The 57,671-nt window shown below is 35.1% G+C and carries 54 protein-coding genes and 3 tRNA genes (1 of these 57 running past the window's edge); 30 read left to right on the forward strand and 27 right to left on the reverse strand.

Translation table 11 applies throughout. The features are described from left to right. The first annotated feature begins 378 nt into the window (after positions 1-378). The gene (locus BKH43_RS04855; RefSeq protein WP_095229165.1) at positions 379-690 is read left to right on the forward strand and encodes a thioredoxin family protein; all 312 of its coding nucleotides are present in this window, start codon (positions 379-381) and stop codon (positions 688-690) included. 85 nt (positions 691-775) lie between these two features. On the opposite strand, the gene BKH43_RS04860 is transcribed toward BKH43_RS04855, so the two are convergent. From BKH43_RS04860 to BKH43_RS04870, 4 genes are all read right to left on the reverse strand, one after another. Then, entirely contained in the window at positions 776-2,284 is a 1,509-nt protein-coding gene (locus BKH43_RS04860; protein WP_143429032.1) for an outer membrane family protein, read from the reverse strand. Positions 2,285-2,485: 201 nt separating this feature from the next. After that, on the reverse strand, positions 2,486-2,608 hold the full coding sequence (locus BKH43_RS08715; RefSeq protein WP_275542198.1) for a hypothetical protein: 123 nt from the start codon (positions 2,606-2,608) through the stop codon (positions 2,486-2,488). Between the two features lie 78 nt (positions 2,609-2,686). Continuing rightward, positions 2,687-4,225, reverse strand: coding sequence for an outer membrane family protein (locus tag BKH43_RS04865; protein ID WP_095229169.1), 1,539 nt, complete (start codon positions 4,223-4,225; stop codon positions 2,687-2,689). A gap of 264 nt (positions 4,226-4,489) precedes the next feature. After that, positions 4,490-5,998, reverse strand: a complete 1,509-nt coding sequence (locus BKH43_RS04870; protein ID WP_095229171.1) for an outer membrane family protein — start codon at positions 5,996-5,998, stop codon at positions 4,490-4,492. A 483-nt stretch (positions 5,999-6,481) separates the two neighbouring features. Here BKH43_RS04870 and BKH43_RS04875 point away from each other — a divergent pair, with 483 nt between their 5' ends. The 6 genes from BKH43_RS04875 (at position 6,482) to BKH43_RS04900 (ending at position 15,683) form a co-directional block, all read left to right on the forward strand. Continuing rightward, positions 6,482-7,219: a (Fe-S)-binding protein gene (locus BKH43_RS04875; RefSeq protein ID WP_095229173.1), complete on the forward strand. Its 738-nt coding sequence runs from the start codon at positions 6,482-6,484 to the stop codon at positions 7,217-7,219. 11 nt (positions 7,220-7,230) lie between these two features. Continuing rightward, a complete protein-coding gene (locus BKH43_RS04880; RefSeq protein ID WP_095229175.1) occupies positions 7,231-8,682 on the forward strand; it encodes a LutB/LldF family L-lactate oxidation iron-sulfur protein in 1,452 nt (483 codons plus the stop codon). Beyond that, entirely contained in the window at positions 8,675-9,319 is a 645-nt protein-coding gene (locus BKH43_RS04885; protein ID WP_095229177.1) for a lactate utilization protein C, read from the forward strand. The genes BKH43_RS04880 and BKH43_RS04885 overlap by 8 nt, the downstream gene beginning before the upstream one ends. Before the next feature lie 408 nt (positions 9,320-9,727). Next, positions 9,728-10,366: an NYN domain-containing protein gene (locus BKH43_RS04890; RefSeq protein WP_095229179.1), complete on the forward strand. Its 639-nt coding sequence runs from the start codon at positions 9,728-9,730 to the stop codon at positions 10,364-10,366. A gap of 494 nt (positions 10,367-10,860) precedes the next feature. Continuing rightward, positions 10,861-12,213: an NADP-specific glutamate dehydrogenase gene (gdhA, locus tag BKH43_RS04895; RefSeq protein ID WP_095229181.1), complete on the forward strand. Its 1,353-nt coding sequence runs from the start codon at positions 10,861-10,863 to the stop codon at positions 12,211-12,213. A 1,190-nt stretch (positions 12,214-13,403) separates the two neighbouring features. Then, a complete protein-coding gene (locus BKH43_RS04900; RefSeq protein WP_095229183.1) occupies positions 13,404-15,683 on the forward strand; it encodes a TonB-dependent receptor in 2,280 nt (759 codons plus the stop codon). A 222-nt stretch (positions 15,684-15,905) separates the two neighbouring features. Here BKH43_RS04900 and BKH43_RS04905 read toward each other — a convergent pair whose 3' ends face one another. Further along, positions 15,906-17,213 carry an RNA polymerase factor sigma-54 gene (locus BKH43_RS04905; RefSeq protein ID WP_095229185.1) on the reverse strand — a complete coding sequence of 436 codons (1,308 nt, stop codon included), beginning with the start codon at positions 17,211-17,213 and terminating at the stop codon, positions 15,906-15,908. 200 nt (positions 17,214-17,413) lie between these two features. On the opposite strand from BKH43_RS04905, the gene BKH43_RS04910 reads away from it, so the two are divergent. From BKH43_RS04910 to BKH43_RS04970, 13 genes are all read left to right on the forward strand, one after another. After that, positions 17,414-19,102, forward strand: a complete 1,689-nt coding sequence (locus BKH43_RS04910; RefSeq protein ID WP_095229187.1) for a lactate permease LctP family transporter — start codon at positions 17,414-17,416, stop codon at positions 19,100-19,102. 420 nt (positions 19,103-19,522) lie between these two features. Beyond that, positions 19,523-21,208 carry a lactate permease LctP family transporter gene (locus BKH43_RS04915; RefSeq protein ID WP_095229189.1) on the forward strand — a complete coding sequence of 562 codons (1,686 nt, stop codon included), beginning with the start codon at positions 19,523-19,525 and terminating at the stop codon, positions 21,206-21,208. 204 nt (positions 21,209-21,412) lie between these two features. Further along, complete coding sequence (gene aroQ / locus BKH43_RS04920; RefSeq protein ID WP_095229191.1) at positions 21,413-21,901, forward strand: type II 3-dehydroquinate dehydratase; 489 nt, start codon at positions 21,413-21,415, stop codon at positions 21,899-21,901. 122 nt (positions 21,902-22,023) lie between these two features. Then, positions 22,024-22,809, forward strand: a complete 786-nt coding sequence (locus BKH43_RS04925) for a phosphatidate cytidylyltransferase (RefSeq protein WP_172402319.1) — start codon at positions 22,024-22,026, stop codon at positions 22,807-22,809. A 9-nt stretch (positions 22,810-22,818) separates the two neighbouring features. Then, positions 22,819-24,003, forward strand: coding sequence for a 1-deoxy-D-xylulose-5-phosphate reductoisomerase (dxr, locus tag BKH43_RS04930; protein WP_095229195.1), 1,185 nt, complete (start codon positions 22,819-22,821; stop codon positions 24,001-24,003). A gap of 9 nt (positions 24,004-24,012) precedes the next feature. Further along, positions 24,013-24,945, forward strand: coding sequence for a thiamine-phosphate kinase (locus tag BKH43_RS04935; protein WP_095229197.1), 933 nt, complete (start codon positions 24,013-24,015; stop codon positions 24,943-24,945). 15 nt (positions 24,946-24,960) lie between these two features. Then, on the forward strand, positions 24,961-25,608 hold the full coding sequence (locus BKH43_RS04940; RefSeq protein ID WP_095229199.1) for a Crp/Fnr family transcriptional regulator: 648 nt from the start codon (positions 24,961-24,963) through the stop codon (positions 25,606-25,608). Positions 25,609-25,775: 167 nt separating this feature from the next. Further along, a complete protein-coding gene (locus BKH43_RS04945; protein ID WP_095229325.1) occupies positions 25,776-26,648 on the forward strand; it encodes a P-loop NTPase in 873 nt (290 codons plus the stop codon). 22 nt (positions 26,649-26,670) lie between these two features. Next, positions 26,671-26,985, forward strand: coding sequence for a hypothetical protein (locus BKH43_RS04950; protein WP_095229201.1), 315 nt, complete (start codon positions 26,671-26,673; stop codon positions 26,983-26,985). Between the two features lie 8 nt (positions 26,986-26,993). After that, the gene (locus tag BKH43_RS04955; RefSeq protein WP_095229203.1) at positions 26,994-27,683 is read left to right on the forward strand and encodes an RNA polymerase sigma factor FliA; all 690 of its coding nucleotides are present in this window, start codon (positions 26,994-26,996) and stop codon (positions 27,681-27,683) included. 2 nt (positions 27,684-27,685) lie between these two features. Then, positions 27,686-28,750, forward strand: a complete 1,065-nt coding sequence (fliM, locus tag BKH43_RS04960; protein WP_095229205.1) for a flagellar motor switch protein FliM — start codon at positions 27,686-27,688, stop codon at positions 28,748-28,750. Continuing rightward, complete coding sequence (fliY, locus tag BKH43_RS04965) at positions 28,747-29,562, forward strand: flagellar motor switch protein FliY (RefSeq protein ID WP_095229207.1); 816 nt, start codon at positions 28,747-28,749, stop codon at positions 29,560-29,562. The genes fliM and fliY overlap by 4 nt, the downstream gene beginning before the upstream one ends. A gap of 25 nt (positions 29,563-29,587) precedes the next feature. Beyond that, a complete protein-coding gene (locus tag BKH43_RS04970) occupies positions 29,588-31,876 on the forward strand; it encodes a UvrD-helicase domain-containing protein (RefSeq protein ID WP_095229209.1) in 2,289 nt (762 codons plus the stop codon). 228 nt (positions 31,877-32,104) lie between these two features. On the opposite strand, the gene BKH43_RS04975 is transcribed toward BKH43_RS04970, so the two are convergent. The 7 genes from BKH43_RS04975 to cysE all read right to left on the reverse strand — a co-directional run bounded on the left by BKH43_RS04975 (position 32,105) and on the right by cysE (position 35,998). After that, positions 32,105-32,181: transfer RNA gene (locus BKH43_RS04975), tRNA-Arg, on the reverse strand. 11 nt (positions 32,182-32,192) lie between these two features. Continuing rightward, positions 32,193-32,279: transfer RNA gene (locus tag BKH43_RS04980), tRNA-Leu, on the reverse strand. A gap of 28 nt (positions 32,280-32,307) precedes the next feature. Next, a tRNA-Leu gene (locus BKH43_RS04985) sits at positions 32,308-32,392 on the reverse strand. A 137-nt stretch (positions 32,393-32,529) separates the two neighbouring features. Continuing rightward, a complete protein-coding gene (locus BKH43_RS04990; protein WP_216358493.1) occupies positions 32,530-33,105 on the reverse strand; it encodes an isochorismatase family cysteine hydrolase in 576 nt (191 codons plus the stop codon). 180 nt (positions 33,106-33,285) lie between these two features. Then, positions 33,286-33,591 carry a F0F1 ATP synthase subunit C gene (locus BKH43_RS04995; RefSeq protein ID WP_095229211.1) on the reverse strand — a complete coding sequence of 102 codons (306 nt, stop codon included), beginning with the start codon at positions 33,589-33,591 and terminating at the stop codon, positions 33,286-33,288. A gap of 193 nt (positions 33,592-33,784) precedes the next feature. Further along, positions 33,785-34,993 carry a saccharopine dehydrogenase family protein gene (locus BKH43_RS05000; protein ID WP_095229213.1) on the reverse strand — a complete coding sequence of 403 codons (1,209 nt, stop codon included), beginning with the start codon at positions 34,991-34,993 and terminating at the stop codon, positions 33,785-33,787. A gap of 63 nt (positions 34,994-35,056) precedes the next feature. Continuing rightward, a complete protein-coding gene (gene cysE, locus BKH43_RS05005; protein ID WP_095229215.1) occupies positions 35,057-35,998 on the reverse strand; it encodes a serine O-acetyltransferase in 942 nt (313 codons plus the stop codon). Positions 35,999-36,200: 202 nt separating this feature from the next. On the opposite strand from cysE, the gene BKH43_RS05010 reads away from it, so the two are divergent. From BKH43_RS05010 to BKH43_RS05035, 6 genes are all read left to right on the forward strand, one after another. Further along, entirely contained in the window at positions 36,201-37,175 is a 975-nt protein-coding gene (locus tag BKH43_RS05010) for a chemotaxis protein (RefSeq protein ID WP_095229217.1), read from the forward strand. A gap of 9 nt (positions 37,176-37,184) precedes the next feature. Further along, the gene (gene aspS, locus BKH43_RS05015) at positions 37,185-38,954 is read left to right on the forward strand and encodes an aspartate--tRNA ligase (protein ID WP_095229219.1); all 1,770 of its coding nucleotides are present in this window, start codon (positions 37,185-37,187) and stop codon (positions 38,952-38,954) included. Next, positions 38,951-39,523: an adenylate kinase gene (locus BKH43_RS05020; RefSeq protein ID WP_095229221.1), complete on the forward strand. Its 573-nt coding sequence runs from the start codon at positions 38,951-38,953 to the stop codon at positions 39,521-39,523. The genes aspS and BKH43_RS05020 overlap by 4 nt, the downstream gene beginning before the upstream one ends. A 37-nt stretch (positions 39,524-39,560) precedes the next feature. Continuing rightward, the gene (gene ppa, locus BKH43_RS05025; protein ID WP_095229223.1) at positions 39,561-40,079 is read left to right on the forward strand and encodes an inorganic diphosphatase; all 519 of its coding nucleotides are present in this window, start codon (positions 39,561-39,563) and stop codon (positions 40,077-40,079) included. A gap of 9 nt (positions 40,080-40,088) precedes the next feature. Then, entirely contained in the window at positions 40,089-41,558 is a 1,470-nt protein-coding gene (gene gpmI / locus BKH43_RS05030) for a 2,3-bisphosphoglycerate-independent phosphoglycerate mutase (protein ID WP_095229225.1), read from the forward strand. A 205-nt stretch (positions 41,559-41,763) separates the two neighbouring features. Next, on the forward strand, positions 41,764-42,210 hold the full coding sequence (locus BKH43_RS05035; protein ID WP_095229227.1) for an NINE protein: 447 nt from the start codon (positions 41,764-41,766) through the stop codon (positions 42,208-42,210). Positions 42,211-42,393: 183 nt separating this feature from the next. On the opposite strand, the gene mnmA is transcribed toward BKH43_RS05035, so the two are convergent. Then, positions 42,394-43,434: a tRNA 2-thiouridine(34) synthase MnmA gene (mnmA, locus tag BKH43_RS05040; RefSeq protein ID WP_095229229.1), complete on the reverse strand. Its 1,041-nt coding sequence runs from the start codon at positions 43,432-43,434 to the stop codon at positions 42,394-42,396. A gap of 140 nt (positions 43,435-43,574) precedes the next feature. Here mnmA and BKH43_RS05045 point away from each other — a divergent pair, with 140 nt between their 5' ends. Continuing rightward, positions 43,575-44,861, forward strand: a complete 1,287-nt coding sequence (locus BKH43_RS05045) for a hypothetical protein (protein ID WP_095229231.1) — start codon at positions 43,575-43,577, stop codon at positions 44,859-44,861. 121 nt (positions 44,862-44,982) lie between these two features. On the opposite strand, the gene BKH43_RS05050 is transcribed toward BKH43_RS05045, so the two are convergent. Genes BKH43_RS05050 through BKH43_RS05060 form a run of 3 tightly spaced genes read right to left on the reverse strand, consistent with a single transcriptional unit; the run spans position 44,983 to position 46,797 of the window. After that, positions 44,983-45,327, reverse strand: a complete 345-nt coding sequence (locus tag BKH43_RS05050; RefSeq protein WP_095229233.1) for a hypothetical protein — start codon at positions 45,325-45,327, stop codon at positions 44,983-44,985. 45 nt (positions 45,328-45,372) lie between these two features. Beyond that, positions 45,373-45,927: a Fe-S-containing hydro-lyase gene (locus tag BKH43_RS05055; protein ID WP_095229235.1), complete on the reverse strand. Its 555-nt coding sequence runs from the start codon at positions 45,925-45,927 to the stop codon at positions 45,373-45,375. Positions 45,928-45,951: 24 nt separating this feature from the next. Continuing rightward, entirely contained in the window at positions 45,952-46,797 is an 846-nt protein-coding gene (locus BKH43_RS05060; RefSeq protein ID WP_095229237.1) for a fumarate hydratase, read from the reverse strand. A 152-nt stretch (positions 46,798-46,949) separates the two neighbouring features. On the opposite strand from BKH43_RS05060, the gene BKH43_RS05065 reads away from it, so the two are divergent. Genes BKH43_RS05065 through rnhA form a run of 3 tightly spaced genes read left to right on the forward strand, consistent with a single transcriptional unit; the run spans position 46,950 to position 49,446 of the window. After that, positions 46,950-47,921: a peptidyl-prolyl cis-trans isomerase gene (locus BKH43_RS05065; protein WP_095229239.1), complete on the forward strand. Its 972-nt coding sequence runs from the start codon at positions 46,950-46,952 to the stop codon at positions 47,919-47,921. Beyond that, the gene (locus BKH43_RS05070) at positions 47,921-48,985 is read left to right on the forward strand and encodes a tetratricopeptide repeat protein (RefSeq protein WP_095229241.1); all 1,065 of its coding nucleotides are present in this window, start codon (positions 47,921-47,923) and stop codon (positions 48,983-48,985) included. The genes BKH43_RS05065 and BKH43_RS05070 overlap by 1 nt, the downstream gene beginning before the upstream one ends. After that, a complete protein-coding gene (rnhA, locus tag BKH43_RS05075) occupies positions 48,985-49,446 on the forward strand; it encodes a ribonuclease HI (protein ID WP_095229243.1) in 462 nt (153 codons plus the stop codon). The genes BKH43_RS05070 and rnhA overlap by 1 nt, the downstream gene beginning before the upstream one ends. Before the next feature lie 135 nt (positions 49,447-49,581). On the opposite strand, the gene BKH43_RS05080 is transcribed toward rnhA, so the two are convergent. The 11 genes from BKH43_RS05080 to atpD all read right to left on the reverse strand — a co-directional run. After that, the gene (locus tag BKH43_RS05080) at positions 49,582-50,139 is read right to left on the reverse strand and encodes a YceI family protein (RefSeq protein ID WP_095229245.1); all 558 of its coding nucleotides are present in this window, start codon (positions 50,137-50,139) and stop codon (positions 49,582-49,584) included. 82 nt (positions 50,140-50,221) lie between these two features. Further along, positions 50,222-50,515: a MarR family transcriptional regulator gene (locus tag BKH43_RS05085; RefSeq protein ID WP_143429033.1), complete on the reverse strand. Its 294-nt coding sequence runs from the start codon at positions 50,513-50,515 to the stop codon at positions 50,222-50,224. Positions 50,516-50,828: 313 nt separating this feature from the next. Beyond that, a complete protein-coding gene (locus BKH43_RS05090) occupies positions 50,829-51,365 on the reverse strand; it encodes a peptidylprolyl isomerase (protein ID WP_095229251.1) in 537 nt (178 codons plus the stop codon). Between the two features lie 18 nt (positions 51,366-51,383). Beyond that, on the reverse strand, positions 51,384-52,430 hold the full coding sequence (locus tag BKH43_RS05095) for a tetratricopeptide repeat protein (protein ID WP_095229253.1): 1,047 nt from the start codon (positions 52,428-52,430) through the stop codon (positions 51,384-51,386). Positions 52,431-52,435: 5 nt separating this feature from the next. Continuing rightward, positions 52,436-52,984 (reverse strand): OmpA family protein, encoded by a 549-nt coding sequence (locus tag BKH43_RS05100; RefSeq protein WP_095229255.1) that lies wholly within the window; start codon positions 52,982-52,984, stop codon positions 52,436-52,438. A 39-nt stretch (positions 52,985-53,023) separates the two neighbouring features. Further along, on the reverse strand, positions 53,024-54,448 hold the full coding sequence (gene tolB / locus BKH43_RS05105; protein ID WP_095229257.1) for a Tol-Pal system protein TolB: 1,425 nt from the start codon (positions 54,446-54,448) through the stop codon (positions 53,024-53,026). Positions 54,449-54,458: 10 nt separating this feature from the next. Continuing rightward, positions 54,459-55,421, reverse strand: coding sequence for a TonB C-terminal domain-containing protein (locus BKH43_RS05110; protein WP_172402320.1), 963 nt, complete (start codon positions 55,419-55,421; stop codon positions 54,459-54,461). A gap of 26 nt (positions 55,422-55,447) precedes the next feature. Further along, positions 55,448-55,849, reverse strand: a complete 402-nt coding sequence (locus BKH43_RS05115; RefSeq protein ID WP_095229261.1) for a biopolymer transporter ExbD — start codon at positions 55,847-55,849, stop codon at positions 55,448-55,450. A 10-nt stretch (positions 55,850-55,859) separates the two neighbouring features. Beyond that, positions 55,860-56,426, reverse strand: coding sequence for a MotA/TolQ/ExbB proton channel family protein (locus tag BKH43_RS05120; protein WP_095229264.1), 567 nt, complete (start codon positions 56,424-56,426; stop codon positions 55,860-55,862). Beyond that, positions 56,427-56,810: an ATP synthase F1 subunit epsilon gene (atpC, locus tag BKH43_RS05125; RefSeq protein ID WP_095229266.1), complete on the reverse strand. Its 384-nt coding sequence runs from the start codon at positions 56,808-56,810 to the stop codon at positions 56,427-56,429. Positions 56,811-56,824: 14 nt separating this feature from the next. Beyond that, positions 56,825-57,671: the 3' portion of a F0F1 ATP synthase subunit beta gene (gene atpD / locus BKH43_RS05130; protein ID WP_095229268.1), read on the reverse strand. It continues 566 nt past the right edge of the window; only the last 847 of its 1,413 coding nucleotides appear in the window; its start codon lies beyond the right edge, outside the window; it ends in the stop codon at positions 56,825-56,827.

Consider the following 57,671-nt stretch of genomic DNA (forward strand, 5'->3'; position numbering starts at 1 on the left):
TCTTAAAAGAAAGCCTTTTTCGGCGTGAGCCAAGGGGAGGGCCTCGCTAATTACGTTTCTAGCAAAAATCACGCGTTCGCACTACTGCTCACTTTTCTCGTGATTTTTACACCACGAAACGGGCGAGCTAACGGGCACATTTTAGTGGAATAATTTGCATATATATAATTTTTTATTTTTAAGGAAGCTTCGCTTTGGTTAGAAAAAACATGCAAATAATAAACAGTGTGAAAGAGAAAGTGTTGGAATAAAGATTTAGTTAATAGTGTAAAGAGATTGGAACTGCTTATAAAAAATGATGTGTTAAAAAATATTGTTGATTTTTGTTAATCTATGACTTGTATCATTGCTTTCATATTAATAAAGGAGTTACCCATCATGGAAAACTTAGTTCAATCAACTTATAACGATGCTATAAAAAGCGGTGTAGTAGTAGTAGACGTAGGCGCTAACTGGTGTCCAGACTGCAGACGTATCAAACCTGTGGTAGAAGCGATGAGCAAGGAGTATGCTGGTAAGGCAAAGTTTTATGAAGTAGACTTTTCAGAAGAAGAAGCTTTAAAAGATAGCCTAGGCATAAAAAGAATCCCAACTATAATATTTTATAAAGATGGTGTAGAAGTAGGCACTAGACTAGTAGAGCCAGCTTCAAGAACACCTATAGAAGATGCTTTAAAATCTTTACTTTAATGATAAATTAGATTCTATATCTCATAGAATCTAAGCTTTTCAAGAGCTAGAAGGCTTTTGGAAGGTTTTTCCTCCTAGCAAACTTTTATATATTTTTAGAAAAAGACCCTATACCAGTAGAAAACTTATAGTCTATATAAAGAAAGACGCTACTTCTATCATCTGTCCTGCCCTCAAAATTATCTGCTACTTTGCTATAAGAGCCAACCTTATAACCTTGATTTGTAACATCTCTAAAGTACTCAAATCTTAGACCAACTCCAAAGTTTTTAAGTGACTGATACATATCAAGATAGATAGACTGCTCATCACTCCTAGTGCTAGTTGTGTAGCGTCCAAGCAAGGTCCAAGTAAAGTCACCTATGTGTACATTATGAGTACCACCTACCCACAAGTAAGCATTAAAAGCATTTCTAGATACAGCATCTGAAAGTGACTGGCCTATCTCGTACACACTTGAAGTCCAAAAGTCAAACTTTAAGCCCTTATTACCTATAGTGCCTACATATGCATTAGCATAGCCGAAGTTTTTATAAAGCCCAAGACCAAAGTTATAGTCATGTAAGTTGAAAGTTTGCATTAGCGAGATGTTATAGCTATAGCGATCGATTTTTTGACCTCTATAGTAGCGAACACCATTAATGCGCTCTAACCCACGTGCTAGATTCCACTGTTTATCTTGTATGTAAACTCCATAGCCCATAAGTTGAGTAGTAGACTTTAGATCTCCCCATGTGTAAGTTCCTACTACTTTTCCACCAACTGCAGTAGCGATATTTACCATAAACTGAGTGAAAGGTCTTATAAGTAAGCTTTTAGAACCATCTTCATTTGATAGTGTTAGGTCTAGACCTCCTATGTGTATACCACTAAGGTTGTAGTATCTTTTTCCATTAACATCATAGTTTTGATATATAGCAGTTGGGGCATAGTAGTCATAAAGCCACTGACTATCAGCAAAGGCTCTTCCAAAAGAGCTTACCCACCAAAGTCTAGCTTCATTGTTTCCTAAAAACTTAGAATGCACACTAGTTTTTATACCTTGCATATGACCACTTAAGTAGTCAGCATCTGAGGCAAAGCGACCTCCCTTAAAGTCAAAGTACTTGCTTTTAAAGTCTACATAGGCATTATGTATGACTATATTTCTAGTGTGGATTCCATCTGGGTTTAGTGTGTTGCTATATCCACCCCAGTAACCTATGAAGTTATAGTTTAAGCCACCTACTGGACTAGCCTGGTCAAAACCATCATTGTTGATAAACTTAGTGGAATCATAGATTAACCCCCCAGCAGTTACACCTACATCAAAGGTGATAGATGTATCCTCCCAGCCAAACTTCTCACTAGGGTCTATATTTAAGTCTAGTTGGCCAACCATGGTCGAAAAAGATTCTGTAGGATACTGGCCTTTTGCATTATTTACAGGCTGGTTATTAAAGCCAAACTTTGAAAAAGATCCAGCATATCCATCTATCCTAATCATAGGCTTACTTTCTTTCTTCACACTCATACTCTCATCAGCATAGCCTAAAGAAAAAACTAAACTTGCTGCTAGTAGCACTCCTGCATTTGTCATTAAACTACCTTTCACTAAATCCCCCTTAAGCAATATTTTGTAATGTGTAATTATTCTAGTGAGTTAGTTTTTTAATGTCAATATTTATTTAGATTGTGTTTATAATGATATGTATATAGAAGGATATATTTACCTTTTGAAACGTAAATTTTATAATATCTTACTTTTTTATACACTATCACTAAGAAAAAAGATTAGGGTAGGGTAAGGCAAACTTTAAGTATCTAGTATGATGATTTTACTTTTACTTGCAAAACTAGCTTTTAAGAGGCTAGGTAATCTAACACTAAAAAATGCAGTTTTTATAGAATCTAGCTTTTCATAGATAAAGCTTGCCATGGCTGCAAGTTACACACTTACTTAGCGCATGGTAAGTTTAAATCTATCTATCCACCTTAAAGCTTGCTAGATAAAAACTTATACTTTTTTATAAGACTTTCTCATAAAGGCTTTTACTCCTGAAGAGAATTTATAGTCTATATAAAAATAGATATGGCTTCTATCATCAACGCGTGGAGCGAAGTTGCTAGCTACTTTATTGTAAGAGCCTACCATAAAGCCTCTATTAGTATAATCTCTCATCCATTCAGCAGTGAAACCTACACCAAACATTTTGAATTGTTGATAAAGATCTAGAGTTAAAGCTGGCTCTTCTGCTCTATCACTAGTAGTGTATCTTCCTTGTAAACGCCAAGTTAGAGTGCCTATCTTAACATCATGATTACCACCAACCCATAGATAAGAAGTAAAAGCCCTCCTTCCAACTACTGCTGAAAGAGACTGTCCTATCTCATAAACTGAGTTTGAGTAAACATCTATATCGCTTAAAGCACTATTACCTATTGAACCCATGTAGGCATTAGCCATGCCAAAGTTTTTATACAGTCCAAATCCAAAGTCATAGTTTTTCATATTGAACTTTTGGATTAGGGCTAGGTTGTAGCTGTTTTGATCTATGACTTGTCCTTTAGCATAACGGATTCCATCTATTAATTGTAAGTTGCCAGGAGTACCTGCTAGATTCCACTCTTCATTGGCAACTTTTACCCAGTAGCCTTGAAGTGTGGTAGTAGACTTAAAGTCACTATTACCATAAGCTGCTACTGCTTTACCACCTACTGCTGTAAAAACGCCTGGTGTAAAGTAGACAAAAGGTCTTAAAAGCACGTTATGACTACCATCTGCGTTTTGCACTTTTATATCTATACCACCTGCATGAACACCTTTTAAGTTAGGGTTGTTAGCTACACTTCTACCTGTGTTTTCCCAGCCTGCAGTTGGGGCGTAGTAGTCATATAGCCACTCGCTATATGCTTGAGCCCTTCCCCATGAGCTTTGCCACCAGAATCTTGCTTCATGATCTCCTGCAAACTTAAAGTGCACACTAGTAGTAAAGCCTTGAGTGTAGCCACTAAAGTAGTCAATTTTAGATTCATACCTTCCACCTTGGAAGTCAAAGTACTTACTTTTGAAGTTTAAGTAAGCATTATGTACCATTATATTTCTTGCATTATTACCATTTGCACCTTGATTTATATAGCCTCCCCAGTAACCAACATAGTTATAGCCTAGACCACCTGTTCCATCAGCTCCACTAAAACCAGAGTTATCAGCAAACTTAGTTGAGTCATAGGCTAGTCCACCTAAAGTAGCTCCTATATCAAAGGTCAAAGAAGTATCTTCCCAACCTAGTTTTTCACTAGGGTCTATGTTTAAGTCTAGTTGAGTTATAAGGCTAGTAAAAGATTCTGTAGGGTACTGGCCAGTTTTGTTATCTATACTTTGATCATTAAGCCCAAACTTCGAAAAAGTCCCTACGTAGCCATCTAGCATCACTATAGGTCTTTTAGCAACTCCAGCCTGATTTACATTAGCGCTTCCTTCTCCAAATGCAAGAGTCCCAACTAAGCTAGCAGCTAAGACTAAAACACTTCCTTTTGTAAATATACTTCTCATAATCTACTCCTGTAAATATTGTTTTGGGTGTATTACATTGTAGTACTAAGAGTGGATGATGTCAATATCATTTAATGAACATTTATGTAAAAATGCTAGCAAATTAAAAGTAGCTTTTTAAGTTTTATTTAAGCTAAAAATAACGAAAAAAGGTGATGAAAGTAAAAATAAGCTGTATAAAAGTAGTATAAAAATGATCTAGCTATAAAAAACTAGATCATTATAAGGAGTAAGTTTAGTTAAAAAAGTAAAGATTTAGTTATCTTATATTTTTGTATAAGATGTTTTCATAAAGTTTCTAACTCCACTTGAGAATTTGTAGTCTATATAGAAGTAAGCATGGCTTCTATCATCATATCTTTTAGCTAAGGTTGCGGCATTACCAGTAAATAGAGGTCCTACTGCATAACCTGCATTAGTATTAACCCCTAAGTACACTAGGTTTAAGCCTACGCCAAAGTCTTTAAACTGTTGATAGATATCAAGAGAGACTGAGTTTTCATTAGCTCTTGGAGCTACAGTATTTCTGTACTGAAGATTCCAAGTTAGATTACCTATACCTACATTATGAGTACCACCTACAAAGCCATAAACTGTGAAGGCATTTCTTGCTAGGGCGTTAATGTAGTCTCTTCCATAGGCATAAACTGAGTTTGCATTTACATCTACGTAAGTGTTAAAGCTTGCATTACCTGTAGTACCTATGATGGCATTAGCAAAGCCAAAGTTTTTATATAGTCCTAAACCAAAGTCAAAGTCTTTAACATAAAAGGTTTGAACTAAGGCAAGGTTGAAACTGTTTTGATCTAGAGTTTCGCCAAATAGTTTTGCATTAACCCCAGTTCCTGTTGCACCTAACATAGAAGGATCAGCCATCATAGCGTTAGTTAGACCTACCCAGTAGCCTTGAAGGTGAGTTTTTGACTTAAAGTTATAATCTCCAAAAGTAGCTACTACTTTACCACCAACTTGTGTGAAGATATTATTAGCAAACTCTACAAAAGGTCTTATAAGGATGTTTCTAGTATTATCAGCATTAGCAAAAGTTAGATCAAGTCCTGCAAAGTGTAGGCCACTAAAGTTATCTTTTTGCCAGCCACCACTTTCTGAGTAGAAGTCATAAAACCATCTACTATAAGCTAGCCCTCTTCCCCATGAGCTCATCCACCAAAGTTTGGCTTCATTGTTGCCACCAAACTTATAGTGCACATCAGTACTAAAACCTTGGTTGTAACCACTTAAGTAGTCAGCATCAGATTCATAACGACCGCCCTTAAAGTCAAAGTACTTACTTTTAAAGTCTACATAAGCGTTATGAACTATGATGTTTCTAGTGTTATTACCAGTTGCAACTTGAGCATTTCTAAAGTAGCCATCACGATAACCAAAGTAGTTAAAAGCTAGTCCACCTCCATTAGTGCCATTGTTATCAAACTTAGTTGAGTCATAAGCTAGTCCACCTAAAGTAGCCCCTATATCAAAAGTTAAAGAAGTATCCTCCCAGCCAAATTTTTGACTAGGATCTATGTTTAAATCTAGTTGAGTTATAAGACTAGTGAAAGATTCTGTAGGATATTTATCTTTAGTGGCATCTACTGGTGTGTTGTTAAAACCAAACTTTGAGAAGGTTCCTACATAACCATCTACCATAACCATAGGTCTTTTTACAGTAGTAGTACTAGTAGAGCTAGTAGCATCAGCACCAAAGGTTAAGGTTCCTACTAGACTTGCGGCTAATACTAAAAAAGTACCTTTTAGAAAAACAGCTTTCATGAAAACTCCTTATGTTATTTTGGGTTGTGCTCATTTTAGTACTAGGGATAATTTGATGTCAACATCATTTAACCTTCATTTAATCTTGTGTGTACGAGTATGCGAATACAAGTCGTTTTTTAAAAAAATGTAAATTTTCCTTGATAATATTTATTTGTTAGGTAGGAGTGCTATTTTAGGACTCATGCATAATGAGAAGTTATAAAAAGTCCTTGATTTAAATCATGAAAGAGTTAATTTAAGTTCATAAATACACAAAAGATATATTTTTTGGTGATATTTTCTCATTTTTTACGATTAGTAACAATTAAAGGGCTAAAGATTCCCATGAAAGCAATGTTTAGCTTTTGTTTAGTAAGTAAGTTGTACTTAGGTTGCGTTTCTTATCTTTGATCAAAAATTATTTTTAATTGTTCTAAAAGCCTTGCTTTTAATTTACTTTATAGTTAATCTTTTGAAAATTAACATTGAGAAAGGAAGAAAATGTCAAAAGTTTATTTTTTCGCTACCTGTGTAGGTAGTGCTGTATACGCAGATACTTGCGTGAACGCCATTAAGCTACTACAAGATGCAGGCGTTGAAGTTATCTTCAAAAAAGATCAAACTTGCTGCGGGCAGCCAAGTTTTAACAGTGGTTACTATGAAGAAAGTAGGAAAATAGCTCTTCATAATATAAAAGTTTTTGAAGGAGACTATCCTATAGTTACTATAAGTGGGTCTTGTGCTGGAGTTATGAGAAAAGATTATGAAGAGCTTTTTGAAGGAAGACCAGAGATAGATGAGGTAAGAAAGTTTCAATCAAGAATGTATGAGTTAAGTGAGTATTTAGATTCTGTCTTGCAAGTAAAGTATGATACTAGAGATATGGGAGAAAAGATAAAAGTTACATGGCACTCAAACTGCCATGCCTTACGTGTTGCTAAGTGCATACCTAGTGCTAAAAATATCTTAAGGTCTTTATCTAATGTTGAACTCATAGAACTTGAAAGAGAAGAAGAGTGCTGTGGCTTTGGTGGAACTTTTGCAGTTAAAGAGCCTGAGCTTAATGAAGCCTTAGTAACAAATAAGATAGCAGACATAAAAAGTAGAGACGTAGATATACTATTAGCCGCTGATGCGGGCTGTCTTTTAAATATATCAGGTGCTATGAAAAAGCAAGGATATGAGCTTCCAACTATGCATTTTTATGATTTTTTAGCTAAACGTATACAGATAGCATAAAGGAGATAGATATGAGTAGACATTCTATATACCACTCAAAGCAAGAGTATCACGACAAAGTAAAACAAAAACTAGCTGATAAACAACTAGGAGCTAACTTAAAGTCTGGTATGGATACTTTAAAGACTAATAGAAAAAAACTAATCGCCACAAGATACTTTGACTGGGAAGGTCTAAGAGAAGAGGGCAGTAAAATAAAACAAAATGCTTTAAGGAATCTTGATACTTTACTTGCAAATTTTGAAGAAAAAGCTACCAAAAATGGCATAAAAGTTCACTGGGCAAGCACACCAGATGAAGCTAATGAAATAATTTTAAAACTAGCTGTAGACAGACAAGTTACTACCATACTTAAAGGTAAGTCTATGGCTAGTGAAGAGATACAGCTTAATGCTTACTTGCAAGAAAAGGGTATAAAAGCAGTAGAGACTGACTTAGGAGAGCTTATCATCCAGCTTATAGATGAGCCGCCAGTTCATATAGTAGTTCCTGCCATCCATAAAAATAGAAATCAGATAGGGCAAATCTTTGTAGATAAACTAGGAAGTGAGTATGTAAGTGAGCCTGAAGAGTTAAATAAGATAGCTAGAAAACATCTAAGAAAAGAGTTTGAAGGCTTTAAGATGGGGATTTCTGGCGTAAACTTTGCTATAGCTAATGAAGGTGCACTGTGGCTAGTTGAAAATGAAGGTAATGGAAGGATGAGTACTACAGCTTGTGATATACACGTAGCAATCTGTGGTATAGAAAAAATAGTTGAAAGCTTTGAAGATGCTTGTATACTAGATACTTTGCTAGTTCCTTCAGCAACAGGAGCAACCATTACTTGCTATAACAACATTATCTCAAGCCCTAGAAAAGAAGGTGAGTTAGATGGGCCAAAAGAAGTACACGTAGTAATGTTAGATAATAATAGATCTAATATGCTTTCTCAGCCTCACTACTGGAAAGCACTAAGTTGTATAAGATGTGGTACTTGCTTAAACCACTGTCCAGTCTATGACAAAATAGGAGGACATGCTTACTTAAGTACTTATCCAGGACCTATAGGAGAAGTTATAAGCCCTCAACTTTTTGGACTTGATAATGTATCGCCAATTGTAAATCTTTGCAGTCTTTGTAATAGATGTAATGAAGTCTGCCCAGTTAAGATTCCACTAGCTGATTTAATCCGTGACTTAAGGGCTGAAAAAGCACACGAGTATGAAGGCAAGATAGCAGGCTATAAAAACACCAAAGTTAACTCCACAGAAAAAAAGATAATGGAAGGTTTTGCTAGCTTTGCAAGCAGTGGATCTAAGTGGCGCTTTGCTATGACAATGGCAACTCTAGCCCCACTTGCTAAGCCAGTAGGTAGGATGATACCTATACTTAATAAGTGGCTGCTTAATCACTCTTTCCCAGAGATGAGTGGGAACTTAAACTCAAAAGTTAAACATATGAAAGGGGTCATCTATGAGTAGTAGAGAAGATATATATGGCAAGATAAAAGATGCCTTAAAAGCTAACCCTATATTAGAGGTTAAAGTAGAACATAACGATCATATGATCTATGATAGAGATAGACTAGTAGACGCCTATGTAGAGTATCAAGAGGCTAATAAAGGCGAAGTCTTACTTTCTAGTAAAGAGACCTTAAAAGAAGATGTAAGTAAGCTTTTAGCTGATCTTAAAGCAGAAAGACTACTTATTGCTAAAAATATAGAATCTGTTTTGCCTGCAGATTCTATAGAGTTTGCAAATAAGATAGTTTATGATAAGAGTGTAGAAGAGCAAAGAAGTGATCTTTTTAATATAGACTTTAGTATCATCCATGCTGATGTTGGTGTGGCTAACCTAGGCATTATAGGGATTGCTACTAATGAAGAAAATCCGCGCCTTGCTAGCCTTATAGTTAGTAGCTGTATAATCTTGCTTAAAAAAGAAAGCATTTTGCCTAACCTCTTTGAAGCTATAAATGTTTTAAAAGGCTCTAGAAAAGATGGCCACCTTCCTACTAATATAGTCTTTATATTAGGCCCAAGTAGGACTGCTGATATAGAGCTAAAAACAGTTTTAGGAGTACATGGTCCAAGGAATGTGTACGTAGTTTTATATTAGTTTTTAAGCACGCTTTAAGCAAGTTTTTATTGAAGTAGTTTTAAAGGGTAGATATTTAAAAACTATCCTTTAAGGCTACCTAGTTTACAAATCCACTTCATTTCCCTAAGTTTAAAAAGCCCTTTTTTAGCTTAGGGGATCTTTTTATATAGATAGATAGCTTATATATTTCTTCTTAATAAGTAACTTTTAGTAGCTTTACTCATTTTGGACATAGCTATGAAAGTTGGCCTATAGTTACACTTTAGTGATTTAGAATCTATAAAAAAGCAAATATTTAAAAATAAGATGGAACTTTTACTCCAATAGTTTTAGAAACTTAAGTATCCTTAGGAAATAGTTACACTGTTAAAAATAGGGGTTATTTTCAATAGCTAAGCTACACAAAACGCATTTTAAGGATATTACATGAAAAAGAAAGTCGTTATCTTCATAGACTGGGAGAACCTAAGAAAGGAGATAGAAAAGATACAAAAAGATAAAAAATGCATGCATTTTAATAAGACTACCCTAAATTATAACAATGCTACACACATCATGGCTTTAATCTACTCTTTCATAGAAAAAGATGATGACTTACAAAAGATATTTTTTTATACTGCACCACCCATTGATATGGATGATAACATGAGTGCTAGTGTGGAGATAAAACCTAGAATCCCACAGTATGCAAAAGAGTTTTTAGATAACATAGTTAAACAGCCCTACGTTGCTTCTAGGCTTGGTATATCAAAGTTTAGAGGTTTTGATGAAGGTGGTAAGCCAATATTTATCCAAAAGCAAGTTGATATGCTTTTAGGGCTTGATATAGCCCACGTAGTCTATAACAAACTAGCAGATAGAATCTTAATCTTTTCAAAAGATATAGATTTAGTGCCTGCTTTAAAGTGTGCTAGAACACAAGGAGTTATAACCTTGCTTGCTAACATAAAAGAGGGCTTTGATATGAACTCTGAGCTTATGAAACACTCAGACTTAATCCGAACAAGAAGTTGTGAGAATATAGTCAGCTACATAGCAAGCAAGATGCAAGAACTACAAAAGTAGGATGTTTTTTTACATTGCCATGTGTTAAGTGGTAGGTTTTATATTAGCGTGGCAATTTTGTGTGTTAAAAAACTCACAAGTTGCTAGAGATTTATAACTTTACAGAATCTAGATTACATTTAGATTCTATCTTCCTTATAGACTGTCATAATCTATACTTTATCTCCTTCAATCTCTTTTAATAATGAAAAGATATTAGATTCTATAAACTAAGATGTTTATATAAATTAAGCCTTTAAGTAAGTCTAATGTAGCAAAACTTAAGGATATCTCCTTTTTTAAGTTTGTAATCATTACAAAACTCTACATATAAAATATGTATATTCTACAAAGACTATACAACACATATGGTGTTTAGTTAACTTGTAAGTTTTTCTTAAACTTAACTGAGTAGAATGTGACGATGTCTCGTAATGTTTAGTAGCATTAAGCAAAACTTAATATTAAACAAAATATGACATCATAGATTCATTTACCACACAAAGGAGTTCAGCGTGTCATACTCACAAAAAGTACTAAAACACATTAAAGAAAGGTTTCCAAGTCAAGGCGTTTTTCACCAAGCAGTAGAAGAGGTTTTAACTACTATTAAACCCTTACTTGATAAAGAATCTAAATACGAACAAAATGCAATTTTAGAGAGGTTAGTAACTCCAGATAGACAGATACACTTTCGCGTAACTTGGGTTGATGATAAAGGCAAAGTACAAGTTAATCAAGGCTATAGGATAGAGTTTAGTCAAGCTATAGGGCCTTATAAAGGTGGATTAAGATTCCATCCTAGTGTTGATGAGGGTGTGATTAAGTTCTTAGGATTTGAGCAGATTTTTAAAAACTCACTTACTGGCGAGGCCATAGGTGGCGGTAAGGGAGGAAGCGACTTTGACCCTAAGGGTAAGAGTGATGGTGAGATCATGCGTTTTTGCCAAAGCTTTATGAGCGAGCTTTTCCGCCATATAGGGCCTAATACTGACGTACCAGCAGGTGATATAGGTGTAGGTGGACGTGAGATAGGCTATCTTTTTGGGCAGTATAAAAGACTGGCTAATGAGCACACAGGTGTACTTACAGGTAAGGGGCTAAACTGGGGTGGAAGTTTGGTTAGGACTGAAGCTACAGGCTATGGTTGTGTTTATTTTGCAGAAGAGATGCTAAAAGCTAGAAATGAAGGCTTAAAAGGTAAAACTTGCTCAGTTTCAGGCAGTGGAAATGTTGCAATCTACACCATACAAAAACTTCACCAACTTGGCGCTTTACCAGTTACTGCAAGTGACTCAAGTGGTATGATCTATGATCCAAAAGGTATAGATGTAGCCCTTTTAAAAGAGATAAAAGAGGTAAAAAGAGAGAGGATAGAAAGCTATGTAAAACATAGAAAAGAAGCTACTTTCACTCCAGTATCTAAGTACCCTAAAGGAAGAAATGCAGTATGGGATGTACCAGTATTTGCAGCCTTCCCTTCAGCTACTCAAAATGAGTTAAATGGCGAAGATGCAAAAGTTCTACTAGCAAATGGCTGTAAGTGTGTAAGTGAAGGTGCTAATATGCCTTCTTCACTAGAAGCTATAAATGAGTTTTTAAAAGCAAAGATTGCCTTTGGACCAGCAAAGGCAGCAAATGCTGGAGGTGTTGGAGTTAGTGCTTTAGAGATGAGCCAAAACTCACGTATGCAAAGAGATAGTTTTGAGACTGTTGATAGCCAGCTTCAAAACATTATGAAACATATCTTTACTATCTCAGACGCAGCAGCACGCGAGTTTGGAGATCCAACTAACCTGGTTATGGGTGCAAATATCGCAGGTTTTAGAAAAGTTGCTAATACCATGATAGATCTAGGTATCTACTAGGAAACTTACTTTTTATATAGCTTTATTTATATAGTCTTGGCTTTAAAGATGGGAGTTAGAATCTAACTTCCACTTAAGAAAGTAAGAGGCTATTTTATCTTTTAATCATCACCTTAATAAGCTACGCAATTATCAAATCTATAAGCCTTTAAATCACTGCTAAATATTATTTCTTTTAGAATCTAGATTCTAACTTTACCTTGCTAAGAGTTTCTATGCTGCTTTGCTACTACTTATTTTTTGCATCATAGTGATTTTATAAAATAGTTAAGATTTAGATTATTTTATATAGGCAGTTTCAATCTCTTTGCACTATTAACTAAATCTTTATTCCAACACTTTCTTTTTTTTTATTTTTTCTTATGTATATGTTTTTCTTTTAATAAAAACGAAGTTTCCTCGAAAGCGTAAGCTTCCTTGAAAACGTAAGCTTCCTTGAAAAAGGGATTTATCTCCTCTTCACTCCCTGCAAGCCTGCGAAAGTGTGTGCTTCCTTGAAACTAGCACTAGTTGTTATAAACAACTAGGGCTTTTTTTGAGAAAGCCTCTTTTTAGCGTGAACTAAGGGAAGGGCCAAGTAATATTTGTTTTATCATTGCTAGGAGTAGAGAATCCATGACTTAGCAATCTAATATTTTGTCTTTTGTTTTTGTGTGTAAGCAAAAACAAGCTTGCGGAGATGACTACTAGGCAATATTTTATAAAATAAAAACTAGGGGGATAAGAGGAGGGGGAGCGCCTAGCTTAAGATAGGGGCCCCCCTTACCAAAAGACAAAGATTTTTAAAAGTAGATTTTGCGATAAGAAACTTGTGCTTCTCACACACAAGACTTGCCACAGGGTATTTTACATACCCTTAGCACATGATAGATTGTAAGGATTGTAAGAAAAGTACTACTGCCTATAAAAATGATGATTTGTAACTTTTGCTAGTAAATTATGATACTTGCTAAAAGCAAGCTAATAAAAATTATAGTAAATAAATATTTTACTAAATCTGTGTATACAGTAAAGCATTTCTTATCTAATCTGTCAATAATATGTCAAGAGTAGCTTTTACTAGCCTATAAGTTAAGAAAGTATTTACTTAATATCAACTAATCTTTACATACTTCAGTTAGACACTTATAATAATCACTATTAATATTTAGATTAATAAAAATTACAATTATTATTATAAAAGGTGGCTTATGAAAAAATACGCAACTTTAGCCCTAACGCTAGGGCTACTCTTCGCGCAAGATGATATTTCTAACACAGATGAAAAAGAAAAAGATTCTAAAAACACACACCACACTAGACTAGATAGAGTAGTAGCTACTGCTAGTGGGTTTGAACAAAATATCAGCCAGGCACCAGCTTCTATCTCTGTAGTCACACCTGAAGAACTAAGCGCTACACCAGTTAGAGATATAGCTGAAGCCTTGCAAGATGTACCAGGCGTTTCCATTGATAGTGGTGTAGGCAAGACAGGAGGTTGGGGTATAACTATAAGAGGTATGCCTCAAGCCTATACTCTCTTTTTACAAGATGGTAAAAGGCTTAATGTCACCACAGGAACCCTTCCTAATGGCTTTTCAGAAACCTTAACTGCCTTTATGCCCCCACTTGCTGCAATTGAACGTATAGAAGTTATAAGAGGGCCTATGAGTACTCTTTATGGAAGTGATGCAATCGGTGGGGTAGTAAATATCATCACTAAAAAGAACTTTGATAGATGGGGTGGGAGTATAACATTAGATGGACTTGTAAATGAAGATAGGGCTTTTGGTAATACTGCCTCACTTGGACTTTACACAGCAGGGCCTTTAGATAAGGCCAAACACTGGGGGCTAACTTTAAGGGCTAGAGAGTTTTATAGAACTAAAGTTAATGTTAATGACTTTAAAAGGATTCCAACGCTTAGATTTAATGCTGCTGGTATAAATGCTGCTGCAAGAAACACAGTAGTAGGACTTTCAGAGGCTAATATCTATAATATAGGTAGTAGACTTATCTATAGTCCAGATGCGCAAAATAGCGGTTATATAGATCTAGACTGGGCTAGTCAGTGGTATGATAACTCTCAAAGTCAGCTAGGAACTATAGGTGCAGGCTATGGCCCATCTTTAACTTTTGATAGGCTTAATGCTATAGCAGCCCATGATGGAAGGTATGAAGTAGGAGGACTTTTAAGACGCATATCTACTGATACTAGCTTGCAGTTAAACTACGCTTCTAACTTTGGAAGAGAGCTAACTGCTGATATCTTTACTAATAGACCTGCTGAAAGACATTTAGTTGGGCAGTCAAGAGATATCTATGGGCTAGATGTGATACTAGATCAAAATACTAAGTTTGACTATGAAACAGTTAAGCTTACAGTAGGTGGTCGCTACTGGTTTAACTCTATGAATGATAGACTTATACCAGGTACTTCTTTTATATACCAGCACAACGCAGCCATCTTTGCTGAAGCCCAGATAGAAATAATTGACAATCTTCTTTTAACCTTAGGAGATAGGATTAATTACAACTCAGTCTTTGGATTTAACAACTCTCCTAGAGTTTATCTAGTCTATAACCCACTAGAGTGGTTGACCATAAAAGGCGGAGTGGCCCAAGGCTATAAAACTCCTAATGTTAATCAACTAGTGCCAGGCGTTATAAACCTAACTGGTCAAGGCCAAGTGCTAGTTTATGGTAATCCAACACTTCGTCCTGAGACTTCTACTAACTACGAGCTAGGAGTAAGTACTGATAATGACTGGTTTGAAGCAAGTCTAACAGGCTTTTACATAGACTTTAGAGATAGGATAGGTAACGTCAGTGTGGCTGCTCAAGGTACTTTGCCAGGTGGAAGCGGTATATGTGTTCCCATAAGAACTACATCTAATGGAAATGCAGTAAATAGTAATGTTAATAGATGTCAAACTCAAGAAAACCAATCCAGTGCTTTAAGCTATGGAGCTGAAGTCTTTTTTGGCCTTAAGCCAGTAGGAGTAGGAGTTGGTGATATCAAGTTTAATCTAAGCTATACCTTTAATAAAACTGAAGCTATCCCAGCACAAGGCGCTAGGAATCAATTCAGAGTGCCTTTTACAGATGTACCACTTCACACTTTAAACTCAGCCATAACTTATATACTAGATGAGTTTAATATCTTCTTGCGTGGAGAGTTTAGAGGCGATACTTTTAGAAAAGAGATAACTTCCTTTGCCCAACAACAATCTTTCATAAACGCAGGGGTTAGCCAGTACTATAAAGACTACTTTTTACTTCATATAGGAGCTAACTATACTTATAAGATAGATAAGCATCAAAGTATAAAAATAAGCCTTGGTATAAACAACTTACTAAATCAAGACTTCTTTGACTACACAATAAGAGATCCTTTAGCAACAAATGGTACTACTGCTAATGCTCTAAATGCCTATAACTATGTGCGTGAAGGTAGACGCTACTATGGCTCTATAACTTATAACTTTTAGAGCTTGTTGCTTACTAAACTAGGGCTTACTACCTAGGTTAGTAAGGCAAGTAAGCAATGTAATTAAGTAAGACTAGTAAGGTTAGTAAGGCAGCACTTATTGCTTTATATCATAGGTAAAATTACTTTTTTTATAAGCTTTTAGATATTTGCTTCTAAATAAGCCTAATAAAACTAGAGATTTATAAGCTTGTGATGGATGGATAAAAAAGATTAGAGCTCTTTACTCGCAAGCTATTTTATACATCTTCTTTCTTTGGCTTGAGCCTTCTATATTAAGCTGCTTTCTATACTTTGTGATAGTTCGTCTAACTATTTTTAGATTAAACTTTTCTTCTATAAGACTTAGAATCTTAACATCACTTAGAGGCTGCTTTTTATTCTCATTTTTGATAAGTTCTAGTAAGAAATCTTTTATGCTTGCATTACTTGTATTTTCATCTATAGCTGTTGTAAAAAAGCTTTTTATAGGAAAGATGCCGCGGTTACACTCTAAGAACTTATTTTGTATAGCACGTGAGATAGTACTTGGAGAGTGCTTTAACTCATCGGCTATATCTTTTAGCTTCATAGGCTTTATCTCCCCACCTGTAAAAAAGTCATACTGATACTCTATGATCATAAGGCCAATTTTACGCAAAGTAGCTTTTCTCATATCTAGGGCATCTATTAAATCTCTAGCTTCTTTTAGTTTTGTTTTAAAAAAAGTATCTTTAAGTACTTCTTTGTTTGTGTTTTCTGTACTAGTTGCAAAGATATTAGGATAGTAAGCGTCATTTAGCCTAAGTTCTATGTTGTGCTTATCTTGCACTAAAATCAAATCAGGGATGATAACACCTTCATTAGCTTTATAATCTATGGCTGGTGGGCGTTTAAAGTGTTTTATGACATTCATAACTTTGGCGTAGTTTGGTTGGGCTTTATAGCTTGAGTGAGACTGCAAGTTAGATAGAATCTTAGCTGCTAAGTCGTAGTCTTTGCCTTCTAGTGGACTTGAATCAAGCTGAAAGATTAAAGATTCTAAAGCATCTTTTGCACCTATGCCAGTTGGAGTAAGCCTACTAAATCTAAGTCTTATTCTCTCTACTTCTTCTTTAAAAGTATAGATTTCTTTAACCTTTAAGCTTTCAACTATAAAATCTAGATCTGCATCAAAGTAACCATCCTCATCTAAGTTGTCTATGATTTCAAAAGCTATGCTTTGACTTTTAGGACTTGGAAAAAGAGGGGGGATAATCTGATCGCTTAAAATCTCATATAAACCAGTTTCATAAGTACTTAAACTTTCTATCTTATCACTTAGGGAGTTTTTAGCACTAAAGATTTCTTTTTGTGCCTTTCTAGTGGGCGCTAGACTTCCTTCTAGTGAGGTTTGAAAGTTGCTTTCTACGTTTATGCATGGGTTATCCTCACTCATCTTTGATATGATGCTTTCTAGGTCTGTAAGTGAGCTTTGGAGAAGAGGAAGCCAACCTTTTAGCGTAGAAGAAAGTTTAACTTTTGCTGATATTTGCGTTTTAAGTTTTGCCACAAGCTTACCTACAACTTCGGTTTAATCTTTTTTGCATTTTAACACACGCAAGAGTGTAAAAAGCTTTATATTTAAGCCTAGGGGCTAATAAAATAATCTTTAAAATTATTAAGATTAGTTAATGACTTATCAATATTTTGTTAATTTTTAATGTTATTTTGGTACCATGTAATACATTTTTATAAAATCAAGGAGAAGAAATGGGTGTTGAGCAGGTATCTGGACAATGGCTGCAAAACTATGATCCACTAGGCAATTTATGGCTTAGTGGGCTAGTAGCGATCTTGCCAATTATTTTGTTTTTTGTAGCATTAGTTGTGTTTAAAGTAAAAGGATGGCTTGCATCTTTGCTCACTGTTATACTTAGTATGTTGATAGCACTTTTTATGTATGAGATGCCTTTTAACATGGTTATATTGTCCTTTGTTAGAGGATTCTTATATGGTATTTGGCCTATAGCGTGGATAATTGTTGCGGCTATATTCTTATATAAGCTTTCAGTGAAGACTGGTTACTTTGATGTATTAAAACAAAGCGTTATGCATATAACTCCAGATCATAGAATCCAAGTTGTATTAATAGGTTTTTGTTTTGGGTCTTTCTTAGAAGGTGCTATAGGTTTTGGTGGTCCAGTAGCTATCACTGCTGCGCTTTTAGTTGGTCTTGGATTAAGACCACTTTATGCTGCAGGCCTTTGTTTGATAGCTAATACTGCTCCAGTTGCCTTTGGTGCAGTTGGGATTCCTATCATAGCTTTGGCGGGTTCTGTAGGCGTACCAGCTGATGCAATCTCAGCTATGGTTGGTAGGATGCTTCCTCCTTTGACTATCTTTGTACCTTTCTTTATAGTATTTTTAATGGATGGTATGAGGGGTGTTAAACAAACTTTCCCTGCAGTGTTTGTAGCAGCTATAAGCTTTGTTTTAGTTCAGTACTTTAGTTCTAACTATCTAGGTGCAGAGTTACCAGATATCATCTCAGCTATAGTTTCTATCTTCTTAACAGCTATATTTTTAAAATTCTGGAAACCAAAAAATATCTTTAGAACTGATGGAGATACTTCAAAAGAGGCATTAGACGCAGGAGAAAAGCATCACATATGTAAAGTTATAGTTGCATGGATGCCTTTTGTGTTTTTAATCATCGTTGTAGTTATATGGAGCACTCCTTGGTTTAAAGACCTAGTTAAAGCAGGTGGAGCACTAAGTGCAACTAATATAAGCTTCCATATGCCTTATATCTTCAACACCATCTTGCAAAATACTCCATTAGTAGAAGCACCAAAAGTGATAAATACTACTTATACATGGAATATCATAAGTGCAGCTGGAACTGCTATCTTTATAGCAGCTATCATTAGCATCTTTGCTCTTCGTGCAAGACCTAGCATCATAGCAAGCTCTATAGCAGAGACTTTTAAAGAGATGTGGATACCTATCATAACTATAGGCTTAGTTGTAAGCTTTGCTTTTGTATCTCAGTATAGTGGAGCAGGGGCTACTATGGGTCTAGCACTAGCACAAACTGGTGGTGTGTTTACTTTCTTCTCACCTATAGTTGGTTGGATAGGTGTTTTCTTAACAGGATCTGATACATCAGCTAACTTACTCTTTGGTACGCTTCAACAAGCAACCGCTAAAGGTCTTGGCATGCCAGAAGTCTTATTTCTTGCTGCAAACTCAGTAGGTGGGGTTGTAGGTAAGATGATAAGTCCTCAAAGTATAGCTATAGCTTGTGCGGCAGTTGGTCTAGTAGGTAGAGAATCTGAACTATTTAGATACGCTGTTAAGTACTCTATAGGCTTTGTTATAGTTATAGGAATCTGGGTAAGTCTTATAGCTTATGTTTTCCCAGGCATGATAGTAGATATCGCAAACTACACGCACTAAAACTAGTGCCTTAATCTAGCCTTAAAAACAAGACTTTTTTTAAAGTCTTGTTTTGCTTTTTACTTAATCTTTAAGCTTCTTAACTTTGTTTTTAAAATAGACTAGGAAAAATTACAAAGTAATGTAGACATCTAAACAAGCTTATACATCAAGTTTTATAGAATCCTTTTTTTACTACATTTTTGCTCTTTAATTTTAAGAATAATAATTCCTTGCATATCCTAAGTGAAACCTACTTTACTTTTATGCTTATACTTTACTCTTTTACATATATAGAGATTTAAAACATGCAAAAAATTATTTTTTTAAGCTGTATTTAGCAAATAAAGTACTAATATCATTCCGTCTTGGTGTCATGTTTTTGCTATTTTTGACACTACATAGATAGATTAAAAATTTTAATTAGCGAAGGGAAGTTAAATGGGAATAGCAGAAACATCAGCACACTGGCTGCAAAACTATAACCCGCTGGGCAACTTATGGCTTAGTGGTTTTGTTGCATTATTGCCTATTATCTTGTTTTTTTTATGTTTGATTGCTTTTAAGATGAAGGGGTGGTTAGCCGCTCTTTTAACAGTTATCTTAAGCATCATAATTGCACTTGTTATGTACAAAATGCCTTTTGGCATGGTCATTATGTCTTTTATCAAGGGCTTTTTATATGGAATCTGGCCTATAGCGTGGATAATTATTGCCGCTATTTTCTTATTTAAACTATCTGATAAGACTGGTTATTTTAAGATACTTCAAGATAGCGTTATGACTATCACTCCAGATCATAGAATCCAAGTTATATTAGTTGCTTTTTGTTTGGGTGCTTTCTTAGAAGGTGCTATAGGTTTTGGTGCTCCTGTGGCCATCGCTGCTGCCCTTTTGGTGGGTCTTGGTTTAAGACCGCTATATGCTGCATCTTTATGTTTAGTTGGTAATACTATACCAGTTGCCTTTGGTGCAGTTGGTATACCTATAGTTGCTATGGCAGGCCTTGTAGACATGCCAGCTAGTGGTATATCAGCTATGGTTGGTAGGATGCTTCCTCCATTTATCATCCTTTTACCATTTGTAATGATATTTTTAATGGATCGTTGGAAGGGTATAAAAGAAACTTGGCCAGCTCTTCTTGTAGCAGGCATTAGTTTTGCCATCCTTCAGTACCTTACTACAAACTATATAGGGCCTGAGTTAGGAGACATCATCCCATCTGTTATATCTTTGGTGCTAACTGCTGTGTTTATGAGGTTTTGGAAGCCAAAAAGGATATTTAGAACTGATGGTAAAGAGTTAGATCCTAACTTTAAGCCAGAACGTCATCCTGCAGGTAAAGTAGTACTTGCTTGGATACCTTTTGTGCTATTAATTATTGCTGTAGTTATTTGGAGTACTCCATGGTTTAAAGATCTTTTTAAAGCCGGTGGAGCTTTAGCTTTAACAAATATTAGCTGGCATATGCCTTTTATAACTGGTACTATCTTTAGCGCAGCGCCAATTACAGCTACACCAAAAGTTATAGCTACAACTTATACTTGGGACATCATACATGCTACAGGAACTGCGCTTTTAATAGCAGGTATTATTAGTATCTTCGTGCTTCGTGCAAAACCTGCAGTTGTTGGTGCTGCTATAGCTGATACTTTTAAAGAGATGTGGATTCCAATTATTACTATAGGTTTAGTTGTAAGCTTTGCTTTTATCACTCAGTATAGTGGAGCAGGGGATACTATGGGTCTAGCCCTAGCTCAAACTGGACATGTTTATACCTTTTTTGCGCCTATAGTTGGTTGGATAGGTGTTTTCTTAACAGGGTCTGATACTAGTTCAAACTTGCTTTTTGGAACTCTTCAACAAGCAACTGCCATAGGTCTTCACGTCCCAGAAGTTTTCTATCTAGCGCTTAACTCCTTTGGTGGTATCGTAGGTAAGATGATAAGCCCTCAATCTATCGCAGTAGCGTGCGCTGCTGTTGGTATAGTAGGTCAAGAATCTGCACTCTTTAGAAAAGTAGTTATACACTCAGTATGGCTGGTTGTACTTATGAGTATTTGGGCTGTTGTTGTCTATTACGTCTTCCCTAGCATGATAGTTAATATAGCTCATTATGTAAGCTAACTTAATAGGGATATATTATTTGACCTTAGCCTTAATCTTAGGGCTAAGGTGTTTTGCTTTGGTTAGATATTTTTATTAGATATTTGGGGCTAGATATTAAAACTTAGTTAGTTTAAAGAGACTTTGTGTAAACGTTTGCTAAAAAAAGCATTTACAAGTATTTTTTGTTAGAATAGAAAAATCTCAATTAGGAGCGATAAATCAATGAAAATTTTAGTTATACAAGGTCCAAACCTAAACATGTTAGGACATAGAGACCCTAGAATCTATGGCACTTTGACCTTAGAGCAAATCCATGCTAACATGAAAATATGGGCTAATCAAAACCAACTTGAACTAGACTTTTTACAAAGTAACCACGAAGGTGAGATTATAGATAAGATTCAAGAGTGTGTTGGTGGAGAGTATGAAGGTGTTTTAATGAATCCAGGTGGTTTATCTCATACATCTATATCTTTAGCTGATGCTATAGCATCTTGTGGTGTGCCTGTCGTTGAAGTTCACTTAAGCAACATACAAGCTAGAGAAGAATCAAGACAGAAGTCCATCACTGCTGCAGTAAGCGTTGGGATTATAGCTGGCTTTGGACCTTTAGGCTATCACTTAGGACTATTAGCTTTAACTAATATTATCCAAGAGATTAAGCAGCTTAAAGAAAGTCAAGAACAACAAGCTAATAATCCTCAGGCCTAAACCTAAGCTTTAAAACTTATCCCTTTTAGTTTTAAAGGGGATTCCTTCTATAAAAAGCATAAATTTGACACAAAGCATTTTTTATACTTAAATACTAAATCATGTCAGTCAAGGAAAGTAATTTGAGTTCATTTAAAGAGCTGCTAAAAAGCAGTAAAAATCGCTTAATAACAGGTGTGATTTTAATCATAGCCCTTATTATCATCCTATGGATAGATAACCTAATCCTTACTTGGGCCATACTAGGGATAATCTTTCTTATAGGCATGCAAGAGGCTTGTGTCTTATATAAAACTTCTTTTAACATTCAAAAGATCATCATCTCAATAGTTATATGGGTAGTTGCTTACTTTGTTTCTCATCCAGTTTATCTTGGAATCTTTGCTTGGGTTTTACTAAGCGGGATAAAGGCTTTTAGAGGAGAGAGCGAAGAAAGAAATGAGATTAATGAGATAAAACCTTTTTTATATCCTAGTGTTATGTTTTTAGCCCTTTATGATATCTATGCTAACTTTGGCACTTATGCTTTTGTATGGCTTATAGTTGTAGTGGCTTTAACTGATACCTTAGCTTACATAGGAGGTAGGCAGTTTGGCAAGCATAAGCTAACAAAAACATCTCCTAATAAGACTATAGAAGGAACTATCATAGGTGTTATCATAGGTAGTGCTATAGGCTCTTTAGTAGGGCTAGGTGTAGTTGAAGGCTTTTGGGTGTCTTTGGTGTTTAGTTTTATTATAAGTGTGCTTAGTGTTTTAGGTGATATCTATGAAAGCTTTTTGAAACGAAGTGTTGATGTAAAAGATTCTGGAAGTTTGCTGCCTGGGCATGGTGGAGTGCTAGATAGGCTAGATGGGCTTTTATTTGGTGCTATAGCTATGCTTTTAGTCTTTTATGTTTTGGTGTGAAAAAAAGTTATGGAAGAAAGTACTTTAGATTCTAAAAACATAGAATCTTTTTTGAAAAACTCCTTTGTATTACTTGGATCAACAGGTAGCATAGGGGTTAATGCCCTAAAAGTTATCTCCGCTTTTGATAAAAAGATAGAAGCCCTAAGTGCAGGCAGTAATATAGACTTGCTTAATAGGCAAATAAGTCTTTATAACCCAAGCCTAGTATGCATAGCTAATAAATGGGATTTAGCTAGGCTAGAAGCTAGGGGGGCTAAGGTATTTGTAGGAGAAGAAGGGCTTTTAGAGATGTTAAGTCTTGCTAAGTCAAGATGTGTGATAAACGCCATATCTGGTTTTGCAGGCTTGCACGCTAGCTTAAAAACCCTAGACTTAGATAAAAGCTTAATACTTTCTAATAAAGAAAGCTTAGTGATAGCTGGAAGCAGGCTTGAGACAAGTAAGATTATCCCAATTGATAGTGAGCACTTTGGGCTTTGGTATCTTTTAGAGAGCTTAAGTACTAAAAAAAGTAGTGTTTCTAGGCTAGTTATAACTGCAAGCGGCGGGGCTTTAAGAGATAAAAGTGCTAGCGAGATTATGGAATCTAAACTAAAAAGTGTCTTAGCCCATCCAAACTGGAAGATGGGCGCACGCATAACAATTGATAGTGCTACTATGGTTAATAAACTCTATGAAGTTCTTGAAACCTACTGGCTTTTTAAAGATATAAATCCTAAGCTAAAGATAGATGCTTTGATTGAAAGAAGCTCAAGTGTGCACTCCTTAGTTGAACTAGAAGATGGAAGTTTACTAGCCCACTTAGCAAGTCCAGACATGAAGCTACCTCTTAGCTTTGGGATAGCAGGTAAAGAGGCTTTTGAAAAGCCTATAATCAAAAAGCTAGATTTAAAAGATTTGCTAAAAATAGACTTTAGAGATATAGACTGTGACTTATATCCTTTATGGAGATATAAAGACTTGCTATTAGAAAAGCCATATTTAGGTGCTGTGCTTAATGCTAGCAATGAAGTAGCAGTTGAAGGCTTTTTAAATGATAATCTCCCTTTAAAAGTGATACTAGACATAGTAAGTTTTGCCCTAGAAACTTTTAAAGATTCTAAGATAGGTGAAGATTTAAAAGACTTACTAGACCTTCATAAGGCTGCTAAAGATCTAGCGATAAAACGTCTTCAAAGACATCTAGCTTAACTCTTTTTTATGTTTACTAAAGTAAGTTTTAACAAAGAAAAGTATTTTCTAGATACTCTTAGACAACTAGGTGTGTTTAAAGGTGTAGGCGATGACTGCGTTAACTTAACATATTTAAAAACTAAGCATAGATTAGAAGAGCATGAGGTTTTAGACTATAAAAGTAAAGTAGTAGGCTTTGATAGCTTTGTAGAAGGAGTTCACTTTAAAAGGGAGTGGATGTCTTTAAAAGATATAGCAACAAAGGCTTTTTTAGTTAACTTTTCAGATGTGCTATCTTGTAATGCAACTCCAAAATACGCCCTTTTAAGTATCTCTCTTCCTAGTCTAACTAAGCTAGAAGTAAAAGAGCTAGCAGAGTCTATAGCTAGTATCTGTAAGAAACATGGAATCTTTTTAATAGGTGGAGATACAACTAGTGGCAAAGTTTTAAGCTTAAATATAGTAGTTTTTGGAAAGCTAGATAAAAGAAGGTTTTTAAGTAGGAAAAATCGCCACTTAAAAGGTGCTATCCTAGCTTATACAAGATCGCGCACTAAAGACTTAGGAGGCTCACTAAAAACACTTACTTCACTTTTAAGATACCCTCATAAGCTAGTGCACAATAAAAGAGATAAGAGATTTTTAGAACCTAGTTTACGTGGAAGTTTTATAAAAGATGCTAGAAAACACATGCTTATAGGCTTAGATATCTCAGACGGCTTAGCTAGTGAAGTGAAGTATTTAGAATCTAGCAATAAACTAGGCTTAAAATCTTTTATAAAACTTAACTCTAAAGTTTGGAAAAGTGGCGAAGAGTATGAGATGTTATTTGCCTATAATAAGGCCAGTAAACTTGCCTTGCAAAGACAGGCAAAAAGACATAGGATAGCCCTTGTAGATGTTGGTAGCTTTGGATGCATTAAAAAGCTTAGGGTGAAATATAATGTTTGGCATCAGTAAAAGGAGATTAAGCAAGTGTTAGATAAGAAATTATTAAAAAGTATAGATATTTTTAGGTCACTAGATGATTCGCTTTTAAATGAACTACTTTTAATAAGTAATATAGTGCAGTATAAAAAAGATAATGTGCTTTTTTATGAGGGCGAAAGACCAAGTAGGCTTTATATCTTGCTTGATGGGAAGATAAAGCTTTTTAAGGTTGATAATAACTCTAATGAGATAGTTTTACATAGATTACAAGGCATATCATTGATAGCTGAAGTAGTCTACTTTGCACATGGAATCTTTCCAGCCACAGCTATCTTTGAAGGGGATAGTACAGTTTTAAGCATAGACTATGAAGGATTTGAGAAGTTTTTAGATAATAAACAGGTTTTAAAAAGCTTTGTGATATCTTTAACTGAAAAGATAAGGATATTAGAGGGGATAATCTCTAATAAAATGATTTTAAAAGCTAAGCAAAAGATAGCAAGGTATATAATTTTAAATGAAGCTAGGCTTAATATGCTAAATCAAAAGCAGATTGCAAAAGAGCTTTTTATAACACCAGAGACTTTAAATCGTAATCTTAAGATTTTAAAAGAAGAAGGTGCTATTAATATGGTAAAAAGTAAAATAGAAATACTTGATTTAGAATTCTTAAAAGATATCTCAGAATCTTAAAAGTTTGTTAAAAGTTTGGTTTAAAGGTATACTTTTTGCTACTGGCTTTACAAAGAGGGCTAATAAAGGCTCCAAAAAAGTTTAAAAAGATTTAGTTTGATATCCTTGAAAGGGACTGAAGGGACTTATGTATATGGTTTTTGAAGATTTTATTTATGGAGTTAGTAATGGCATATAATCAAGCTAAAAAGTTAGATGACCTACTAGACAAACGTAAATGCAATAAATCTAACATTAAGTATATTTCCGTAACTTCAGGCAAAGGTGGAGTAGGGAAGTCTACAATCAGTGCTAACCTCGCATACAAGCTTAGTAAGCTAGGTTATAAAGTTGGAGTTTTTGATGCTGATATAGGCTTAGCTAACTTAGATCTTATCTTTGGCGTTAAGGTAGAACATAGCCTTTTAGATGTTTTAAAAGGCTATGCTAGCATAGATGATATTATCCATAAAGTTGATCAAAACTTATATCTTATACCTGGCGATAGTGGCGAAGAGATACTAAAGTATGCACAAAACAACATAGTGGAATCTATAATTGATAAAAGTTCCATACTTGACACTCTAGACTATCTTATCATAGATACAGGAGCAGGCATAGGCGCGCTTAATCAAGCCACTTTAAAAGCTAGCGAGTATATAATCGTAGTTACCATGCCAGATCCTTCAGCCATAACTGATGCCTATACTACTATTAAGATTAATGCAGATTCTAAGTCTGAGATATTTATGATTATAAATATGTGCAAAGATCAAAGCGAGGCAAAGTCAGTTTTTTCTAGAATCCAAACCATAGCTAAGAAAAATATCCCCACTATGAACCTTAAGTTCCTTGGAGGGTTAGAGAGTAATGCAGCTGTAAATAGAGCCACTAGAAATAGATCTCTTATAGCTAAAGTTGAGCCATTTAACCCAGTATCTGTAGAGTTAGGAGACATCGCATTAAGACTTCATAATGAAGTTAACAGTTTGGAACAAAACATGCTTTCAGACCGTAAAGGCTTTAATAGCTTTTTTAGGCGTATGCTAAGTTATATATAGGCTTTACAAAAGGATTTGCAACATGTTAAGACAGGAAAATTTCATAAGCTTTTCTATTGTCTGTGGATTTTTCATAGGGATAATGTTTGGTCTAGTTAAGTTTAATGACCCAGCACTTATCATACTTTGGGTTATCCTAGCCACAGCTGGAATCTATCTTATAGTCATAGCTTGCGTGTCTATTTACTCTCGTTTTGTTGATTTAAGTAAAGAGCGTGATATGCCAAAAGAAAAACTAGAAGACAGTCTTGAGTACTATCGAAAAGAGTTCGATAAGAAAGAAAAAGAAGTGCAAAATATTAGAAATTTCATAAAAAGCATAAAGAGTTCAGACTAGAGAAAAAGATGAAGTCAAAAAACCACTATGATCAGTACCTTAGAGATTCTCAAGATGAGCTAGCATTGCAGTACATACCTGCTGTTAGGGCTATGGCCTTTAAGCTAAAAGAAAGACTACCTAGTTCTATAGATATGAACGATCTTGTGTCAATTGGCACTGAAGAGCTTATAAAGCTTTCTCGTCGTTATGATAGCACTAAGAATGATTCATTTTGGGGTTATGCTAGAAAGAGGGTTAATGGGTCTATGCTTGATTATCTAAGAAGTCTAGATGTGTTATCTCGTGCTTCAAGAAGGCTAGTTAAGGCTATAGACTATGAAGTATCAAAATACTTTAATACCCATGAAGAAGAACCAAGTAATGAGTACCTTGCAGAAGTGTTAAATGAAGACTTAGATAAGATCAAACAAGCACGCATAGCTGCAGATATCTATACAGTTATACCCATAGATGAGCAGTATAACGCTCTAGAAGAGGGTGATATACTAAAAGAGTGTGAGCATGCACAAGTTTTAGATTCAGTCAAAAAGATCTTAAGTACTTTAAGCCAAAGGGAGCAGTTAGTTATACAGCTTTATTATTTAGAAGAGCTAAGTTTGAGTGAGATTAGCGAAGTTTTAGATATCACAGAATCTAGAATCTCACAAATCTCAAAAGAGGTCATTAAAAAAATTAGAAAGTCCCTAGGAGCGTAACCATGGCTAAGATTCTAAGTCAAGAAGAGATAGATTCCCTACTAAATGTTATGGATGAAGACGGAGATGGATTTGAAGGTGGGGATCTTGTAGACCTTGCAACAGAAAAGCAAGTTATAGTATATGACTTTAGAAGGCCAAATCGAGTAAGCCGTGAGCAGCTAAGAAGTTTTAGAAGCATACATGATAAGATGGCTAGAAACTTATCTAACCAGATATCAGCCATCATGAGAAGTATAGTTGAAATCCAACTTCACTCAGTAGACCAGATGACTTATGGTGAGTTTTTAATGTCCCTTCCAACTCCTACTAGTTTTAACGTTTTTTCCATGAAGCCTATGGATGGTGCTGGAGTATGTGAGATAAACCCAACTATTGCCTTTCCTATGATAGATAGGCTTTTAGGTGGTAGGGGTGATCAGTATGAAGGAACGCGCGAGTTTACAAACATAGAGCTTAACTTACTAGATACTATCTTACGTCAGATTATGCAAAATCTAAAAGAAGCTTGGGCGCCTATAGCAGATATCTTCCCAAGTGTAGATGCTAAAGAATCTAGCCCAAACGTAGTTCAAATAGTTGCACAAAATGAAGTAGTAGTAATGGTTGTTATGGAAATAGTGATAGGGCATAGTAGTGGGATGATGAATCTTTGCTATCCAGTTATATCTCTTGAAACTATACTAAGTCGTCTTGCAAGTAGAGATTTGCTTATGAGTGAGACTAGTGGTAAAAAGTCACGTAATAAAGAATTGCAAGCTTTAATCGGTGGGGCAGATGTTAATGTCTCTGCAATCTTAGGCAGTACAAATATAAGCCTAAAAGATATCTTAGAGTTAAAAGTTGGAGATGTCATAAGACTAGATAAAGTAGCTGATGATGTAGTTACAGTTAATATAGATGGTAGAGAAAAGTATGCAGCAAGTATCGGTCTTCAACGATATAGAAAAACCATACAGATAAAAGAAGAGATAAGAACTGAAAAAGATAAACTAAAAGAAGTTATACAGATGCTTGAAACTCAAAGAAAGTCAAAAGTTAATGATATACAAGAGGAAGATGTATGAAAGAGTTCTTAGATCTAGTACTTAGAGAGTTTAAAGGTACGCTAGAAGGCCTTTTTGGAAGGGATGCTGTTTTAGAGTACAAAGGGGAAAGCAAAGTAAGTAATGACATCTTAACCCCACCTTTTGTAGTTGTTAGTGTAAATGTTATCTTAGATTCCAAAGTTGCTTCTAAACTTAGCTTTATTATGGGTTATGACTTAGCTACTGCCTTGCCTGATATGATGTTAGGTGGGGATGGGGCTATAAAAGCTAACTTAGAAGAAGATGATAAGGATGCTTTAAAAGAGATTATTAATAATGTCTTAGGCTCACTAAGCACTACTTTAAACTCTCAAGATTCATTACCAAAGTATAGTTTTAATGTAGAGAATTTACAAACTGTAGAATCTGAAGCTAACTTAACTATCTATGATAAGGCTTATAAGTTTTCTATAAATATAGATTCTTTAAACTCTAGTTTTTATCTATTAATCCAAGATAATCTTTTAGAATCTAAAGAAGCCCCAAAACCTCAAAGCCAAGCAAAGCCAGTGTTGAATGAAAGAGAGCTTAAAAACATAGCTATGCTTTTAGACATAGGCTTAAATGTAAAAGTGCGCATAGGTCAAAAACGCATGCTTTTAAAAGACGTTATATCTATGGATATAGGAAGCGTTATAGAGCTAAACCAGCTAGCAAGCGACCCACTTGAGATACTAGTTAATGATAAAGTAATAGCTAAGGGCGAGGTTGTGGTAGTGGATGGAAACTTTGCAGTTCAGATAACTGAGATAGCTACTAAAAAAGAAAGACTAGAGCAGTTAAAAGGCTAATGACTAAGCATATAAAGCATGGCTTATGGATATATTAGATTCTTTAAATGAAGCCCAGCGCTACGCAGCTACCCATATAGAGGGCCCTCTTTTAATCATAGCAGGGGCAGGAAGTGGCAAGACTAAAACTATCACTACCAGGCTTGCTTACATGATAGATAAAGCAGGCATAAACCCTTATAATACTTTAACACTTACCTTTACTAACAAAGCAGCAAGCGAGATGAGGACGCGTGCACTAGCTTTAATAGAATCTAAAGAAAAGCTTGACCCTCTTCTTTGTACTTTTCATAAATTTGGCCTTATCTTTTTACGTGAGTACATAGAAAGCCTAGATAACAAGCGAAATACAAACTTTGTAATAATAGATTCTAATGACCAAAAAGACATTATCAAAAAGATTAATAAAGAAAAGATAGATAATGTACGTGAGTTTATAAGTAATGCTAAAAATAAGCTTTTAACCCCAAAAGATTTGAGTTTAAAACACCCTTTAAAATCAAAATTGTATGAAGACTATGAAGACTACCTAGCTTTTAATAATTTAGTAGACTTTGATGATTTACTTTTGATGCCAGCTTTGGTGCTTAAATCTTTTGATGCTTTAAGGCGGGCTATATCTTGTCGTTATAAGTACATAATGGTAGATGAGTATCAAGATACTAACTTGCTTCAGTTAGAGCTTATAAAGCTTTTATGCAGTGAGCATAATAATATCTGTGTAGTAGGGGATGATGATCAAAGTATCTATGAGTGGCGTGGAGCGCTATTAGAAAACATTTTAAACTTCCAAAGTGACTTTGATGCTAAGGCTATAAAGTTAGAATCTAACTATAGATCTAAAAAAGAGATTTTAGAGCTTGCTAACAACCTTATCATGCATAATAAAACTAGGCTAAATAAAGTACTTCGCCCAACTATAGAATCTAAAGCCAGCATAACTTATAATGACGCTTTTTCCGAGTATGAAGAAGTTGAGCTAGTTTGCAAAGCAGTACATGAGCTAAAAACTAAGGGTGTTAGCTATAAAGATATAGCCATCATTTTTAGGGTTAATGCCCTCTCACGCGTTATAGAAGCCACGCTTAATAGATATAAGATTAAACATAAGTTAATAGGTCTTATGCGCTTTTATGAGAGGGCTGAAGTAAAAGATGTTTTAGCTTACTTTAGACTTATGATTAATCCTAATGATAACTATTCTTTTTTGCGCGCTATCTCTTCACCAAAAAGAGGCATAGGAGATAAAGGCTTAGATATCATCATGGAAAGTGCTAGTGGGTTAAGTGTTTATGAAGCTTATAAAAAGGGCTTATTAAGCACTACTAAACATTATGCTAAGTTAAAAGAGTTTTTTGATTTTATAGAATCTAATTTTAATCTTAACCTCTATGAAGTCTCATCTAACTTTAAACGAAGCATTAAGCTAATCCCAGATAAAGATGTAAGCGAAGAAGCTAACTCAAGACGGCAGAATATAGATGAGCTTTTAGGTCTTTGTAAAGATATGCACGAGCAAGGTTTAAACTTAGAGCGCTTTTTAGATGAGATAAGCTTAAGTTCAAGCAGTGATGAAAGCGCTTATAGTGAAGAAGTGTCTGTTTTAAATATACATTCAAGTAAGGGCTTGGAGTTTAAGCATGTTTTTTTACTTGGGCTTAATGAAGGCTTTTTACCAGTTAGTGAAGATAACATAGAAGAAGAAAGACGTCTTGCTTATGTTGCTTTTACGCGCGCAAAAGAAGGCCTTTATCTAAGTAGTGCTAAAAATAGACTTCATCACGGCACAAGAAAGCAAACCCCAACATCTCGCTTTATAAAAGAGTGCAAAGTTAGAGATTTACTTGGATTAAAAAGTGAAGCTCCAGAGTTTGAGTTTAAATTTGAAAGGAAAAAAGGGCTTGATGTAAAAGAGCTAGACCTTAAACGTAATGACATCTTAAAACACAGCATCCTTGGCATAGGCGTAGTTGAAAGTGTGGAAAGCGACACTTTTAAGATGAGTTTAAAAGTAAACTTTGGCGGTAAGCTTAGAGAGTTTAGCTATGCACTAGATCCAAGCCTAGTTAATATCTACTTAGATGAAAACTTAAAAGACTTAAAAGATATAACTAAGCTTTTAAATAAAGAAGGCTTCAGCGTACAAGAAAGTTTAAATGAAGATACTTCTTTAGTGCTTGCTAGCAAGCCTTTTCAAAACTTAGAGTTTAACCCTTTAGTGCTTATCTATGATGATGCTTTAAGTACTTTAAAATCTAAGATTATAACTACTATCTTAGAATCTAAGATCGCTAAAGTTTTTAGTAAGGTTTAGGGTAGTTTTTATAGCTAACTATTTAGTAAGTAGTGTTATATGTCAATAAACTATTTATAAGTTAAGCTAGTTTATGCGAGCTTAAATTTGCTTATAGAATCTAGTTTTATTTTTTCTGCTTAGAAAGTCTATATTGTTTTGTTATCACTTTACTCTTAGCGTATAAATCTATATAGTTTAAGTTTTTTATAAAAGTAAGGATTTGAAAAGTAGAGTAGGTATAAAAAATGGTGTCCTAAGCAGGACTTGAACCTGCGGCCTTATGATTAGGAATCATACGCTCTATCCGGCTGAGCTATTAAGACATATTTATACATGGTGCCGAAGGTCGGACTCGAACCGACACAAGGTTGCCCTTACTAGATTTTGAGTCTAGCGCGTCTACCAGTTTCACCACTCCGGCTAAAGATATAAAAGCTAAAAAAGCTAAATGGTGCACTGAGCGAGACTTGAACTCGCACGAACGAAGTTCACCACCCCCTCAAGATGGCGTGTCTACCATTCCACCACCAGTGCTTAAACCATAAGCATTTTAAATTAAAATGCTAGAAACACCTTAAGATTTTAATAAAAATTAGTAAAATCAAGGATGCTCATTCTAGCATATTTTATGTGAAGAAATTTAGATTCTTAAAAATCCTAAGGTAAAAACTTTATCTATCAAAAAACTTAACTAACTCCTCTACAGTTACTATCTTTGCGCCATAGACCATTTTTAGGTACTCTAATCCTTCCTCGTAGTCTTTTTCTGTAAAGGCATTAGTCCCATCACTTGGAACTATTATCTTATATCCTAGGCAAAAAGCATCTGCAGTTGTGTGCCTTACACAGATATTAGTATGAAGCCCTGTTATAACTAAAGTATCAACATCTAGCTCTCTAAGCAGTATGTCAAGATGTGTTGCAAAAAAGCCACTATATCTTCGTTTAGGCACTATAAAGTCTATCTTACTTACTTTTAACTCCGGGATAACTTCAGCTCCTTTAGTGCCAGCTATGCCGTGGTCTCCCCAGAGAGCTAACTCATGATCTATGCCTTTTATATGAGCGTCATTTGAAAATATAACTGGGATCTTATGCTCCCTTGCAGAATCTAAAAGCTTGACTATATTTTGTATGATATCTTGTGCTCTCTCACATTTTAAAGATCCAGTCACAAAGTCATTTAACATATCTACAACTATGATGGCAACTTTTTTCTTATCAAGACCCTTTAGCATATCTTCCATAACTGCATCCTTTTTTGTGTTTTATCTCTTTGTGAGATGCTGCATTATAGCTATGTAGTATGAAATATTAAGTATGGTGAGTGTAAAAAAGTACTAGGTGTAGCTAGTACTTGATAGGAAAGGTAAGATTTTTATAACCTTACTTATATCTTCCCTCTATAGTTTTTAAGATTTTAGATTCTATAAGAATGGATTTGCATACAAAGCGATGATGGCAAAAACAAGTGTATAGATAACTTGTGCTTCAATAAGTGCTATGGCGATAAACATAGTTGCTTGAAGTTTTGAACCAAGTGCTGGGTTTCTAGCTGTACCAGTTATAGCTGCTGCTGCTGCGTGTCCCATACCTATACCACCACCAAGAGCGGCTATACCTAAGCCTACAACTGCTCCAACTACAGAAAAGGCTTGTATAAACTCTTTCCCACCTATCTCACCTGCAAATGCAAAGCCAGTTATGGCAAGCACAGTAAATAATAATTTCATTAAGTCTCCTTGTATATCAAAGTCGTTCGGATCCATACCCCTACTTAAACTCTGTAGTTGCATTATCTAATAAGTTTGATTAAGAAAAGTTTAAAGTTAAGGCTTTTTAAGACCCTTAAAATGGTACTTTAAACTCTAAAGCTTTTAATTTAGTAAAATCTAGTTTTTTAGATTCTAAGATCATAAAGCCCTTTTATCTTTTATCTTTAATAACCTTGCCATTTTCTAGCACTACCCAAGGAAGACCTTGCTTATCTAGCTCGCTCATAAAAGGATCGGGGTCATTTTGTTCCATATTAAACACACCTTCACCACTCCAAACTTTTGTAGCTATAAGTTTAGCGCCTATCATTGCTGGAACACCTGTAGTGTAGCTTACACCTTGTGCGTTTACTTCACGGTAGCACTCTTCATGATCACAGACATTATAGATATAAATAGTTCTTTCCTTGCCATCTTTTTTGCCTTTAAAGTAGCAGCCTATATTAGTTTTGCCCTTAGTTCTAGGCGCTAGGCTTGCTGGGTCTGGAAGTAGGGTTTTTAAAAACTGCATAGGGACTATTTTTACACCGTTATGTTCAACCTCATCAATGCGAAGCATGCCTACATTTTCAAGACACTTCATATGAGTTAGATAGCTTTGTGAAAAAGTCATAAAAAAGCGTATACGCTTTAAGCCCTTGATATGTTTTACTAAGCTTTCAAGCTCTTCATGATAAAGCAAATAAGAATCTTTTTTGCCAACTTCTGGATAGTCCCAAACTTGCATTATCTCCATAGGCTTTGTTTCTATCCACTTTCCTTCTTCCCAGTAGCGCCCATTTGAACTAACTTCTCGTAAGTTAATCTCAGGGTTAAAGTTAGTAGCAAAAGCATAGCCGTGATCGCCTGCATTGCAGTCTAGGATGTCTATAGATTCTATTTCATCAAAGTAGTGTTTCATCGCGTAAGCACAAAAGACATTAGTAACTCCTGGATCAAAGCCACTACCTAGCAAGCCATAAATGCCAGCTTCTTTGAAGGCGTCATTTAGCGCCCACTGTTCTTTGTACTCAAAACGGGCAGTATCAGGATGCTCATAGTTTGCAGTATCAAGATAGTTAGTTTTAGTTTTGATACAAGCTTGCATTATGCTTAAGTCTTGATAAGGCAAAGCTACATTTATAACCACTACTGGTTTATATTTTTCTATCAAAGCTACTAACTCATCTACTTTATCAGCATCAACTGTTTCAGTGATGATATCTCCTAGGCCTTTTTCTTTTATACTTTTTGCTATGGCAAGTGGCTTTGCAAGCGTCCTTGAAGCAAGGATAATCTTGCTAAATACATCTTTATTCATAGCAAGTTTGTGTGCTACGACACCTCCAACTCCTCCGGCCCCTATTTGTAGTACTGTCATTTGTTTCCTTTTAGTAAGTATTTATATTTAAGTTTAAGATTTTAGAGTGCAAAGATTACAATATTATTTCGAACTTGTAGTGTCATCTTTTAGCTCTTTATCTTTTAAAGCATCCTTAGTTTTTGTGTATTCTGGGGTATCTTTTAGAACTGTCTCATTAGTTTTATTCTCTTCTTCTTTGGCATCTTTTTCCCCATCATGCTCTTTTGGCTCATCAGCTTTAACTGCTTTTAAAAATATGTCATAGACCTCATCTAGCTTAACTTGTTGTTCTTTATACTTACCATGCTCTTTGCAAAGATCTTTTATATTGATGTTGCCATGTTCATCACTTACTGCATTAACTATTTGCTCATAGAGTTTTAGTTTGCAAAGTATGTAAGCAAACATTTCTTTATCTATATCTGGAAGTTTTGTTCTAGTGTTTTTGGCTTCACTTTCTTTAGAATCTTCATGCTTATTTTTATCTATGATCCTAGCTGGTATCCCAACTGCCACGCAGTCATCTGGAACATCTTTTACTACAACTGAGTTTGATCCTATCTTTACATTTTTACCTATAGTAATGTTTCCTAAGACTTTTGCGCCACTTCCTATAACTGCCCCTTCTAAGATAGTAGGATGCCTTTTAGTCTTTTCCAAACTAACCCCTCCTAAAGTAACTCCTTGATAGATAGTTACATCATCACCTATGATGGCAGTTTCTCCAACTACTACACCTATGCCATGATCTATGAAAACTTTTCTTCCTACAACTGCTGCAGGGTGCAAGTCTATATTGTAAGCAAACTGGCAAAAACCCATGATGATACGACCCAGTGTTCTCCACTTCTTTATATAAAGTCTATGGGCTATCCTATGAAGGGAGATAGTCATAACTCCAGGGTAGTTAAAAAAAAGCTCGACTCTGCTTTTAAAGGCTGGGTCTTTTAATCTTGGTATACTTAGGTCTTCTCTTATGAGTGAAAATATGCCTTTGTCTAAGGGATCTATTTGTGTCTGCATAATATATCCTTAATAAATTTTATTTTCCTTAAAAATCTTTACAGCCATATACATTATAGCGTGGCTTTAAAATTAAGACTTATTTATATTTTAAACAGTGTTTTTTTGTTAGAATAGCCTGATTTTAGATTCTAAAAAAGCTTAAGTTGGGTTAGTTTCTAACCTCATAAAGCAAGCATTTTATACAAGCCTAGGAGCGATTTTGATAAGTAATATAGACAAAACTACCTCTTTACATTTGCATAATGAAGTCCAGTTTCTATGCTTCACATTAGAAGAAGATACTAAAGGAAGCAATCAACTTTATGCTATGAACGTATTTAAGATAAGAGAGATAATCTACTATGATGGAGATCTAGCTGAAACAGCTGGAGAAAATGACGGCATAGTCTTAGGTTTTTTAACAGTTAGAGGAGAAAGTATACCCTTATTAGATATGAGAAGGTGGCTTTACTTTAATCCAAAAGAGCCTAACAAAGATCTAAAATCTTACTCTGTTGATAACTCTAAAAAAAGCTTAGTTGTTATATGCAACTTTTCAGAACATACAGTTGGACTTAAGATTTATAGCGTTAAACGTATAATCCAAAAAAGTTGGAATGAGATATCAGTTGGCAGTGAGCTAGGTTTTGGTGGAAGTGATGATAAGATAACTGCTACTACTAAATTTGATGATGGCAATGTAGTTCAGATCTTAGATGTAGAAAAGATGCTACTTGATGCCTTCCCTCATATAGACGATTCTAGAGACTTAGAACTAAACTCACTGAAGTTTATAGATAGCGATAAGATTATCCTTTTAGCTGAAGATTCTAAGCCTGCACAAAAATCTTTACAAACCATCATGGAACATCTTGGCTTAAAGTACTTTACTTTTGCTAATGGTAAGTCTTTACTAGAGTATCTTAATAGTCCAGGGGCTTTAGCTCAAGTGGGCGCAGTTATAACAGACTTAGAGATGCCAGTTATATCAGGCTATGAGGTATTAAAAGCTATACGAAATAACCCAAGAACAAAAGAGCTTCCAGTCATCATAAACTCATCTATGAGCAATGATTCCAACATAGAAAAAGCTAGGGAGTTAAGGGCTAGTGCTTTTATCACTAAATCTAATCCTAGGGAGATAGAAGAAGCTTTGAAAAAAGTTTTAAATATAGAAGTAGAACATATTAATTAAGGTAGGTACATGCTTAGAACAACTTATAACACTGACTTAAGCAAAAAAGATATAGATAAAGAGGTCACAGTTTGTGGCTGGTGTAACACTTATAGAGATCATGGAGGGCTTATATTTATAGATCTTCGCGATGTTAGTGGCTTAGTGCAGCTAGTTTGTGACCCAAGCTCTAAGGCACATAGTGTCGCTTCAAGTGTTAGAGATGAGTACGTGCTAGTTGCTAAAGGCAAAGTTAGAGCAAGAGGTGAAGGGTTAAGTAACCCTAAGCTTAAAACTGGCGATATAGAGATAGTTTTAGATGAGTTAGTTATAGAAAATAAGTCTTTAACTCCACCTATTGCCATAGGCGATTTTAATGTCAATGAAGAGTTGCGTTTAAAGTACCGTTATCTTGACTTGCGCGCTCCTAAAAACATAGAAACTTTTAAGCTTAGATCTAAGGTTAACAATGTAACTCGTAACTTTTTAGTAGAAAATAACTTCATAGAAGTAGATACCCCCATACTAACTAAAGCAACTCCTGAAGGAGCAAGGGACTATCTAGTGCCTTCACGCGTGCACGCTGGGGAGTTTTACGCCCTTCCTCAAAGCCCGCAGATCTTCAAACAGCTTTTAATGGTAAGTGGTTTTGATAGGTACTTTCAGATAGCAAAGTGTTTTAGAGATGAAGACTTGCGCGCTGATAGGCAGCCTGAGTTTACGCAAATTGATATAGAGATGAGTTTTTGTAATGAAGAAGACATCATAGAACTAGCTTCAAATCTAATAAAAGCTATCTTTGAATCTTGTGGCAAGAAAGTAAATCTACCTATACCACGTATGACCTATGAAGATGCTATGAACTTATATGGAAGTGATAAGCCTGATATGAGATTTGGCCTGCCTTTAGCTGAAGTAAGTGAGTACTTTTTAGATTCTAATAATGAGATATTTAAAAATATAGCCTTACTTTCTCAAGATGGTAAAAATGAAAGAGAAGGTGGTCACTCTATAAAAGCCCTAGTAGTGCCAAATGCTGATAGTATCTTTACTCGCAAAACCTACTCTGAGTTAGAATCTTTTGTGCGTGACTTTGGTGCTAAAGGCTTAGCTTACATACAGTATAAAGAAGATGGCTTAAAAGGACCGCTAGTTAAGTTTTTAAGTGAGACTAGTTTAGATTCTATGTTAAAGGCTTTAAATCTAAAAGTAGGTGATGTAGTCTTTTTTGGAGCGGGAGCTAAGGCTACTGTGCTAGATTATATGGGACGTTTAAGACTAAGGGTTGGAAGTGACTTAAAACTTATAGATGAAGATAAGTTAAGCTTTTTATGGGTGGTAGACTTTCCTATGTTTGAAAAAGATGAAGAGGGCTTTAAAAGCCTACATCACCCATTTACTAAGCCAAAAGATATTAATGCAGAGCCTTTAAAGATGGCTTCAGTTGCTTATGACATAGTATTAAATGGTATAGAGTTAGGAGGAGGTAGCATTAGGATACACAAAGAAGATGTGCAAGCAAAAGTCTTTGATCTTTTAGGTATAAGTAAAGAAGATGCGCAAGAAAAATTTGGCTTTTTACTAGAAGCGTTACGTTTTGGAGCACCACCACATGGCGGTATAGCTATAGGGCTTGATAGATTAGTAATGTTGCTTAGTAAGTCAAGTAGTATAAGAGATGTTATAGCCTTTCCAAAAACGCAAAAAGCAACTTGTTTGCTAACTGATGCACCAAGTCATATAGATTCTAAGCAATTACGTGAGCTTCATATTAAAACTAACACAAAGGAGATTAAGTGAAGAAGCTGTTTTTAATCATAGGAGCCCCAGGTAGTGGTAAAACTACGGATGCTGAGCGTATAGCAGCAAACCGATCTGATATAGCTGTGCACTACTCAACTGGTGAGTTGCTAAGAAGTGAAAGCGCAAGTGGGAGCGAAAGAGGCAAACTTATAGAATCTTTTACTTCAAAAGGTCAGTTAGTACCCCTTCACATAGTTGTGCAAACTATCATCCACGCTATAGCTGAAGCGCCAAAAGATGTTATCTTGATAGATGGTTATCCAAGAAGCGTAGAGCAGATGAAAGAGCTAGATAGTGTTTTAAGTATGAGAGATGATGTAAAACTTCAAAGCATTATAGAAGTAGAAGTTAGCGAAGCTACCGCAAAAGATAGAGTTTTGGGACGGGCTAGAGGTAGTGATGATAACGAAGAAGTTTTTAAAAATCGTATGCATGTTTACTTAGAGCCACTTGAAGAGATAGAGAAGTTTTATGCTAATAAAAACTTACTGCACAAGATAAATGGCGAACGAGGCATAGATGAGATAGTAGCAGATATGCAAAAGTATATAGAATCTAAAATATAAATCATTACTCAAAATACAAAATTAAGAAAGGCTAAAAATGAACATAGATAAGATAAGTTTTGGGAAAGACATAAACCACATAAACGCAGTTATAGAGATACCTTATGGGTCTAATATAAAATATGAGATAGATAAAGATAGTGGGGCTATAGTTGTAGATAGAGTGATGTTTTCAGCTATGTTTTATCCGGCAAATTACGGCTTTATACCTCAAACTTTAGCAGATGATGGGGATCCACTTGATATATTAGTCTTAAATGAGTATCCACTTCAAGCAGGCAGCGTTATAGCTTGCAGGGTTATAGGCATGCTTGTTATGGAAGATGAAAAAGGTATGGATGAAAAGCTATTAGCCCTGCCAGTTAGCAAAGTAGATGCAAGATATGAAAATATAAAATCAATGGATGACCTACCAAAAATCACCCTTGATAGAATCAAAAACTTTTTTGAAACCTATAAGATGTTAGAGCCTAAAAAATGGGTAAAAGTAAAAGATTTTGCAAGCGTAAAAGAAGCAGACGCTGTGCTTCAAAAGTCTTTAAAGGCTTATAAATAAAGGCTTAAAATGGGACAAAAAGTAGTTTTAGTTATAACAGATGGCATAGGTTATAGTGAGAAGCAAGACTATAATGCTTTTTTCCACGCTAAAAAGCCAAACTATGACTACCTTTTTAAGCACGTTCCTAACTCTTTAGTTAGTACGCACGGCTTAAGCGTTGGTCTTCCAAGTGGGCAAATGGGTAATAGTGAAGTAGGGCATATGTGCATAGGAAGTGGGCGTGTGCTTTATCAAGACCTAGTTAGGATAAGCAAGTCACTTGATAATGGGGAACTTTCATCTAGTGAGATTTTAAAAGGTTTTTTAGAGCCTCTTAATACGCTTCATATATGCGGGCTTTTAAGTGATGGCGGTGTGCACTCTCATATCGCCCATCTTAAAGGACTACTTAATATCATCAAAGATAAAAAAATATATTTACATCTTATAACAGATGGTAGGGATACTAAGCCTTTAAAGGCCCTAGAATTTTTACAAGAGATGGAATCTTTTTTAGATGATAGAGTAAAGATAGCAACTATAAATGGACGTTTCTATGCCATGGATAGGGATAATAGATGGGATAGAGTAGAGCTAGCCTATAAGGCCATAGTTGAAGGGACACCTAGCACTACTCTTAGTCCACTTGAATATGTGAAAGCCTCTTTTGAAAACGAAGTTTTAGATGAGTTTATAGAGCCTGCTAGTTTTAGTGGCTATGAAGGCTTTAACAAAGATGATGGCTTTTTATTTTTCAACTATAGAAGTGATAGGGCGCGCGAGTTAGTGGGCGCTATAGGACTAGAAGAGTTTTCACACTTCCCACGACCAAAGGGCAGTTTTAAAGTGCTTTGTATGTGTGAGTATGATGAAAGTTTTAGCTTCCCTATACTTTTTCCTAAACAAAAAGTTAAAGATACTTTAGCTGAGATTATAAGCAAGGCTGGATTAAAACAAGCCCATATAGCAGAAACTGAAAAGTATGCGCACGTGACTTTTTTCTTAAATGGTGGCGTTGAAGGTGCTTTTCCAGGGGAAGAAAGATTCCTAGTGCCAAGTCCTAATGTAAAAACTTATGACTTAAAGCCAGAGATGAGTGCTTATGAAGTTAAAGATAAGGTTATGGATTCTATGAAAGAAGGCTTTGACTTTATAGTAGTGAACTTTGCAAATGGTGATATGGTAGGGCATACGGGTAATTATGAAGCAGCAACTCGTGCTGTAGAGGTTGTTGATGATTGCATAGGTGAGATTTTTAAAGAAAGCCAAAAGTTAGATTATGCCTTTGTTATGACTAGTGATCATGGCAACTGTGAGGCTATGAAGGATGAAAGCTTAAAACCTTTAACTAATCACACAGTAGGGGATGTGTTTTTATTTATAAATGCTAAAGGCGTTAGTAAAGTAGAAAATGGCGCTTTAGATAATATAGCCCCAAGCGTGCTTAAAATCATGGGCCTTCCTATAGATCCTAAGATGAGCAAGCCTTTAGTTTAAAACTTTTGTTTTTGAGCTTAAGGCATTGCCAAGATTGCTAAATACCTTTTTTAAAGTCTTTTTTTACTAAAGACTTTATATTTTGCAATGTAGATAATAGTTTTTAACTTTTCTTTATTTACCTTTTACTTCAAATCTTAAATTTCTTACTATTTTTTTTGAGAATCTTATAATTGCGTCATTTTGAATTACAAAAGAGGAAAAGATGGATACAAATGCGATATTACTAAACCTTAGCGGTAAGCTCCCAAAAGATTCCATAGCCCTTGGTATATTAAAAGAAAAGCTAGATAAGCTAAGTGATAAGCAAAGAGATGAGTTTTATCAAAAAGTTATTATGGCAAGGTTAAAGTCTCCTAGCCTAATCTTTTGGGTGGGAAGTTTTCTTTTTGGCAGCCTTGGCGTTGGGCGATTTATGGTAGGGGATATCTTACTTGGCATTATTAGATTAGCTTTATCTATAGTGTTTATAGTACTTACCCTTGTTGATAAAACTAATCTTGAAAACTATAACTTTATGCTAACCTCATCAGATGCTAGCGTAGGTGGGATGCTGCTATGGGCTATTAAAGCATGGTGGTTTATAGATTTGTTTTTAGTGGGAAAGAGGGCAAGGGATCTAAATATGAAAAAGTGTCTAGAGCTTTTATAAGATAAAAATTATGCAGAGTCATATATAAAAAATTAGACTAATTAAAAAGAGATTCTATATTTCTTAAAAGGCTATATTTTGATGCCTTATATATACGCTAAAAGCCTTATTAAAATTATAGAATCTATATTACATAGGGGCTCATGCTAGATATTTTAGCTAGCATAAGCCCTATGCAAAGCTTTAAACTATAACTCCACCGCCTACTACGATATCATCATTATATATAACTAGAGCTTGGCCTTTAGCTACGCCAAAGACTGGCTCTTCTAAGTTTGCGACTATGGTGTTATCTTCATTTAAAGTAACTTTAGCAGGGCTTAAAGAGCTTCTATAACGTACTTTTACATTATAGATTCCATTTGTAAAGTTTTCTGGCAGAGACTTATTTATAGCCTTAACTTCAAAGGTCTCTAAGTCTTTTTTTTCACCTACTATTATTTGGTTAGTCTTAGGATTTATATCTAGCACAAAGTGAGGAGTGAGTGCGCCTTTTACACTAAAACCTTTACGCTTGCCTATGGTGTATTGCATATAGCCTTTATGCTTGCCAACTACTTTTCCATTTATATCTAAAACTTCGCCTTCTTTGTCTACTTCAACATGCTTTTGTAATAAATCTATATAGCTTTTATCTACAAAGCAAATCTCTTGGCTTTCTTTATAAGTTTCTAGACTACCAAGAAAGGGCATCTCTTTTAAGGCTTTAGGCTTTATGTCAACTTTTTTCATATCTCCTAGTGGGAAGACTAGCCTATCTAGCGCGTCTTGACTTAGTGCGTATAAAAAGTAGCTTTGATCTTTAGAAGTATCTAGGGCGCATTTTATACGATTTACCCCATTTAGCTTTTCTATCCTTGCATAATGTCCTGTAGCTATAAACTCACAACCTAGGCTTTTAGCTTTATCTAAGGCTAGGCCAAACTTCATTAAAGGATTACAAACTGCGCAAGGATTAGGAGTTATGCCTTCTTTATAGCTATCTATAAAGTAGTCATACACACTTTCTTTAAACTCATCCTTAGCATCAACTACTATAAAGTCTATGTTTAGATGGCGGCTTACGTTTTCACAGTTTTTTATAAAGACGTTATGTTTTTCTTCTTTGGTGTGTAGTTTAAGATACATGCCTAAGACCTCATAACCTTGTTCTTTTAACAAGTATGCACAATATGAGCTATCAACTCCACCACTCATTAAAAGAGCAATCTTTTTACTTTTCATTAGTATCCTTTTTTGTAGTGCTTTAAAATTTTATCTTTGTGTTTTGTCCATAAAGTTTTTAAAAATATTATAATATTAGCTTTCCTTATCACTCTTTATCAAGTGTTGCTATCATGAAAATATTATTTATAAGGTAGGAGATGTATAAACCTTTTGGACTTTTGACACTGGGAAGTATTTTAGCATTAAATATAGGAACTCTAACTCTAGCTACTGAGATAGAAACTCCAAAGCAAACACTAAAGCCTATCGATTCTATAGATACTACAGATATAACAAACACTAGCCTTCTTAAGATAAAACCCTTAGAAAGGTCAAAGGCTTTTACACTGGGCTTTCAGTTTAATATGTTTGCTATTAATATAGAAGATTCTAACCTTATATGGGGAGACTTAACTCGTGGTGGAGTTAGGGGTAGTTTTGATCTAGGATATAGTCTAGATGCTAAAAACTCTCTGCATGCAGGAGGTTATCTAACCCAGCAACTCCAGTTTACTTACCCAAGGTTTAATGCTTCTCTTAACACTCAAGGAGACTTAGGCTTAAGGCTTTATTATCAATATATGAATAGATATAGTGAAGATTCCCATTTTAGAGCAGTTTTTGGAATCTTTCCTAGAGATATCATGAAGCCTTTTAACATGTCTATATTTTGGCCTCCATTTTATTTCTTCAATCCTAATGTAACTGGTTTTCTTTTAGATAGTGGAACTAAGTATGGCTACACTCAATTTTATCTTGACTGGTATGGGGGCAATATAGCAGCAGGAACTGCAAGTAAGGAACGATTTAGAGTAGGGCTTAATAGTCACTATGAGTTTTTTAACAAGCTTTTAATCTTTGATGCAGAAGGGCTTTATCATCACATACATGATAGGGATTACTTAAGGGTTGGAGTAAGTGATAACACTTTTGCAGCAGCTAATATGCCAGTGGCTAATGGCCCAGTAGATATAGCTGAGCAGCTTTATTATAGAGCTAGCATAGGAAGTGATGTAGGAAGATATATAGGGCTTGATAGGGCTTACTTAGGCGTTGGTTACTCTGGAAGTATGGAGCGTTTTAGGCCAGTGATACCAAAGTATGTGCCTCGTGGTGGCCTTGAGCTAGCATGGCAGCTTAGGTATAAATGGCTAGGCTATAATGGAACTTACTATGAAGGCACAGGACAGCTTCTATCTTATGACCAGCCAGGTTATAGAAATGCCCTTTATCAGCCTATAGCACTTTTTAGGGCGGATAGATTAGTGGTTAATGACTTTTATATAGTCTTAAAGTCAAGTAAGTACGTTACTTGGAGACTTGATACTGTGTTTGAATGGTGGAAAGGTAGCTTTAATCAAGTAGTAGCAGCCTTGCCTGGCATGAACTATACTTATCACCAGTTACTAAACGTAAGGATAGACACAAGGAGGTTTCATTTCTAATAGTTAAGCTCTTTTTTGTTTACTACTAAAGAGCTTTTATTTAGAAGAGATTTTAAAGTTATTAGATTAGAAAAAACAAGTTTAGTGGGTAGTTAGTAGGTAGGGGATTAAAAAAGACTACTTACTTATCAAAGATTCTATTATAGACTTTTCTACAAAGTGTTTCTGTAGGATTACAAGTTAAGATAGCACGGTTTAGCAAGTCTTGCCTTAGTCTAAGCCTTAAAGTCTCACTACCTATTTGTATATTTACTTCACGTGCACTAGCCTTCAAAGTGTAGAATCTAAAGTTACCTTCAAAGCGTTTTAAGACGCTTAAAGCTTCCCTTTCACTTAGGGCTTGATGCTTCATATAAGCGTCTACATAAAGCTTGTTTAAGTCAACTTGCATCTCAGTTATAGTTGCTTGCACTTGTCTATAAGCATAAAATGTCTCAAACTTTTTAAAACCAAGACCAGTAAGCACTGCTAAGATGACTATGACTGCTAAGAGTTCTAAAGCGCTTATGGACTAGATCTCTTTAAAAGGTTTTTGTCCCTCTTCATAGTAGTTATTACCCATGGCATCTATTGCTACTATGGCAGGGAAGTTTTCTACACTTAGGCGTGCTACAGCTTCTGGTCCCAGTTCTGGGTAGGCTAGGACTTCATACTTTTTGATGCAGTTTGATATTAAAGCTGCTGCTCCACCAACTGCTACCATATAAACTACGCCATTTTTAAGCATATAGTCCATAACTTCTTTACTTCTATAGCCTTTACCTATCATACCGCTTATACCTTGATCTATCATAGCTGGAGTATATTTATCCATACGTCCACTTGTAGTTGGACCAGCACTTCCTATAGCATGGCCTGGTTTTGCCGGGCTTGGGCCTAGATAGTATATAGTTTGATTAGTAAAGTCAACTGGGAGTTTTTCTCCTCTAGCTAGTGCTTCAGTCATAGCTTTATGGGCTGCATCTCTTGCGGCTATGATAGTACCTGTTATAAGTACAGTATCGCCTGCTTTTAGTGTTTTGCCTATCTCTTTAGTAAATGGAGCTTGCAATTTTACTTCTGCCATATTATTTCCTTCTTTTAAGTGTGCTTATAGGGTTACGCTGTAGTGACGTGCTGCGTGACAGTTTACGTTAATAGCTGTTGGCATCATGGCTATATGAGTAGGATACCACTCTACATTTACACCAAAAGCGGTTACTTTACCACCTAGTCCTTGAGGACCAACACCAGTTTTATTAGCTAGCTCTAAAAGCTCTTCTTCTAAGGCAGCGTATTTTGGGTGAGAGTTTTTAGAATCTATAGGGCGTATGGCTGCTTTTTTAGCTAGGATCGCTGCTTTTTCCATAGTACCACCAACTCCTACACCTAGCACCATAGGTGGGCAGGCATTAGGCCCAGCTAGTTTCACTGCTTCTAAAAATAGTGCCTTAACGCCATCTAGTCCATCAGCAGGCACAAGCATTTTAAGCATAGACTTATTCTCACTTCCAGCACCTTTTGGCGCTACAAGAATCTTAATCTTATCACCAGGAACTAAATCTAAATGTATCACAGCAGGGGAGTTATCAGTAGTATTTTTACGTTCAAATATAGGCTCATTAACAACAGACTTTCTTAAGTAACCATTTATATAGCCCTTTCTTACACCTTCATTAATAGCGTCATTTAAAAGACCACCGACTATATGCACATCTTGACCCACATCTACAAATACTACAGTCATACCAGTATCTTGACATATAGGCATCATATTAGTCTCTGCTATCTTGCCATTTTCTATTAGGGTGTCTAGTATCCTCTCTCCAAGGACTGACTTTTCTACTTTTTTAGCATCTTGAAAAGCTGTTTTTATGTCTGGAGTTTGTATACAACAAGCCTTTATACAAAGACTTGCTACGCTTTCAGTTATCTCATTCACATGTATCTCTCGCATAACCTTCCTTTAAATCAATAGTTAAAAACTTAAAACTAGCTAATATTCTATCACTAAATGTTGCATAAAGTGAGAAATGGGCCAGTAAACTAGCTGACAAAATTTGTGTTAGAATCTTAAGTAAACATTATCACATACACAAAGGTAACTTAATGCACTTTATGAAAAGACTTTTATTATGTAGTACGCCTTTGATATTTAGCATCACTCTAGCACAAGACTTAAACAAAGCCCCAACTAGCGATGCGCCTACTACTACTAAAGCCTCAAGTTCAACTTCCATAAAAAAAGATTCTATGACTACATCTTCTAAAGATACTAGCAAGGATGCAAAGTCTGATGTAGTTGGTGGTATAGCCATATTAGTTAATAGAGAGCCTATAACTTTATATGAGATATCTAACCTAGAAAAGACTATGAAGATAGGTAAAAAAGAAGCCATAAAACTTTTGATAGATAATAAGCTAAAAGATGAAGAAATAAGACGCCTTAAGATAGTAGTCAGTGATGATGATGTAGATTCTCAAATCAACTCTTTAGCTAAGCAAAACCATATGAGCTTAGATCAGTTCTATACAGAAGTAGAGAAGCAAGGCTTCACTCTTAGCTCTTATAGAAAAAAGCTAAAAGAGCAAATGGTAGATAACAATCTTTTTGGAAAAATCTTATATAGCTCTAATAACATAGGCCAAGATGATGAACTAAGAGACTACTACAACAAGCACCAAGAAGAGTTTAATATACCAAAGGCTATAGATACAGTTAAGTATGTAGCTAATAATAAAGAGCTTTTAGAAAAGTTTATAAAATCTAAAGATACTAAGAACCTACCAAAAGGTATAGCAAAAGACACAGAAAAAGTAGAGCTAAAAGACTTACCACCACAAGTTGCAGACTTGCTTATAGCTAGTAAAGAAGGCAACTTTAGTCCAGTGCTTCAAAGCGATGCTAACACTTTTGTTAGCTTTTTTATAACCAAAAAAGAAGATATAGAGCATATCGACTTTCAAAAGGCTAAAAACTATATAGTTCAAAAACTAATAGCTACTAAGCAAGAACAGATTCTTTCAGAGTATTTTGCAAAAGTAAAAGCTAGGTCTAATATTGAAATATTAAGAGATTAATGCAAAGTATCATCGAGCTATATCGCGACCCTATATTTGGTATCATAATCTTATGTGCCATAGTTGCTGTGGTCGCCATAGCTGACTACTCAAGACTAAAACTAAAAAGAAAAAACAAAAAACACTCACTTGAAGTTTTAAGTAAGAAGTTTGAGATATCAAATATCAATGAAGGCATAAAGCAGTTTGCAAAAACTACGGCTAATCCAAAAGCTACCCTCCTTCCTATAGCCAAAACCTACGCAAAAGCTGGTAATCACGAACAGGCTATAAGTATATACACTACCTTACTAGATAACCTAAATAGCACTCAAGATAAGATAGAAGTTTTAGAAGAACTAGGGGTTAGCTACTTTGATGCTGGATTTTTGCAAAGAGCTAAGGGGATATTTTTAGAAGTACTTAAAAACTTTCCTAATAATATACAAATGCTAAGTTATTTGATGAGAAGTTATGAGTTTATGGGGCAGTATCAAAAAGCGCTAGAAACGCTAACTTGTATAGATGAAGCTCAGAATCTAGATTCTAACCAAAAGCTTTTTGATATCAAAAAAAACCAAAGCTACCTAGAAGCTATGCTAGTAATCTCTCATAATAGATACTCTATAAATGAAAAGATAGATAAGCTGCTTAAGATTTTAGCTAGTGATGGAAGTGTGAAGGCTCTTGTTTTAAGACACTTTAAGACTTATAATGTCCATTTGTTTTGGCAAGAGATAAACAAAATAGAAGATGTGCAAAACTATATAGATATACTTTGGGACTTTAGTATACAAGAGGTTCCTTTTAACTATCTTAGTAACGAAAGAGTGCTAGATATTTATAGAGCTAAAGGTTTTATAAGTGATGAAAGAGAGATAGATCTTTTTGCCTTAGAGGCTTTACGTGTGCTGCATAAACATTCTCACTTAAAAGGGACTTTAGAGTTTAGCTATAGATGTAATGTATGTCAGGGTGTAGTGCCTTTTTACTCGCACAGATGCCCAATTTGTAGCTCTATAGATACTATGGTGCTTAAAGTTAGTCCAATTGGTGTTAAGACATTAAATCAAGGAAGTTTTTAGTGAAGCAAGTTAATATTTATACTGATGGCTCTAGTCTTAATAACCCAGGACCATCTGGCTGGTGTGCTTTACTTGAATATAGGGATGCTAATAATAAACTTTATACAAAAGAGCTAAAAGGCGGAGAAGCACATAGCACTAATAATAGAATGGAGCTAAAGGCTGTCATTGAAGGACTAAAGGTTTTAAATGAGCCTTGTAAGGTGTTACTACATAGTGATTCTAAGTATGTAGTAGATAGCATTAAGCTATATCTTCAAGGCTGGATTAAAAAAAACTTTAAAGAGATTAAAAATGTTGACTTATGGAAAGAGTATATAGAGGAGTCTAAACGTCATGAAGTGATGATGGTTTGGGTTAAAGCCCATGCAGGGCATCCGCAAAATGAGCACTGTGATAAAGTAGCAAGGTTTGAAGCAAGTAAGTTTTTAAACAGTAAAGATGATCCAGGTTTGCTATAAGTAAGTTTATATAAAACTTTTTTTAAAGTGATGCGTGTACTATAGAATCTTTTTTATTCAAAAAAAAGTGGTCTTAACTAAATAGTAGCCTTTAAGTATATAAGACTACTACAGATACAAGCTTTAACTACAAAACTACTCTCTATCTAGTGCTAGATTAACACTAAATTTTACATTGTTGTTCATTATCGCATAGCTTTTCATGCCAAAGTCTTTTTTTACATTAACTTCACCTGTTAGGATAAGCGTAGCCTTAGTATCAGTTTTTGTAATACTAGATTCCAAAGTGATATTTTTCTCTACTCCATGCATGCTTAAAACCCCTTTTACTAAACCCTTGCCATCTTTAAGTGCTTCAAAGCTAGTCATTTTAAAGGTGATATAAGGATACTTTGTGCTATCAAATAAGCTTTCTCCCCTTATGTGTTCATCTCTTGTCTCATCTTTAGAGTTTACAGAGTTAACTACCACTTTCCCTTCTAGCTTAGCTAGTCCTTTATCATTAAGATCTACTACTCCATCAAAATCTTTAAAGACGCCTTTTACAGGCACCACAAATATCTTACTTCCTTGAAAAGAGACTTTTGAGTTAGCCTTATCTATTTTGTAAGCACTCATATTGCCAGCTGCGAGCAAAGCCCCACCATATAACATAACTAGCACTAAAAATGTGCTTTTTAGCATTTTGTTCATTTTTGTCCCTTTGTGATTAGATGATGGTAGATTTTTGTTAGTAAGTCTGATAAAAGTTTTCGCTCCTCCTCATCTAAAAAGGCTAGCAACTATCTTTAGTTTCTAACATCTCTTTATAAAGCTCTTTAGTTAGCTTTTTGCCTTCTGGCATTATGAGTATTAGATTCTTTTTTTTATTATTTGAATTTTTCTGACGTTTTAAAAGTGACTTTGCTTCTAAGGCATCTATCATATTAAGAGTTATGTTTTTATCCACTTTAGTTATCTTTGATATCTTGGTTTGAGAGTATTCCTTTTGGCTAATAACCACTAAGATTCCATACTCTCTTGCAGGTATGCCATACTTTAATGAGTGGACTTCAAACTTTTTTATGATCTCGTTTAGATAACTTTTCTATCTTAGCACAGTTAGTAAATGCAAGATAAAAAGCATATCTAGTAAATAACAAGTTTAATAAAAACGCTATCTTTAGGCTAAGACTGGGAGTTAAGATGATAGAGGCTTTATTTTTAGGTTTTAGGCTAGATTTATAGAATCTTGTAGATTTAAAGCGATCTCATAATGTTTTTAAAATAAATAAGATAACAAGGAGAGTATCTAGGCTTATCTTTACAAAAATAGCTTTTGTAAAGTGCCTGTTATTAAAGATATTAAGGATGCTAAAAAGTGGGCTTAAAGCCCTTTCTTTTTAGTGGCAGCCACAGCCTCCACCACCGCCACCACAGCATCCACCTTCTTCATGTCCGCCACCACTACCACATCCACAAGCTTCACCTTTTAGTTCAGCTTCTGTTGGTGGTCTTGTGCCTAATACTTCAACTTGGAAGTCTAAAGTTTTGCCAGCTAGTGGGTGATTATAGTCTATGATAACTATGTCGTCATTGAAGTCATTAACTATTACTTGCACAGTTTGTCCATCTTCAGACTGACCAAAAAGACTCATACCGCGTTCTAGTTCTATATCTTCAAACTGAGCTCTTGGTACTTCTTGTAATAGTTGAGAGTTTCTTTCTCCATAAGCATCTTGAGGAAGGGCTTTAAAGTTTAGTTTATCACCTACATTTTTACCTAGCACCTCTCTTTCTAGAGCACTTATAACTTGCCCTTCACCTAATAGAAATTCTAGAGGTTTGCCATCTAGGTTGGAATCTATAATCTCATTTGTGTCTGCATCTTTTACTGTATATAGGATGGATACTACTTGTTTTTCTTTAACTGTGTTCATGTGTTTTCCTTTATAAGATTATCTTTTCAGATCTTTTGCTTTTTTACCTTGCTCACTGTTTGGATACATGAGTACTAAAGTATTTAAAAATTTACCATAATTTGCGTTATCTTTTAAGTATCTATAAGACCAAGCAGTATGCCAAAGTAAGATAGGCATATAACTTGCCTTGTCGTCAAGAGTGACACTAGACTTAAAATAAGAGAGGGCGTTAGTGTATGATTTCTGCGCGTAGGCTATCTCACCTAGGTAAAAGTTAGCCTCCGCTACATGATAGTTTTTTTCTATAAGACGCTCAAAAAGTTTAGTTGCAGAATCTAGATTCTTTTTTCTAAAAAAAGATTTGGCCTGTCTTAGCACATCAGCATTACTCATGCTAGACAAAACTTCATCTCCTAGGCTTGATTGCGTAGTTTCTGTCTTATCTTCAGTGACTTTTTTAATAGGCGCATTGATCTGATTTTGCAAGCTTATGGCATTACTTTGCAAAGCCTTTGCTTGAGTGCTTAGGGCTTGAAGCTGGGCAAGTATGTCATTGTTTGCTTTTAGTAACACTTCTGAAAGAGTATCTATCTTTTTATCTAAGTCTTTTATACGCTGGGAGTTTTCATCTATCTGAGTTTTTAAAGAGTTTATAGTAGTACTTTGAGCACTTTGAGCCTTGTAGTAAGAGTTCATAGTGTTTTCCATAGTGGCTATCTTAGCACTTTGTTCTTTTAAAGCTAGAGAATCTTGCCTGCTAGTTACACTAAAGCCTTCATATAGACTTTTTAACCCATCAACACCTTGTTCAAGATTTTGTATCCTAGATTGAAAGTCACCTATAACAAATTGAGTCTTTTCTGAACTGCTTTGAAGTTCTTTCATCTCCTGCTTTGTTGCCCCACTTTGTATCTCAAAGGCTGAAGGCTCTAAAGCATATAAATGGCTAGCAAAAAATAGACCAGTAAAGATAGCAATAGAGCCTTTTAATAAGGGTTTTTTAAGCAAAAAACCCTTAACGCCAATACTTTTACCACCTAGTCTGCTTTTATGTCTGGCCTTCAAAGCAGTTTTTATCAACATAAAACCTATTTGTTATTTACTACTAGGTCAGCTCTTCTATTTTCTTGATAGCAAGCTCTTGTAGATTCTGTGCACACAGGTTTACTTTCGCCAAAACTTATAGTAGACAGCATACTTGCGTCTATGCCTTGTAGTATAAGTGCATTTTTAACAGCATCAGCTCTTTTTAATCCAAGTGCATAGTTATACTCATCTGTACCAAATTCATCAGTATTACCTTGAATAAGGACAGATTTGATATTGTTGTTTTTAATAAAGTTAGCATCATCTATGATCTTTTGACGCATATCATCAGAGATGTTATATTTGTCAAAGGCAAAGTGTATAGATTGAAAGGCTTTGATACCATTATCTGCTTGATTTGTAACAGGTTGGCTTTGAGTTGTTGGTGCAGTAGCCTCTGCTGCTGGAGTTTGCTCAGCAGGAGTAGGTTGTGCAACAGTACTAGTGCTACTAGCATCACCACTATTAGCTCCTATGCTTTCACCTTTAGAAGCACATCCCACTAAAAATAATATACCAAATGCAAGAATTGCTAATTTTAAACGACTCATTCTACTTCCTTTGAAAATAATGTCTAATTATACTTTATGTTACCAGTCAAAAGATTGGATTTTAGTAAACTTTAAAGGAAAAATAAAGCTTTTGTTAATAGAAAGTCTAATAATCCCCAAACCACTTTCTTGTGGAGTCTGCTTTAAATACATGACAGCATCGCCGTCTTTTGAGAATTTTGGCATTTGATTTGTTCCACTTTTACTCAGTCTTCTTATATAGTCACTTTGGGTGGATGCAAGATATAGGTTAAATACATTTAAACCAGTATCTTCATCACTTTCCCTACTTGAGTAGACTATGTTATTTTTATAAGTTGAAAGCGAGCTGTTATTTTTACCATGATACACCAGTTGGGTTACAGGTGCATTAGGAGAAAGACCTTTAATGAAAATGTTTGGATAGCCTAGCCTATCTGAAACAAAGGCAAAAGACTTGTCATTATTTATAAAGCTTCCATTTACATCTATGCCTGTATAGCTAGTTAGTCTAGTTAGTTTTTTGTCATCTAGATTATAAAGGTAGATATCACTAAGTCCATTTGGTGCTAGGCTTAAAAGTAGCTTTTTGCCATCACTACTTACATCTGAGACTATGGCCATGCCATTGCTAGAAAGCACATCTTCATCCTTGCCAGTATATATGTTGTAAAGCCTGATATCTGCCTTATTGCCTATTTTTGTATAGTAAAAAGAGTCTTTAGAGCTATTTGCCCATTTTGGAAAGATGTTTAGTCCATCTTTAATTAGTACTTTCTGATAAGTTAAGGTGTAGTCAGAGATAGATATCTCGCTCTTTCCGCTACCTGTATATCTTGAAAATACTACATAACCTGTCATCCATTTTATAGAATCTGCCCCTATTTGTACGTTTATATCATTAGCCATGTTGTGAGATATAAAAGGAAAGAGATCAACTGTTGGCTCTTCATAGGATTTTTCTAATAAGGGTGTTTCTAAGTCAGAGCTTGTATCATAAAGTGTAAGTGTAGCTTTTATAGTTCCAAAGCTTCGGCTAACTGATACATCTGCTAAAAGCCCTATATCTTTTAGCTTTAAGTTATTTAGATAAGTTGAATTTAGCGTGTTGCTTCCAGCATTCTCAAAGCTTATATTATTAAAGTGACCACTAACTTTTAAGTCAGTTAGTAGCATCTCTATAATTCTTTGACTTAGCGAAGATTTATCTGCAGCCATGACTTGTATGTTAGGTAGCTTATCGATATTTTTTATGATATCAATGGTTGGGTCTCCGATCTCTCCTTCATTTAAAGCAGTATTTGGCTGCTGAGCAGTAGTGCTAGTAGGGGCATTGGTAGCAGAAGTAGATTGCGCGGTACTTGATGTAGTAGTGTTAATCGCTATACTTCCTGGGATACTTAAAGCATCTATTGCTAAAGAATCCATTGCAGGTTTAGCCAGCAAGAGACCTAGCGTTAAAAGTATTAAAGTTATTAGCTTCATTGATACCTCTTTATTGGTTGTTTATTTGGGTTACAAAGTTTATGATTATCTCTACTCGACCATTTATTGGTTTTGGGAATTGTACACTTTGCAAGCTTTGCAAAAAGTTAATGGTTTTAGTATTAAACTCATCACTATTTGATTTAGATTCTAAATACATATATCTAAAGTGACCTTCACTATCTATAGACACCCTGGCACTAAGCTTTGCTTGCTCATAAAAGTTAGAGTTCCATTTTGAATAGATAATATTTTGTACTTCTGCATACCACTTATCATAGATTCCCTTTTGGTCTGGTGCTATGCTTGCACTTTTGTCTACTTTTAGCTTTAAAGATAAACTATCTTTTACTTTTTGACTTAAATTTGAACTAGTTGCAGATACATTTTTTATAGTTTCTTGTAAGGCAAGATTGTGCTGCTGAAGCATTTCAAGTTCTTTTTGTTGTTGTCTTCTTCTGGTTTCAAGTTCTTCTTCTGCTTTTAGACGCTGCAGTGCTTGCTGTTTTTTAAGCTCTTCTTGCTTTTTTATGTTGTCTTGCTTAAGTTTTTTTTGTAAATCTAAGTTTGGAATATTTGCAAACATATCACTTAGGTTTATAGAAGGTTTTGGTGGAGTTGGCAAAGCTATATTTTTATCTTCAGGAGCAGCATGTGTTTTAGGTAGCGCACTTTGTGGCATCAGAGAGCTGACATCTATGCTTTTTTGTTTTAACTCTGCAACTGGCATATTGCTAAAAACATCAACTTCTGACTTATCAGAGTAGTGTTTTAGCTTTTGTGCTTTATAAAAGTTAAGGCTTGCTATAACTAAAAGAAATACTATTAGTATATAAATTATGATGGAGCTTATAGCACTTATTAAGCATAATTTTGGATTTGTGATATTTTTTCTATCAAAAAGTGTGTTTTTGATAGAAGAGGTACTAGAAGGATGTGGTGATAATAAGCTTAGATCTATATCTTTATCCATTTTACTTTGCCTTAAATCCTCTGCCATTAGTCACTTGTGACTAAGGCTACCTTGCTAAAGCCAGTATCTTTTAAAACTTTTAGTAAAAAGACTACATCACCATAGGCTATAGACTTATCTGCTCTTATATAAACTTGCTTAGTTTTGTCATAGTTTTGCGACTTTAATGCTAGATTATCTGGAAAAGATAAGAAGTTATAAGTATCTTTTCCTATGTATATTTTTTTATTTTTATCCATTCTAACAACTAGCATATCAGTATCATTTGCTTTTTGCGTTTTAGAGCCATGGGGTAGATTTATGCTTTCTTTATAAACTATACTAGGAGTTGTAACCATTAATATAGCTAGTAAAACTAGCATGATATCAACTAGAGGTGTGATGTTTAACTCTGGCTTTTCATCCCATTCAAATAAATCATCTTGCATAATGTACTAACTATCTCTTATTGATGTTTAAAGATATATCAGCTTGTGCTTGAAGCAAAACAGAAAGTTCCAAAAGTTTACGTTTTAAGATTAGATAAAAAGAGTAAGCAGGTATGGCAGCTAGGATTCCACAAGCAGTAGCAACTAACGCTTTTGATATAACTGGTGCTATGACATCAAAGGTTGCATTACCACTAACACCTAGCTTTGAAAAAGCATCAAGTATCTCAACTACAGTTCCAAAAAGACCTATAAAAGGTGCTGTAGAGCTTACTACACTTAAGAAAGTAAATCCAGCACTAGAAGACTTTAGAATCTGATTTTTCCACACACTTAACATCTCTTTAGAAAGTATGGTGTCATTTTTAAGATTATTAAAAACAGCACTTTTTGGCGAAAATATAGTGCCAGTTAGTAACATTTCTAGAGAAATATTTTCTCTTTCTTTAATGTTTCTTAGTAGAAACCATTTATATATAAAAAGCCAAAACGTGGCTATGAAGTAGATAGAAAGCCAGACTATTACCAAAATAGTTATTATGCTACTAGTAGCAAAAAAGTTTACAATTGATTCCATTTATTTAGAAGCCATCTCAAGTTTGTGCATAGCGTTTGCTATTAATAATTTATCACTAGTTGCAGATTCTAACAAAGCTTTCGCATCATTTAAAAACTCAGATATTTTTGAGTTTTCTTTACTTTTTAAGCACACAGCACTATCAATTAATGCATTCACATGGTTATCTGCTATCTCCACATATCCCCAGTTAATAGCAACTAGTTCAGTGCTACCATCAAGGTGTTCTATTTCTACTATGCCAGTAGTTAGTAAGGCTAGTAGGGCAGAGTGCCCTTTTAGTACACCAAACTCTCCTTCTTTGCCAGGCATATACACATGCTTAACAGGTCCGTTAAACATCTCACCATATGGGGTAACCAGCACTAATGTCAAATCATCCATTGCTTAACCTTTCTCTATTTTGAAGGGTTTTTCATAGCTTCAGCTTTTTGCAAAACCTCTTTAATATTCCCAACCATGTAAAAAGCATTTTCTGGAATGCTATCATACTTGCCATCTAGGATTCCCCTAAAGCCTTCTAAAGTCTCATTAAGTGGTACATACTTACCAGGTGTGCCTGTGAAAACTTCTGCCACAAAGAAAGGCTGTGATAGAAACTTTTCTATCTTTCTTGCACGCTCAACCGTTACTTTATCTTCTTCACTTAGTTCATCCATACCCAAAAGGGCTATGATATCTTGAAGGTCTTTGTATTTTTGAAGTAGTTGTTGAACCCCAGTTGCTATGTTGTAGTGTTCTTCGCCTATAACACGCGGATCTAGAATCCTAGATGATGAATCTAAAGGATCCACAGCTGGATATATACCTTTTTCAGCTATCTTTCTATCTAAAACTGTTGTTGCATCAAGGTGAGAAAAAACTGAAGCAGGTGCTGGGTCAGTTAAGTCATCCGCTGGTACATATACAGCTTGAACTGAAGTAATAGAGCCTTTTTTGGTTGATGTAATTCTCTCTTGAAGTTTTCCCATCTCGCTAGCAAGAGTTGGCTGATAACCAACAGCAGATGGTATCCTTCCAAGTAGGGCTGACATTTCAGAACCGCTTTGTGCGTATCTAAAGATATTATCTATAAACATTAGCACATCTAATCCCATCTCATCCCTAAAGTACTCTGCCATAGTAAGACCAGTAAATGCTATCCTATTTCTTGCACCTGGTGGTTCATTCATCTGACCATAGCACAGTGCAACTTTGTCTAAAACTCCACCTTCTTTCATCTCATGATAAAGGTCATTTCCCTCT

Source organism: Helicobacter sp. 13S00401-1 (genome assembly GCF_002272925.1).
Taxonomy (GTDB): domain Bacteria; phylum Campylobacterota; class Campylobacteria; order Campylobacterales; family Helicobacteraceae; genus Helicobacter_I.

Coding starts and splice junctions, on each gene's coding strand:
- BKH43_RS04945 (WP_095229325.1), top strand. CDS start 25,776: ATGGCATATAATCAAGCTAAAAAGTTAGATGACCTACTAGACAAACGT.
- BKH43_RS05120 (WP_095229264.1), bottom strand. CDS start 56,426: ATGGAATCAATTGTAAACTTTTTTGCTACTAGTAGCATAATAACTATT.
- dxr (WP_095229195.1), top strand. CDS start 22,819: ATGGAAGAAAGTACTTTAGATTCTAAAAACATAGAATCTTTTTTGAAA.
- BKH43_RS04910 (WP_095229187.1), top strand. CDS start 17,414: ATGGGTGTTGAGCAGGTATCTGGACAATGGCTGCAAAACTATGATCCA.
- fliY (WP_095229207.1), top strand. CDS start 28,747: ATGAAAGAGTTCTTAGATCTAGTACTTAGAGAGTTTAAAGGTACGCTA.
- BKH43_RS04915 (WP_095229189.1), top strand. CDS start 19,523: ATGGGAATAGCAGAAACATCAGCACACTGGCTGCAAAACTATAACCCG.
- BKH43_RS05090 (WP_095229251.1), bottom strand. CDS start 51,365: ATGAACACAGTTAAAGAAAAACAAGTAGTATCCATCCTATATACAGTA.
- BKH43_RS05060 (WP_095229237.1), bottom strand. CDS start 46,797: ATGCGAGAGATACATGTGAATGAGATAACTGAAAGCGTAGCAAGTCTT.
- atpC (WP_095229266.1), bottom strand. CDS start 56,810: ATGGATGATTTGACATTAGTGCTGGTTACCCCATATGGTGAGATGTTT.
- mnmA (WP_095229229.1), bottom strand. CDS start 43,434: ATGAAAAGTAAAAAGATTGCTCTTTTAATGAGTGGTGGAGTTGATAGC.
- BKH43_RS04885 (WP_095229177.1), top strand. CDS start 8,675: ATGAGTAGTAGAGAAGATATATATGGCAAGATAAAAGATGCCTTAAAA.
- fliM (WP_095229205.1), top strand. CDS start 27,686: ATGGCTAAGATTCTAAGTCAAGAAGAGATAGATTCCCTACTAAATGTT.
- BKH43_RS04880 (WP_095229175.1), top strand. CDS start 7,231: ATGAGTAGACATTCTATATACCACTCAAAGCAAGAGTATCACGACAAA.
- BKH43_RS04865 (WP_095229169.1), bottom strand. CDS start 4,225: ATGAGAAGTATATTTACAAAAGGAAGTGTTTTAGTCTTAGCTGCTAGC.
- BKH43_RS04870 (WP_095229171.1), bottom strand. CDS start 5,998: ATGAAAGCTGTTTTTCTAAAAGGTACTTTTTTAGTATTAGCCGCAAGT.
- BKH43_RS05045 (WP_095229231.1), top strand. CDS start 43,575: ATGTATAAACCTTTTGGACTTTTGACACTGGGAAGTATTTTAGCATTA.
- BKH43_RS04935 (WP_095229197.1), top strand. CDS start 24,013: ATGTTTACTAAAGTAAGTTTTAACAAAGAAAAGTATTTTCTAGATACT.
- BKH43_RS05110 (WP_172402320.1), bottom strand. CDS start 55,421: ATGGATAAAGATATAGATCTAAGCTTATTATCACCACATCCTTCTAGT.
- BKH43_RS04890 (WP_095229179.1), top strand. CDS start 9,728: ATGAAAAAGAAAGTCGTTATCTTCATAGACTGGGAGAACCTAAGAAAG.
- BKH43_RS05055 (WP_095229235.1), bottom strand. CDS start 45,927: ATGGCAGAAGTAAAATTGCAAGCTCCATTTACTAAAGAGATAGGCAAA.
- BKH43_RS05065 (WP_095229239.1), top strand. CDS start 46,950: ATGCACTTTATGAAAAGACTTTTATTATGTAGTACGCCTTTGATATTT.
- BKH43_RS04970 (WP_095229209.1), top strand. CDS start 29,588: ATGGATATATTAGATTCTTTAAATGAAGCCCAGCGCTACGCAGCTACC.
- BKH43_RS04990 (WP_216358493.1), bottom strand. CDS start 33,105: ATGGAAGATATGCTAAAGGGTCTTGATAAGAAAAAAGTTGCCATCATA.
- BKH43_RS08715 (WP_275542198.1), bottom strand. CDS start 2,608: ATGGCAAGCTTTATCTATGAAAAGCTAGATTCTATAAAAACTGCATTT.
- BKH43_RS05000 (WP_095229213.1), bottom strand. CDS start 34,993: ATGACAGTACTACAAATAGGGGCCGGAGGAGTTGGAGGTGTCGTAGCA.
- BKH43_RS05095 (WP_095229253.1), bottom strand. CDS start 52,430: ATGTTGATAAAAACTGCTTTGAAGGCCAGACATAAAAGCAGACTAGGT.
- BKH43_RS04900 (WP_095229183.1), top strand. CDS start 13,404: ATGAAAAAATACGCAACTTTAGCCCTAACGCTAGGGCTACTCTTCGCG.
- BKH43_RS05115 (WP_095229261.1), bottom strand. CDS start 55,849: ATGCAAGATGATTTATTTGAATGGGATGAAAAGCCAGAGTTAAACATC.
- BKH43_RS04875 (WP_095229173.1), top strand. CDS start 6,482: ATGTCAAAAGTTTATTTTTTCGCTACCTGTGTAGGTAGTGCTGTATAC.
- BKH43_RS05100 (WP_095229255.1), bottom strand. CDS start 52,984: ATGAGTCGTTTAAAATTAGCAATTCTTGCATTTGGTATATTATTTTTA.
- BKH43_RS04995 (WP_095229211.1), bottom strand. CDS start 33,591: ATGAAATTATTATTTACTGTGCTTGCCATAACTGGCTTTGCATTTGCA.
- aroQ (WP_095229191.1), top strand. CDS start 21,413: ATGAAAATTTTAGTTATACAAGGTCCAAACCTAAACATGTTAGGACAT.
- ppa (WP_095229223.1), top strand. CDS start 39,561: ATGAACATAGATAAGATAAGTTTTGGGAAAGACATAAACCACATAAAC.
- BKH43_RS04950 (WP_095229201.1), top strand. CDS start 26,671: ATGTTAAGACAGGAAAATTTCATAAGCTTTTCTATTGTCTGTGGATTT.
- BKH43_RS05070 (WP_095229241.1), top strand. CDS start 47,921: ATGCAAAGTATCATCGAGCTATATCGCGACCCTATATTTGGTATCATA.
- BKH43_RS04855 (WP_095229165.1), top strand. CDS start 379: ATGGAAAACTTAGTTCAATCAACTTATAACGATGCTATAAAAAGCGGT.
- BKH43_RS05080 (WP_095229245.1), bottom strand. CDS start 50,139: ATGAACAAAATGCTAAAAAGCACATTTTTAGTGCTAGTTATGTTATAT.
- BKH43_RS04955 (WP_095229203.1), top strand. CDS start 26,994: ATGAAGTCAAAAAACCACTATGATCAGTACCTTAGAGATTCTCAAGAT.
- cysE (WP_095229215.1), bottom strand. CDS start 35,998: ATGCAGACACAAATAGATCCCTTAGACAAAGGCATATTTTCACTCATA.
- BKH43_RS05035 (WP_095229227.1), top strand. CDS start 41,764: ATGGATACAAATGCGATATTACTAAACCTTAGCGGTAAGCTCCCAAAA.
- aspS (WP_095229219.1), top strand. CDS start 37,185: ATGCTTAGAACAACTTATAACACTGACTTAAGCAAAAAAGATATAGAT.
- gpmI (WP_095229225.1), top strand. CDS start 40,089: ATGGGACAAAAAGTAGTTTTAGTTATAACAGATGGCATAGGTTATAGT.
- tolB (WP_095229257.1), bottom strand. CDS start 54,448: ATGAAGCTAATAACTTTAATACTTTTAACGCTAGGTCTCTTGCTGGCT.